The 54,819-nt window shown below is 65.8% G+C and carries 56 protein-coding genes and 3 tRNA genes (1 of these 59 only partly in view); 23 read left to right on the forward strand and 36 right to left on the reverse strand.

Going from position 1 to position 54,819, the window contains the following annotated elements; translation table 11 throughout:
* The 3 genes from EPO41_RS18235 to EPO41_RS18245 form a co-directional block, all read right to left on the reverse strand.
* On the reverse strand, window positions 1-119 hold a 119-nt coding region (locus EPO41_RS18235; protein WP_296328067.1), incomplete at its 3' end, for a GTP-binding protein.
* 64 nt (window positions 120-183) lie between these two features.
* Window positions 184-257 (reverse strand) — tRNA-Gly (locus EPO41_RS18240).
* A gap of 36 nt (window positions 258-293) precedes the next feature.
* A tRNA-Tyr gene (locus EPO41_RS18245) sits at window positions 294-380 on the reverse strand.
* A 194-nt stretch (window positions 381-574) separates the two neighbouring features.
* Between EPO41_RS18245 and rlmB the strand changes: the two genes are divergently transcribed.
* On the forward strand, window positions 575-1,336 hold the full coding sequence (gene rlmB / locus EPO41_RS18250; RefSeq protein ID WP_296327842.1) for a 23S rRNA (guanosine(2251)-2'-O)-methyltransferase RlmB: 762 nt from the start codon (window positions 575-577) through the stop codon (window positions 1,334-1,336).
* 13 nt (window positions 1,337-1,349) lie between these two features.
* On the opposite strand, the gene EPO41_RS18255 is transcribed toward rlmB, so the two are convergent.
* The 4 genes from EPO41_RS18255 to EPO41_RS18270 are packed head-to-tail and all read right to left on the reverse strand — an operon-like array spanning window position 1,350 to window position 7,051.
* Window positions 1,350-1,721: a hypothetical protein gene (locus EPO41_RS18255; protein WP_296327845.1), complete on the reverse strand. Its 372-nt coding sequence runs from the start codon at window positions 1,719-1,721 to the stop codon at window positions 1,350-1,352.
* Window positions 1,718-4,903: a CusA/CzcA family heavy metal efflux RND transporter gene (locus EPO41_RS18260; protein WP_296327848.1), complete on the reverse strand. Its 3,186-nt coding sequence runs from the start codon at window positions 4,901-4,903 to the stop codon at window positions 1,718-1,720. The genes EPO41_RS18255 and EPO41_RS18260 overlap by 4 nt, the downstream gene beginning before the upstream one ends.
* Before the next feature lie 13 nt (window positions 4,904-4,916).
* Window positions 4,917-5,894, reverse strand: coding sequence for a divalent metal ion exporter adaptor subunit IhpB (gene ihpB, locus EPO41_RS18265; protein WP_296327851.1), 978 nt, complete (start codon window positions 5,892-5,894; stop codon window positions 4,917-4,919).
* Complete coding sequence (locus tag EPO41_RS18270) at window positions 5,891-7,051, reverse strand: TolC family protein (protein ID WP_296327854.1); 1,161 nt, start codon at window positions 7,049-7,051, stop codon at window positions 5,891-5,893. The genes ihpB and EPO41_RS18270 overlap by 4 nt, the downstream gene beginning before the upstream one ends.
* A gap of 693 nt (window positions 7,052-7,744) precedes the next feature.
* Between EPO41_RS18270 and EPO41_RS18275 the strand changes: the two genes are divergently transcribed.
* Window positions 7,745-7,819 (forward strand) — tRNA-Thr (locus EPO41_RS18275).
* Between the two features lie 4 nt (window positions 7,820-7,823).
* Here the strand turns inward: EPO41_RS18275 and EPO41_RS18280 are convergent.
* The 3 genes from EPO41_RS18280 to EPO41_RS18290 all read right to left on the reverse strand — a co-directional run bounded on the left by EPO41_RS18280 (window position 7,824) and on the right by EPO41_RS18290 (window position 11,413).
* Window positions 7,824-8,600, reverse strand: a complete 777-nt coding sequence (locus EPO41_RS18280; RefSeq protein ID WP_296327857.1) for a glycosyltransferase family 2 protein — start codon at window positions 8,598-8,600, stop codon at window positions 7,824-7,826.
* A 10-nt stretch (window positions 8,601-8,610) separates the two neighbouring features.
* Window positions 8,611-9,594 (reverse strand): UDP-glucose 4-epimerase GalE, encoded by a 984-nt coding sequence (gene galE / locus EPO41_RS18285; protein ID WP_296327860.1) that lies wholly within the window; start codon window positions 9,592-9,594, stop codon window positions 8,611-8,613.
* A 64-nt stretch (window positions 9,595-9,658) separates the two neighbouring features.
* The gene (locus EPO41_RS18290; RefSeq protein ID WP_296327863.1) at window positions 9,659-11,413 is read right to left on the reverse strand and encodes a carbamoyltransferase C-terminal domain-containing protein; all 1,755 of its coding nucleotides are present in this window, start codon (window positions 11,411-11,413) and stop codon (window positions 9,659-9,661) included.
* Between the two features lie 307 nt (window positions 11,414-11,720).
* Between EPO41_RS18290 and EPO41_RS18295 the strand changes: the two genes are divergently transcribed.
* The 3 genes from EPO41_RS18295 to EPO41_RS18305 all read left to right on the forward strand — a co-directional run bounded on the left by EPO41_RS18295 (window position 11,721) and on the right by EPO41_RS18305 (window position 15,654).
* On the forward strand, window positions 11,721-12,746 hold the full coding sequence (locus EPO41_RS18295; protein ID WP_296327866.1) for an NAD-dependent epimerase/dehydratase family protein: 1,026 nt from the start codon (window positions 11,721-11,723) through the stop codon (window positions 12,744-12,746).
* Between the two features lie 197 nt (window positions 12,747-12,943).
* On the forward strand, window positions 12,944-14,503 hold the full coding sequence (locus EPO41_RS18300; protein ID WP_296327869.1) for a fatty acid--CoA ligase: 1,560 nt from the start codon (window positions 12,944-12,946) through the stop codon (window positions 14,501-14,503).
* Window positions 14,504-14,589: 86 nt separating this feature from the next.
* Window positions 14,590-15,654 carry a phosphotransferase gene (locus tag EPO41_RS18305; RefSeq protein WP_296327872.1) on the forward strand — a complete coding sequence of 355 codons (1,065 nt, stop codon included), beginning with the start codon at window positions 14,590-14,592 and terminating at the stop codon, window positions 15,652-15,654.
* A 15-nt stretch (window positions 15,655-15,669) separates the two neighbouring features.
* Here EPO41_RS18305 and EPO41_RS18310 read toward each other — a convergent pair whose 3' ends face one another.
* From EPO41_RS18310 to EPO41_RS18325, 4 genes are read right to left on the reverse strand one after another with little or no spacing between them, the layout of a single operon-like run.
* Entirely contained in the window at window positions 15,670-16,407 is a 738-nt protein-coding gene (locus tag EPO41_RS18310) for an ABC-type transport auxiliary lipoprotein family protein (protein ID WP_296327875.1), read from the reverse strand.
* Window positions 16,404-17,438 carry an MlaD family protein gene (locus EPO41_RS18315; RefSeq protein WP_296327878.1) on the reverse strand — a complete coding sequence of 345 codons (1,035 nt, stop codon included), beginning with the start codon at window positions 17,436-17,438 and terminating at the stop codon, window positions 16,404-16,406. Before EPO41_RS18315 ends, EPO41_RS18310 begins: the two co-directional genes overlap by 4 nt.
* A gap of 6 nt (window positions 17,439-17,444) precedes the next feature.
* A complete protein-coding gene (locus EPO41_RS18320) occupies window positions 17,445-18,245 on the reverse strand; it encodes an ATP-binding cassette domain-containing protein (RefSeq protein ID WP_296327881.1) in 801 nt (266 codons plus the stop codon).
* Window positions 18,245-19,375 carry an ABC transporter permease gene (locus EPO41_RS18325; RefSeq protein ID WP_296327884.1) on the reverse strand — a complete coding sequence of 377 codons (1,131 nt, stop codon included), beginning with the start codon at window positions 19,373-19,375 and terminating at the stop codon, window positions 18,245-18,247. The genes EPO41_RS18320 and EPO41_RS18325 overlap by 1 nt, the downstream gene beginning before the upstream one ends.
* Window positions 19,376-19,469: 94 nt before the next feature.
* On the opposite strand from EPO41_RS18325, the gene EPO41_RS18330 reads away from it, so the two are divergent.
* Window positions 19,470-20,291: a polyphosphate kinase gene (locus EPO41_RS18330; protein ID WP_296327886.1), complete on the forward strand. Its 822-nt coding sequence runs from the start codon at window positions 19,470-19,472 to the stop codon at window positions 20,289-20,291.
* Window positions 20,292-20,295: 4 nt separating this feature from the next.
* Here the strand turns inward: EPO41_RS18330 and rlmJ are convergent, their stop codons facing one another.
* Entirely contained in the window at window positions 20,296-21,156 is an 861-nt protein-coding gene (gene rlmJ / locus EPO41_RS18335; protein WP_296327888.1) for a 23S rRNA (adenine(2030)-N(6))-methyltransferase RlmJ, read from the reverse strand.
* An 81-nt stretch (window positions 21,157-21,237) separates the two neighbouring features.
* Between rlmJ and EPO41_RS18340 the strand changes: the two genes are divergently transcribed.
* Together EPO41_RS18340 and EPO41_RS18345 are read left to right on the forward strand one after the other, a co-directional pair.
* Window positions 21,238-22,176, forward strand: coding sequence for an acetamidase/formamidase family protein (locus tag EPO41_RS18340; RefSeq protein ID WP_296327891.1), 939 nt, complete (start codon window positions 21,238-21,240; stop codon window positions 22,174-22,176).
* 34 nt (window positions 22,177-22,210) lie between these two features.
* The gene (locus tag EPO41_RS18345) at window positions 22,211-23,317 is read left to right on the forward strand and encodes a pyridoxal-phosphate dependent enzyme (RefSeq protein WP_296327894.1); all 1,107 of its coding nucleotides are present in this window, start codon (window positions 22,211-22,213) and stop codon (window positions 23,315-23,317) included.
* A gap of 247 nt (window positions 23,318-23,564) precedes the next feature.
* Here the strand turns inward: EPO41_RS18345 and EPO41_RS18350 are convergent, their stop codons facing one another.
* From EPO41_RS18350 to EPO41_RS18375, 6 genes are all read right to left on the reverse strand, one after another.
* The gene (locus EPO41_RS18350; protein ID WP_296327897.1) at window positions 23,565-23,852 is read right to left on the reverse strand and encodes a hypothetical protein; all 288 of its coding nucleotides are present in this window, start codon (window positions 23,850-23,852) and stop codon (window positions 23,565-23,567) included.
* Between the two features lie 69 nt (window positions 23,853-23,921).
* Window positions 23,922-25,133, reverse strand: coding sequence for an MFS transporter (locus tag EPO41_RS18355; RefSeq protein ID WP_296327900.1), 1,212 nt, complete (start codon window positions 25,131-25,133; stop codon window positions 23,922-23,924).
* A 68-nt stretch (window positions 25,134-25,201) separates the two neighbouring features.
* Window positions 25,202-26,164, reverse strand: a complete 963-nt coding sequence (locus EPO41_RS18360) for a tripartite tricarboxylate transporter substrate binding protein (RefSeq protein WP_296327903.1) — start codon at window positions 26,162-26,164, stop codon at window positions 25,202-25,204.
* Window positions 26,161-26,604: an NfeD family protein gene (locus EPO41_RS18365; RefSeq protein WP_296327906.1), complete on the reverse strand. Its 444-nt coding sequence runs from the start codon at window positions 26,602-26,604 to the stop codon at window positions 26,161-26,163. The genes EPO41_RS18360 and EPO41_RS18365 overlap by 4 nt, the downstream gene beginning before the upstream one ends.
* Window positions 26,605-26,609: 5 nt before the next feature.
* Window positions 26,610-27,569 carry an SPFH domain-containing protein gene (locus EPO41_RS18370; protein ID WP_296328069.1) on the reverse strand — a complete coding sequence of 320 codons (960 nt, stop codon included), beginning with the start codon at window positions 27,567-27,569 and terminating at the stop codon, window positions 26,610-26,612.
* Between the two features lie 66 nt (window positions 27,570-27,635).
* Window positions 27,636-28,400, reverse strand: coding sequence for a hypothetical protein (locus tag EPO41_RS18375; protein WP_296327908.1), 765 nt, complete (start codon window positions 28,398-28,400; stop codon window positions 27,636-27,638).
* A gap of 50 nt (window positions 28,401-28,450) precedes the next feature.
* Between EPO41_RS18375 and EPO41_RS18380 the strand changes: the two genes are divergently transcribed.
* The 3 genes from EPO41_RS18380 to EPO41_RS18390 all read left to right on the forward strand — a co-directional run bounded on the left by EPO41_RS18380 (window position 28,451) and on the right by EPO41_RS18390 (window position 31,073).
* A complete protein-coding gene (locus tag EPO41_RS18380) occupies window positions 28,451-29,104 on the forward strand; it encodes a 2-hydroxychromene-2-carboxylate isomerase (protein WP_296327911.1) in 654 nt (217 codons plus the stop codon).
* Entirely contained in the window at window positions 29,101-30,402 is a 1,302-nt protein-coding gene (locus tag EPO41_RS18385; protein WP_296327913.1) for an aspartate aminotransferase family protein, read from the forward strand. Before EPO41_RS18380 ends, EPO41_RS18385 begins: the two co-directional genes overlap by 4 nt.
* Before the next feature lie 113 nt (window positions 30,403-30,515).
* Complete coding sequence (locus tag EPO41_RS18390; protein WP_296327917.1) at window positions 30,516-31,073, forward strand: hypothetical protein; 558 nt, start codon at window positions 30,516-30,518, stop codon at window positions 31,071-31,073.
* A 72-nt stretch (window positions 31,074-31,145) separates the two neighbouring features.
* Here the strand turns inward: EPO41_RS18390 and EPO41_RS18395 are convergent, their stop codons facing one another.
* Window positions 31,146-32,111 carry a fatty acid desaturase family protein gene (locus EPO41_RS18395; protein WP_296327919.1) on the reverse strand — a complete coding sequence of 322 codons (966 nt, stop codon included), beginning with the start codon at window positions 32,109-32,111 and terminating at the stop codon, window positions 31,146-31,148.
* A 66-nt stretch (window positions 32,112-32,177) separates the two neighbouring features.
* On the opposite strand from EPO41_RS18395, the gene EPO41_RS18400 reads away from it, so the two are divergent.
* Window positions 32,178-33,077, forward strand: a complete 900-nt coding sequence (locus tag EPO41_RS18400; protein ID WP_296327922.1) for an alpha/beta hydrolase — start codon at window positions 32,178-32,180, stop codon at window positions 33,075-33,077.
* Window positions 33,074-33,688 (forward strand): NAD(P)H-binding protein, encoded by a 615-nt coding sequence (locus EPO41_RS18405; protein WP_296327925.1) that lies wholly within the window; start codon window positions 33,074-33,076, stop codon window positions 33,686-33,688. Before EPO41_RS18400 ends, EPO41_RS18405 begins: the two co-directional genes overlap by 4 nt.
* A 127-nt stretch (window positions 33,689-33,815) precedes the next feature.
* Here EPO41_RS18405 and EPO41_RS18410 read toward each other — a convergent pair whose 3' ends face one another.
* Genes EPO41_RS18410 through EPO41_RS18425 form a run of 4 tightly spaced genes read right to left on the reverse strand, consistent with a single transcriptional unit; the run spans window position 33,816 to window position 37,878 of the window.
* Window positions 33,816-34,982, reverse strand: a complete 1,167-nt coding sequence (locus tag EPO41_RS18410) for a M20 family metallopeptidase (protein WP_296327926.1) — start codon at window positions 34,980-34,982, stop codon at window positions 33,816-33,818.
* A 13-nt stretch (window positions 34,983-34,995) separates the two neighbouring features.
* A complete protein-coding gene (locus tag EPO41_RS18415; protein WP_296327929.1) occupies window positions 34,996-35,919 on the reverse strand; it encodes an SDR family NAD(P)-dependent oxidoreductase in 924 nt (307 codons plus the stop codon).
* Between the two features lie 19 nt (window positions 35,920-35,938).
* A complete protein-coding gene (locus tag EPO41_RS18420; RefSeq protein WP_296327932.1) occupies window positions 35,939-37,153 on the reverse strand; it encodes a multidrug effflux MFS transporter in 1,215 nt (404 codons plus the stop codon).
* Window positions 37,150-37,878 carry a transglutaminase family protein gene (locus tag EPO41_RS18425; RefSeq protein WP_296327935.1) on the reverse strand — a complete coding sequence of 243 codons (729 nt, stop codon included), beginning with the start codon at window positions 37,876-37,878 and terminating at the stop codon, window positions 37,150-37,152. The genes EPO41_RS18420 and EPO41_RS18425 overlap by 4 nt, the downstream gene beginning before the upstream one ends.
* A gap of 38 nt (window positions 37,879-37,916) precedes the next feature.
* On the opposite strand from EPO41_RS18425, the gene EPO41_RS18430 reads away from it, so the two are divergent.
* Window positions 37,917-38,414 (forward strand): SRPBCC domain-containing protein, encoded by a 498-nt coding sequence (locus EPO41_RS18430; protein WP_296327937.1) that lies wholly within the window; start codon window positions 37,917-37,919, stop codon window positions 38,412-38,414.
* A 3-nt stretch (window positions 38,415-38,417) separates the two neighbouring features.
* On the opposite strand, the gene EPO41_RS18435 is transcribed toward EPO41_RS18430, so the two are convergent.
* From EPO41_RS18435 to EPO41_RS18455, 5 genes are read right to left on the reverse strand one after another with little or no spacing between them, the layout of a single operon-like run.
* The gene (locus EPO41_RS18435; RefSeq protein WP_296327939.1) at window positions 38,418-39,482 is read right to left on the reverse strand and encodes a TIGR03032 family protein; all 1,065 of its coding nucleotides are present in this window, start codon (window positions 39,480-39,482) and stop codon (window positions 38,418-38,420) included.
* 31 nt (window positions 39,483-39,513) lie between these two features.
* On the reverse strand, window positions 39,514-39,975 hold the full coding sequence (locus EPO41_RS18440; protein WP_296327942.1) for a PaaI family thioesterase: 462 nt from the start codon (window positions 39,973-39,975) through the stop codon (window positions 39,514-39,516).
* Complete coding sequence (locus EPO41_RS18445) at window positions 39,972-40,448, reverse strand: PaaI family thioesterase (RefSeq protein ID WP_296327945.1); 477 nt, start codon at window positions 40,446-40,448, stop codon at window positions 39,972-39,974. Before EPO41_RS18445 ends, EPO41_RS18440 begins: the two co-directional genes overlap by 4 nt.
* Window positions 40,449-40,466: 18 nt before the next feature.
* Window positions 40,467-40,976, reverse strand: a complete 510-nt coding sequence (locus EPO41_RS18450) for a DUF5625 family protein (protein ID WP_296327950.1) — start codon at window positions 40,974-40,976, stop codon at window positions 40,467-40,469.
* Window positions 40,977-41,012: 36 nt separating this feature from the next.
* Entirely contained in the window at window positions 41,013-42,185 is a 1,173-nt protein-coding gene (locus EPO41_RS18455; RefSeq protein ID WP_296327952.1) for an acyl-CoA dehydrogenase family protein, read from the reverse strand.
* A gap of 142 nt (window positions 42,186-42,327) precedes the next feature.
* Here EPO41_RS18455 and EPO41_RS18460 point away from each other — a divergent pair, with 142 nt between their 5' ends.
* The 7 genes from EPO41_RS18460 (at window position 42,328) to EPO41_RS18490 (ending at window position 50,403) form a co-directional block, all read left to right on the forward strand.
* Complete coding sequence (locus EPO41_RS18460; RefSeq protein WP_296327954.1) at window positions 42,328-43,203, forward strand: branched-chain amino acid ABC transporter permease; 876 nt, start codon at window positions 42,328-42,330, stop codon at window positions 43,201-43,203.
* A 4-nt stretch (window positions 43,204-43,207) separates the two neighbouring features.
* Window positions 43,208-44,359 carry a branched-chain amino acid ABC transporter permease gene (locus tag EPO41_RS18465; protein ID WP_296327956.1) on the forward strand — a complete coding sequence of 384 codons (1,152 nt, stop codon included), beginning with the start codon at window positions 43,208-43,210 and terminating at the stop codon, window positions 44,357-44,359.
* Window positions 44,356-45,114 carry an ABC transporter ATP-binding protein gene (locus EPO41_RS18470; protein WP_296327958.1) on the forward strand — a complete coding sequence of 253 codons (759 nt, stop codon included), beginning with the start codon at window positions 44,356-44,358 and terminating at the stop codon, window positions 45,112-45,114. Before EPO41_RS18465 ends, EPO41_RS18470 begins: the two co-directional genes overlap by 4 nt.
* Window positions 45,115-45,125: 11 nt before the next feature.
* The gene (locus tag EPO41_RS18475) at window positions 45,126-45,902 is read left to right on the forward strand and encodes an ABC transporter ATP-binding protein (protein ID WP_296327960.1); all 777 of its coding nucleotides are present in this window, start codon (window positions 45,126-45,128) and stop codon (window positions 45,900-45,902) included.
* A gap of 16 nt (window positions 45,903-45,918) precedes the next feature.
* Entirely contained in the window at window positions 45,919-47,763 is a 1,845-nt protein-coding gene (locus EPO41_RS18480; RefSeq protein WP_296327962.1) for an AMP-dependent synthetase/ligase, read from the forward strand.
* Between the two features lie 44 nt (window positions 47,764-47,807).
* The gene (locus EPO41_RS18485; RefSeq protein WP_296327964.1) at window positions 47,808-49,010 is read left to right on the forward strand and encodes an ABC transporter substrate-binding protein; all 1,203 of its coding nucleotides are present in this window, start codon (window positions 47,808-47,810) and stop codon (window positions 49,008-49,010) included.
* Between the two features lie 196 nt (window positions 49,011-49,206).
* Window positions 49,207-50,403 (forward strand): ABC transporter substrate-binding protein, encoded by a 1,197-nt coding sequence (locus EPO41_RS18490; RefSeq protein WP_296327965.1) that lies wholly within the window; start codon window positions 49,207-49,209, stop codon window positions 50,401-50,403.
* 76 nt (window positions 50,404-50,479) lie between these two features.
* Here EPO41_RS18490 and EPO41_RS18495 read toward each other — a convergent pair whose 3' ends face one another.
* Window positions 50,480-50,791, reverse strand: a complete 312-nt coding sequence (locus EPO41_RS18495; RefSeq protein ID WP_296327966.1) for a hypothetical protein — start codon at window positions 50,789-50,791, stop codon at window positions 50,480-50,482.
* Window positions 50,792-50,799: 8 nt separating this feature from the next.
* A complete protein-coding gene (locus tag EPO41_RS18500) occupies window positions 50,800-51,117 on the reverse strand; it encodes a hypothetical protein (RefSeq protein WP_296327968.1) in 318 nt (105 codons plus the stop codon).
* A 59-nt stretch (window positions 51,118-51,176) separates the two neighbouring features.
* On the opposite strand from EPO41_RS18500, the gene EPO41_RS18505 reads away from it, so the two are divergent.
* The gene (locus EPO41_RS18505; protein WP_296327970.1) at window positions 51,177-51,971 is read left to right on the forward strand and encodes an SDR family oxidoreductase; all 795 of its coding nucleotides are present in this window, start codon (window positions 51,177-51,179) and stop codon (window positions 51,969-51,971) included.
* On the forward strand, window positions 51,958-52,716 hold the full coding sequence (locus EPO41_RS18510) for an SDR family oxidoreductase (protein ID WP_296327971.1): 759 nt from the start codon (window positions 51,958-51,960) through the stop codon (window positions 52,714-52,716). Before EPO41_RS18505 ends, EPO41_RS18510 begins: the two co-directional genes overlap by 14 nt.
* 142 nt (window positions 52,717-52,858) lie before the next feature.
* Here the strand turns inward: EPO41_RS18510 and EPO41_RS18515 are convergent, their stop codons facing one another.
* The 3 genes in view from EPO41_RS18515 to EPO41_RS18525 are tightly spaced (each overlapping or abutting the next) and all read right to left on the reverse strand, a layout consistent with a single transcriptional unit that may run on beyond the window.
* On the reverse strand, window positions 52,859-53,743 hold the full coding sequence (locus tag EPO41_RS18515) for an alpha/beta fold hydrolase (RefSeq protein WP_296327973.1): 885 nt from the start codon (window positions 53,741-53,743) through the stop codon (window positions 52,859-52,861).
* Window positions 53,743-54,504, reverse strand: a complete 762-nt coding sequence (locus tag EPO41_RS18520; RefSeq protein ID WP_296327975.1) for an ABC transporter ATP-binding protein — start codon at window positions 54,502-54,504, stop codon at window positions 53,743-53,745. Before EPO41_RS18520 ends, EPO41_RS18515 begins: the two co-directional genes overlap by 1 nt.
* On the reverse strand, window positions 54,501-54,819 hold the 3' portion of the coding sequence (locus EPO41_RS18525) for an ABC transporter permease (protein ID WP_296327977.1). It continues 443 nt past the right edge of the window; 319 of the gene's 762 nt are visible here — the last part of the coding sequence; its start codon lies beyond the right edge, outside the window; the stop codon is at window positions 54,501-54,503. The genes EPO41_RS18520 and EPO41_RS18525 overlap by 4 nt, the downstream gene beginning before the upstream one ends.

Consider the following 54,819-nt stretch of genomic DNA (forward strand, 5'->3'; position numbering starts at 1 on the left):
CCCGTCTTCGCCAGGATCTTCGTGATCGCCGCCGTCAGCGACGTCTTCCCGTGATCAACGTGACCGATCGTTCCGATGTTGCAGTGCGGCTTGTTCCGCTCAAACTTCGCCTTCGACATGGTGTCACGACCCTCGTGATGCTTTCAGACACAGAACGAACTAGCTGGCCGACTTAGCCAAACCTGGAGCGGGTGAAGGGAATCGAACCCTCGTCGTAAGCTTGGAAGGCTTCTGCTCTACCATTGAGCTACACCCGCAACGCGCAAACAGAGCCGATCCCGCGCTATGATCGATGGTGGAGGGGGAAGGATTCGAACCTTCGTAGACGCGAAGTCGGCAGATTTACAGTCTGCTGCCATTGACCGCTCGGCCACCCCTCCGTCCCAACCGGCATAAACGGAAAAAGCCTGTAGGGGCGCGGAGATACAGCGGGTTCCAAGGACTAGCAAGTACTTCCTTGCAGGTTGAACAAATGCAGGCTCCCGGGGCCGTGGAATTGGGACCGGATCCGACGCCGCCCCCCCTCACGCCGGCCGATTTGCCCGTCCGGTCTGCGCGCCATACAAGGCTCGCCATGCCTCCCCGCCCCAATCGCCCGCACCGCCAGTCCCGTGGCGGCCACCAATCCGTCTGGATCTTTGGCCGCCACGCCGTGCTCGCCGCCCTCGCCAACCCCGACCGCCGCATCGAGCGGCTCTTCGCCACGCGCGAAATGGCCGAGCGCCATGCCGCCGAAATCGGCAAGACCGACAAGGCCATCGTCTCGCGCGAGGATTTGAACCAGCGCCTGCCCAATGGCTCCGTCCACCAGGGCATCGCCGCCCTGGTGGCGCCGCTGGAGGAGCCTGGCCTGGAAGATATCCTCGCTCGGTGTGGGGAAAATGCCCTCGTCCTGGTGCTCGACCAGGTGAGCGATCCGCACAATGTGGGCGCCATCCTGCGGTCGGCGGCCGCCTTCGGAGCGGCCGGCCTGATCGTGACCGACCGTCACACCCCCTCCGATACCGGCACCTTGGCCAAGGCCGCCTCCGGCGCACTCGAGGTCGTGCCGCTGGTGCGCGCCGTCAACCTTGCCCGCACGCTCGACCAGCTGAAGGAAGCGGGCTTCTGGACCTATGGGCTGGCCGAAACCGGCGATGCCCGGCTGGACAACCTCGACCTGAAGGGCCGGACCTGCATCGTCCTGGGCGCCGAAGGCGAAGGCCTGCGCCGGCTGACCGCCGAGAAATGCGACCGGCTGGTGACAATTCCCACCAGCGACGCCCTCTCCGCGCTCAATGTTTCCAATGCTGCCGCCGTCGCAGCCTACGAATGGGCGCGGCAGCGTCCCAGGTGAAGCGGGCCAAGTACTAGAATTTGACCTGACCCGATTTGCCGGCCGCGTTCTTCAGCACCAGCGTCACCTGGGCGCCAGTGGGGATCGCGGCCTTCGACTCGCCCTTCAGCGCGGTGTCGCCCGACGGCGCCAGTTGCACAGTCTCCCGGTTGCCGCCCGCCACGATCAGCACGGAGCCGGTGAAGCCTTTGGCCGACACTGGTTTGTTGTTCTCGTCGAGGATGTTGATGGTCACTGCATTGCCGGCAAGCACCAGTTCGGCATGCACGCCCACCACGTCCTGCACCGCCCCGCCATTGGGGCCCTTGGTGCTGCCGTGACTATGCTGCGCCGCGGCCATGCCGGCCCACAGCATCAGCGCCGCGGCGATCAGGAACTTCCTCATGCGATCTCCTCTTGTTGAACAGGCTTGTCACGATGGAACAGGGCGTACAGCGCCGGCAGGACGACCAGCGTCAGGATGGTCGACGAAATAATTCCGCCGATGACGACGGTGGCCAGCGGTCGCTGCACTTCGGCGCCCGCGCCGGTCGCGATCGCCATCGGCACGAAGCCGAGCGATGCGACGAGCGCGGTCATCAGCACGGGACGCAGTCGCTTCAAGGCGCCCTCGCGCACGGCTTGCGCCACGGAGCGGCCCTGGCTGCGCAATCCCTGGATGAACGAAATGATGACCAGCCCGTTCAGCACGGCCACGCCGGATAGCGCGATGAAGCCGATGCCGGCGCTGATCGAAAGCGGAATATCCCGCAGGATCAGGGCGGCCACGCCGCCGGTCAGGGCAAGCGGTACGCCGCTGAAGACCAGCAGCGCGTCGCCGACCGATCCCAGGCTCATGCACAGCAGGACGAAGATCAGCAGCAGCGCCACGGGCACGACGATGGCCAGTCGCTGCGACGCTCCGACGAGCTGCTCGAACTGGCCGCCCCAGCCGATCCAGTAGCCTGACGGCAGCTTCACCTGCTCGCCGACGCGCTTCTGCACTTCGCTGACGAAGGAGCCGAGATCCCGATCGCGCACATTGGCCGAGACGACGATGCGACGTTTGCCGTTCTCGCGGCTGATCTGGTTGGGGCCCGGGGCGATCTCGATCGAGGCCACGGCCGAGAGCGGCACATAGGGGGCGGCCGCACCGAGACCGGTCTGCACGATCGCCCGGCCGTTCTCCCGGCCGGCCACCTGGGCCGGAACGGGAATCGGCAGGGAAGACAACGCATCGACGTCGACACGCATCCTCTCGGGCAGCCGGATCACGATGTCGAAGCGGCGGTCGCCTTCGAAGATCAGCCCCGCCTCACGGCCGCCGACCGCGATCGCCACGACCTCCTGCAGTTCCGCCAGCGTGATGCCATAGCGCGCGAGGGCGGCGCGGTTGGGTTTCACCGTGAGCATCGGCAGGCCGCTCACCTGCTCCGTCTTCACGTCGGCCGCACCGGGCACGGCCTGCACGACTGCCTGTACCTTGTTGGCCACTGACAGCAGCGTGTCGAGATCGTCGCCGAAGATCTTGATGCCGAGATCGCTGCGAACGCCGGAGATCAGCTCGTTGAAACGCATCTGGATGGGCTGCGTGAACTCGTAGTTGTTGCCCGGGACATGCTCCACGCGCCTTTCGATCGCGGCAACCAGATCCGCCTTGGATCGGTTCGGATCCGGCCATTCCGAACGCGGCTTCAGCAGGATGAAATTGTCGGCGACATTGGGTGGCATCGGATCGGTCGCGACCTCGGCCGTGCCGATCTTGGCCGCGACCTCCTTGACCTCGGGAAATTCGAGGATCGCCTTCTCCAGCGCCTCCTGCATCTGCACGGATTGGGTCAGGCTGGTGCCGGGAATGCGCATCGCATGCATCGCGATGTCACCCTCGTCGAGCGAGGGGATGAACTCGCCGCCCATCCGCGACGCCGCCACGGCCGCGACACCGACCAGCATGAAGGCCATCGCGACCACCACGTAGCGCAGCCGGATGGCGCCTTCGAGCGCCGGCGCGTAGAGCCGTAGCGCGCCGCGCATGAAGAAGTTCTCTTTCTCGGAGACCTTGCCGGTGACCAGCAGCGCGACCGCGGCGGGAACCAGCGTCATCGAGAGGATGGCTGCCCCCAGCAGCGCCATGAGCACGGTGAGCGCCATCGGGGTAAACATTTTCCCTTCCACGCCGGTCAGCGTGAGGATCGGCAGGTAGACGACGCCGATGATCACCGTGCCGAACAGGCTCGGCTTGATAACCTCCTGCGCCCCGGCCAGGATCGTCCCGAAGCGCTCGTTGCGCGTCAGCAGGCGGCCGCGCCTGTGCTGTTCCTCGGCCAGCAGCCGGAGGCAATTCTCGACCACGATCACTGCGCCGTCGACGATGATGCCGAAGTCGATGGCGCCCAGGCTCATGAGATTGGCGCTGATATGGTTCTCGACCATGCCGGTGATGGTGAAGAGCATGGACAGCGGAATGACGCAGGCCGTGACGAAGGCTGCCCGGAAGTTGCCCAGGATCAGGAACAGCACGACGACGACCAGCAGCGCACCTTCGAGAAGGTTCTTCTCGACCGTCCAGACCGTGGCTTCGACGAGCTTGGTGCGGTCGTAGATCGCCCGCGCCACGACGCCGTCGGGCAGCGAGCGCGCGATCTCGTCCAGCCTGGCCCCCACGCGCTGCGCAGCCGTCCGGCTGTTCTCGCCGATCAGCAGCATCGTGGTGCCGATCACCGTCTCCTTGCCATCGAGCGTGGCCGCGCCTGTGCGTAGGTCGGTCCCTTCCTTGGCTTCCGCCACATCCGAGATCCGGATCGGCACGCCGCCGCGGGTTCCAATGACGATGTCGCGGATTTCCGGCAGCGTGTTCACCTGTCCCGGTGTGCGGACCAGATACTGCTCGCCGTTGCGCTCGATGTATCCTGCACCGACATTGGCGTTGTGAGTCGCCAGCGCCTGCATGACGTCGCGGAAGGTGAGGCGAAAGGCCATCAGCTTCGCGGGATCCGGCAGGACGTGGAACTGCTTCTCGTAGCCGCCGATCGTGTTGACCTCGACGATGCCCGGCACCGTCCGGAGCTGCGGCTTGATGATCCAGTCCTGGATGGTGCGCAGGTCGGTGGCCGAATAGGGCTCGCCGTCGGGCTTCTTCGCCCCGGGCTTGGCCTCGACCGCGTACATGTAGATCTCGCCAAGACCCGTCGAGACCGGGCCCATCGCCGTCTCGGTGCCGGGAGGCAGCTGCTCCTTCGCCTGCTGGATGCGCTCGTTCACGAGCTGGCGGGCGAAATAGATGTCCGTGCCGTCCTTGAACACGACGGTCACCTGGCTCAGGCCGTATCGCGAGAGCGAGCGCGTATATTCGAGCTTCGGCAGGCCGCCCATCGCCGTTTCCAGCGGAAAGGTGATGCGCTGCTCGACCTCGAGCGGCGAGTAGCCCGGCGCCATGGTATTGACCTGCACCTGGACGTTGGTGATGTCGGGCACCGCATCGATCGGCAGGCGCGTGAAGTTCCACGCGCCGAGCGCACCGACCGCGATGGCCGCAATGACGACGAGCCAGCGATTCTGGATGGAAAAGGCCAGTATCTTGTTGATCATCTGCGCTCTCGCCTCAGTGCTCGTGGGCGGCGCCGGCCTTGCCGATCTCCGCCTTGATCACGAAGCTGTTCCTGGCCGCATACACGTCGCCATCGACCAGGCCGAACAGGACCTCGACCCAGTCGGCATCCCGGTTGCCGAGCTCCACTTCCCGCACCGAGAAGGTGTCGCCGCTTCGCACGAAGACGACGTTCTTGCCCTCGAGCGTCTGCAGGGCACTGGCGCTGACGGCGACATCGACCGGCCGCGCCGACAGCACGACCTTGCCGTCCACGAACAGGCCGGGGCGCAGCCGCCCGCCGTTCGGCACGGTGGCCCGCGCGATGGCCGACTGGGTGTCGCTGGCGCCGATGGGCGAGAGATAGTCGAGCTTCGCCTCGATGGGGGCACCACCGTCGCCCACCTCGATCGACACGGCATCGCCGAGGCGAACCTTCGAGAAATCCTTCCGGAACACCGCGAAGTCGACCCACATGGTGGAGAGGTCGGCGATGGTGAAGATCGGCTTCGCTTCCGAGGCGAACTCGCCCAGCGTGCCGTCACGGTCGATCACCGTGCCGTCGCTCGGCGCCTTCAGTTCGTAGACCGTCAGGCTCTGGTTGCTCTCGACGGTCGCCAGCACCTCGTCCTTCTTTACCTTGTCCCCCAGCCGCTTGCGCATGCTGCGGATGACGCCGGGAAAGCGCGGCGTCACCTTGACCAGGGTCTCCTGATTGGGCTGCACGGTACCGTTCAATTGCAGCGTGTCGCGAAGCTCACGGGGACCGGCGGTGAGGAGCTCGATGCCCGCCGCCGCGATCTGCGCATCCGTGAGCTTCACGCCCTCGTCATGCCCATGCTGCTCCTTCTCGCCATGGCCGCCCTTGGTCGAAGCGGCCTTGGACTGGTTGGCAAACCGCGAATCGAAGACGTAGAAGCCGGCAGCGGCCAGGATGCCGGCACAGACGATGGCGACCGCCAGATAGCCGAGTGCCTTCTTTACGGATTTCATTGTCGCGTCCTCGTAACGGTCACAGGGCTCGCGGTGAGGCCCTCGATGGTGGCAACGGCCGAATGGAAGCTCGTCAGCGCCTCGTGCTCCTTCAGCTCCGCGTCGGCGACGGCCTGGTAGGCATCCAGGATTTCCAGCACCGTGAAGCGGCCCTGCCCGTACCCGGCCTCGATCGTCGCGTAGGTCTGGCGCGCCGCCGGCAGGATCGTCTTGCGGATGAGGTCGAGCTGCAGGAGCTGGTTGTTCGCGGTGTCGTGGGCTTTCGCTACGACGGTGATCAGGGCGAGCCGGTTGGAGGCGCGTTCCGAGTGGGCCTTGCGGGAATTCTCTGCCGCTTCCTGGATGCCACCGCGGTTCCGGTCCAGCACCGGAAACGGCATCGACACGCCCAGCCTGACCGCGCTCTGCTGCGTGTCGGAGTAATAGCGCCAGCCGACGCTGGCCGTGACGTCGGGAATGGGTTTCAGGCGTGCGACCAGCAGTTCGCCATCGCGCTGGGCGCGCACGGCCGTCCAACGCATGAGCTGGGGATTGTCGTCGATCGCCTTGATCAGCGCCTCGAGGGGCGCCGGACGGACCAGCCGGCCCAAATCGCCGGAAACCGACGTGAAATCGGGCAGGTCGCGGCCCATCAACCCGGCGAGTTCCCGGCGGGCCACGGCAAACGCCAGGCGCGTACGCTCCCGCTCGAGCCTCGTCATGCCGACTGCCGTCTGGGTCCGCGTGGCTTCGGACGGCGAAGAGGCCCCGGCTTCTACCCGCCGCTGCATCAGGGGGACAAGCCTTTCCAGGGTCGCGGCCTGCCGATCCAGGATCTGGATGCGGCGCTGCGCCGACACGGCTTCGACGAAGGCGAGGGTCATCTCCGACAGAAGTTCCAGCCGTGCCGCTTCCTTCTCCCACCGCATGGCGTCGGCATCGCCGAGCGCTGCCGAAACGCGCGCGTCGCGCTTGCCGCCGAGTTCGATGAGCTGGCTCAGCATCAGCGTCGTCTCGGCCCCACCGACAGCCTCCGAATTTCCCGGTGCGAAGTTGTCGATCTCAAATCCGATCGTCGGATTGGGCATCGCGCCGGCCTGCTGCCGGCGGCCCTCCGACATGCCGATGTTGCGATCGGCGATGACCAGGCGCGGGTTGCCCCTAACGGCCTGCAGCAAGGCGTGACGAAGAGTGAGTCCCCCGTTCGACGTCCGATGCTGAGGCGGAGTCTGCGACGAGGCTCCCTTCGCATGCGTGACAACGAGCAGCGCTGCGCACAACGCTCCGACGACGCGGATTGACATGACCTGATCCCGAAAATGCAATCATCTGCGCGTCGTGCAGGAATCTCCGGCACGACGGACGAAACGCAACGAGATCAGCTCTTGGGGGGTGGCCCCGCTATACGCAGGGAGACGGCGGACAGCCAGACAAGGCGTCCTTCCGGTATGCCAGTAGAAGCGGCCGAGACGTGCAGAGGCGTTACAGCGTTGAAATACGGGGCAACCGAGCAGCTATGACAGGCCTCGGCAGTCGACCCACCGTGAGTCCCTTGTTCGTCGGCAGCACTGGAAACCACGGTCTGCCCCGCTTCCGCGTTGCTCGCCCGAACATCCCCGGCAACATGGAGAACACTGGCAATCGCGAGGGACAGAACGCAAAGCATCCGGACGAAGCGGGCGCTCCGTCGGAAAACAAGCGCCAGTCGCTGGGCTGCCACGTTCAACATCCGCCCCTTATTTCGTAAGGAGTCGGAGTTATACAATCACTCAGTTGAAGCCGCGTCGTTGCGCCTCGGATGCGAGGCCATCGTCGTTGTGAGTGGACGCACGGCTTCACGAAGGGCTAAGAAAGCGGCCGCCCTGGGGCCAGCCGGGTTAGCACAGCGGTAGTGCAGCGGTTTTGTAAACCGAAGGTCGGGGGTTCGATCCCCTCACCCGGCACCAATCCTCATTTCGTCCCGCTGGACAGGCGGCGGTCCAGCAGCTCCAGGGCGAGCAGAACCTCCGCCAGCAAGCGCTGGAAGGCATAGAACCACCCGGCCCTGCCGTCGAGGATCGCACCCTTCGCGAACAGCACATAGCCCAGCACCAGGATCGGCGCGGGCCAGCCCATCAGGCGTATCCTGTCGACCCTGCCCAGCCGTTCGCGTGGCATCTCAAGGAGATGCGCCGCCTCGCGTGCGGCGTATTTGAGTTGCGAACCGAGCCAGCGCGACAGCGGCTTGCGATCGTCGTGATAGATCACGCCCTTGAGGTCCGAAATCCGCCCCTGCAGGCGGATGCGATGCCCGTGACCCTCGTTCTCGTAGCGTGCGCCGGCGACGCGATAGAGCACGGTGCGCGGCGGATAGAGCGTGCCACGCAGCGGGCGGCCGTAGATCCGATAGACGAACGCCGCCCTGTAGCCCCTGTCTTCGACGGCGGGTCGAAGCCCTGTCAGTTCCGAGACGAGGGCGTCGCTCAGCTCGTAGTCGGCGTCGAGCGACAGGACCCAGTCGGTACGGATGTGCGTCAACCCGAAATTGCACTGCTCCGCGAAGCTGTCGAACGGCCGAGGGATGACCTCGATGCGCGGATCCTTCGCCAGCATGTCGAGCGTGCCGTCGGTGCTGCCGCTGTCGATCGCCACGATGCACTTGGCCCAGTCGAGCTTCGCCAGCGTCCGTTCGATGTTCTGGATTTCGTTGAAGGTGATCAGCAGCGGCGTGACGGTATCGCGGTCCATGCGCGGCGCCTCAGCGGGCCTTTGCCTTCATCGCGCACGACCGCCTCTCCGTCATCCAGGTCCAGGCGGTGCGGATGATGTCGTCGATCGACGAATGAGCCGGCGCCCAGTCGAGTGCCTGCCGCGCCTGCGCCACGTCGGCCACCAGGATCGGGGGATCTCCGGCCCGGCGGGGCGCGTCGACGGTGTGGATCTTACGGCCGGTGAGCACCCGCGCCCGCGCGATCAGGTCGCCGATGCTGGCACCGTGGCCGGCACCGAGATTGTAGGCCTGGAAGCTGCCGGCCTTGCAGCGCGTCAGCGCGGCGACGTGGGCGGCCGCCAGATCGGTCACGTGGACATAGTCGCGAACGCAGGTGCCGTCCGGCGTGTCGTAGTCTGTGCCGAAGACGGAAATGTCCGCCCGCACTCCATGCGCGGCCTGCAGCACCAGCGGGATGATATGGGTTTCGGGATCGTGCTCCTCGCCCAGCTCGCCGTCGGGATCGGCGCCGCCCGCATTGAAATACCGCAGCGCCATGGCGCCGAGACTGTGCGCGGCACAGGCGTCGCGCAGGATCTGCTCACCCATCAGCTTGGTGCGACCGTAGGTGTTGATCGGCCGCTGCCACATGCCCTCGACGACCGGCAGGCGGTCGGGCACACCATAGGTCGCGCAACTGCTCGAAAAAACGATGAAGCCCACGTCGTGCGCCCGCATCACCTCGATCAGCGTGATCATGCCGGCGACGTTGTTGCGATAGTAGCGGATCGGCTCCGCCATCGATTCGCCCACATAGGCCAAGGCGGCGAAGTTGATGACCGCCTCGGGCCTGTGGTCGCGCATAGCGGCAGACAGCGCCACGGGATCGTTGATGTCGCCCTGGACCAGCGGCCCCCACTTCACCGACCAGGCATGGCCGGTGTGCAGGTTGTCGTAGACGATCGGCAAGTGGCCTGCCCGGGCGAGCGCCTTGCACGTATGCGAGCCGATATAGCCTGCGCCCCCCGTCACCAGTACCCGCACTATGCCGTCCCCCGCTCGAATGCCTTTTGGGCAGGATAGCTCAATTGCATGGCTAGCGCTGGATCAGCGTGTCGCCCAGCACGAGGACATCCATCTTGGTGCGCAGGAAGCAGTCGATCGCCTCCTCGGGTCTGCAGACCACGGGCTCGTTCTCGTTGAAGCTGGTGTTGAGCACGATCGGCACGCCCGTCAGGTCGCGGAACGCCGAGATCAGCCGGGCGTAGCGCGGGTTGCCCGCCCAGGTGACGGTCTGTAGGCGTCCGGTGCCGTCGACATGGGTGACGGCGGGAATCTCCTTCCGCTTCTCCTCGCGGATGCGGAAGACCTGCATCATGAAGGGCACGTCGTCGTCGGTCTCGAACCACTGCGGCACCGCTTCGCGCAGGATCGACGGCGCGAAGGGACGGAAGGATTCCCGCCGCTTGATCTTGAGGTTGAGGATGTCCTTCATGTCGGCGCGGCGTGGATCGCCCAGGATCGAGCGGTTTCCAAGGGCGCGCGGGCCCCATTCCAGGCGCCCCTGGAACCAGCCGATCACCTTGCCTTCGGAGATCGCCTGTGCCGTGTGCCGGCAGAGCGTCGCTTCGTCGGCAATGCGCTCGATTCGGCAGCCGGCGGCATCGAAATCGGCACCCCGGCGGGCGATGGCTGCCGCGATCTCGTCCGGTGTCGCCGACGGGCCCCAATAGGCATGGTCCATCACGAAGTGACGCCTGGCCGCCGCGCCGCCGATCCTGTGCCAGGTCGCGAAGGCTGCACCGATCGCGCCGCCCGCATCGCCGCCCGCCGACTGGACGTAGAGCTTCCGGAACGGCGTGCGCTCCAGCACCTTGCCGTTGGCCACCGAATTGTAGGCGCAGCCGCCCGCCAGCACGACGGCATCGGCGCCGTAGCGCGCATGCAGGGCGTTGAGCAGGTTGAAGAAGGCGTTCTCGTAGGTCACCTGGGTGGAGCGCGCGATGTCCCGGTGCTTGTCCTCCAGCGGTGCGGCGGGATCGCGTACCGGACCGAGCAGCTTCACCAGCTCGTCGCTCCACAGGCGGCCGCCGGACGGGATGCCGTCCTTCACCTGGTAGTTGGCACCCTCTCCCGAGGCATGGCGGAAGTAGCGCAGGTCAAGCGCGAAAGTCCCGTCGTTCCTGAGCCGCACGATCTCCTTCATCTGCTCGACGAAGGACGGCTGGCCGTAGGGTGCGAGGCCCATGACCTTGTACTCATCGCCATAGTGCGGGAAGCCGATGAACTGGGTCATCGCCTCGTAGAAGACGCCCAGCGAATGCGGGAAATAGACCCGGCCGTCGACTGACAGGGTGCCACCCTCGCCCAATCCCCAGGCCGCTGAGGAGAAGTCGCCGAACCCGTCGACCGAGACCGCCACTGCCTTATCGTATGGCGAGACCAGGAAGGCCGAGGCGAGGTGACAGAGATGATGCTCCACCGCGTGCGCCGCGCCGCGGAACTCCTGGTCCGGCAGATGGCGCTTCAGATTGCCTGCGATGTCGGCCCGCTCGCCGCGATTGCGCAGCCGGCTCATCACGTAATTCAGGCTGACCCCCGAGGTCAGCGCGTAGGCAAGCTTGCGCCAGCGATTGGCCCTGTTGTCACTGTTGATCGCCACATGGTCGACATCGCCCAGCGATATGCCGGCCTCCGCGAGGCAGTAGCGGATCGATTCGCTGGGGAAACCGCCCCAATGCTTGATCCGGCGAAAGCGCTCTTCTTCGACGGCAGCGACCAGTTCTCCATCCTTGACGAGGCAGGCGGCCGCATCGGCGTGATAGGCGTTGAGGCCGAGAATATAGGTCATGTTGACTGGTCGAACATCGGGAGCAAATTACGCCTATGTGGTTGGTATAGATCAATTTTTACGGCGGACCACCTTTTTCACCGGCCTTGCAGTTTCCTCCCTGCCCGGTCGCGGCATTATCGCGCACGGCTCCCGCAACACGGCGACCGCTTGACGAGGCCGGCCGTTCCTAGCAAACGGACATCCTCGCGCGGCCCTTCCCCCTCCCGGGGCCCCGATCGCGTGCTCGCCCGAGGCGTGGAGCCGCCCTCGCAAGTCGCTGATAAGTCGGATAAAACCCCTCGCTTCGATCGAAAGGCTTTCGTGCATGTCCAAGAATGATCTCGTCGTCGTGACCGGCGCCGGTGGCTTTATCGGCGGCCATCTGGTGAAGGTCCTGCAGCAGCGCGGGCACACCAGGATCCGCGCGGTCGACGTGAAACCCCTCGAGGAGTGGTACCAGAAGATCCCCGGCGTCGAGAACCAGGTGGGCGATCTTGCCCTGCTCGAGCCCTGCCGCAAGGCCGCCAAGGGTGCCGCGATGATCTACAACCTGGCCGCCGACATGGGCGGCATGGGCTTCATCGAGACCCACAAGGCCGAGTGCATGCTGTCGGTGCTGATCAGCACCCACATGCTGGTCGCCGCGAAGGAGGCCGGCGTGCCGCGCTTCTTCTATTCCTCGTCGGCCTGCGTCTACAACGGCGACAAGCAGACCGACGCCAACGTCACGGCGCTGAAGGAAGAAGACGCCTACCCCGCGCTGCCGGAAGACGGCTACGGCTGGGAGAAGCTGTTCAGCGAGCGCATGGCCCGCCACTATCGCGAGGATTACGGCATCGCCACCCGCGTGGCCCGCTATCACAACGTCTACGGTCCGGAAGGCACCTATGACGGCGGCCGCGAAAAGGCCCCGGCCGCGATGTGCCGCAAGGTCATCGCCGCCAAGCTCTCGGGCAAGCACGAGATCGAGATCTGGGGCGACGGCGAGCAGACCCGTTCGTTCATGTACATCGACGACTGCACCGAGGGCACGATCAAGCTCGCGGAGAGCGACATCATCGAGCCGCTGAACATCGGCAGCGACGAGCTGGTCAGCATCAACACGCTGGTCGACATCGTCGAGAAGATCGCCGGCATCAAGCTGAAGCGCAGCTACAAGCTGGACGCGCCCAAGGGCGTGCGCGGCCGCAACAGCGACAACACGCTGATCAAGAAGCTGATGAACTGGGCCCCGTCCATCCGTCTCGAGGACGGCATGGAGAAGACCTACAACTGGATCTACGACGAGATGACCTCGGGCAAGGCCTCGGTCGTCAACGCGCTGCCGAAGCAGGCCCTGGCAGCTCAATAAATCGCCGACGATCTATCGTCTTTCCAGGCGCCGCGAGGGAGACCTCGCGGCGTTTGCATTTGGCAGGATTGAACACGCCCCCGCCCCGAGCGGTCGACGCCTCGCGATCAAACTCTTGAATTCACTGCGAAACCACCGAAGGATGCCCCTGCCCGGCCGCCGCGAAGGACGGGCCAATATCGCAAGGGAAACGTCCTATGAGTATCGAAATGGTGGGCCTGGCCGACATCGTGCGCGCCCATGGCGTGGCGCGGCCGGACACGGTGGCGATCGTCCATGAAGGCCGGATTACGACCTACGGTGCGCTCGACCGCGCCTCGAGCCGCATCGCCAGCGGCCTGATCGCCGAAGGCGTCAGGCCGCAGGTCCGTGTCGCCCATCTCGACAAGAGCAGTGACGTCTTTTTCGAACTGTTGTTCGGCGTCGCCAAGGCCGGCGCCGTGATGGTGTCGGTCAACTGGCGCCTGGCGCCGCCCGAGGTCCTGCAGATCGTGAATGATGCGGAGGCCGAGATTCTCTTCGTCGGCGAGGAGTATTTCCCGGTCGTCGAGAAGATCCACGACCAGTTGAAGACCGTCCGCAAGATCGTGACCCTGGGACCGCGCCACGGGACCTGGGAGGCCTTCGCCGCATGGCGGGACAACCATCCCGACAGCGACCCTCACCTGCCCGCCCGGCCCCAGGACACGGCCATACAGTTCTACACCAGCGGCACCACGGGCCTGCCAAAGGGTGCGGAACTCACCAACGCCAACTTCGCCTTCATGTTCGAGCAATGGACGCGGAGCTGGCAGATGAAACCCGGCACCCAGAACATCGTCTGCCTGCCGATGTTCCATATCGGCGGCGCGGGCTGGGCGATCGCCGGCCTCTTCGCCGGCGCCACCAACCACGTGGTGCGCGAGTTCGTGCCCGCCCGCGTGCTCCAGATCATCGAGCGCGACCGTATCGAGGTCATGCTGCTGGTACCGGCCATGATCCTTTTCCTGGTGCAGTCGCCGCAGATCCGCGAGACCGACCTGTCGAGCCTGCGCCTGATCGTCTATGGCGCTGCGCCGATCCCGGCAGAGCTGTTGAAGCAGGCGATGGCGATCTTCGGTTGCGGATTCCAGCAGGTCTACGGCCTCACCGAGACGACAGGCGCCATCACCCTTTTGCCGGCCGAGGATCACGATCCTTCGGATGCGAGGAAGCTCCTGTCCTGCGGCTTTGCCCAGGTCGGCGTCGAACTGCGCATCGTCGACGATACGGGCGTCGACGTGACCGCCGGCACGGTCGGCGAGATCGCAATCCGCTCGCCGCAGGTCATGCGCGGCTACTGGCGCCTGCCCGACGCCACCAAACGCGCCATCCAGGGCGACTGGTTCTTCACCGGGGACGCGGGCTATCTCGACGAGAAGGGCTACCTCTTCATTTACGATCGCGTGAAGGACATGATCGTTTCGGGCGGCGAGAACATCTATCCGGCCGAGGTCGAAAGCGCTCTGTTCGGCCATCCTGCTGTCGCCGACGTGGCGGTGATCGGCGTGCCCGACGAACGCTGGGGCGAGGCCGTGAAGGCCGTCGTGGTGTGCAAGGCCGACGCAGACGTGACGCCGGGCGACCTGATCGGCTGGGCCCGCGAACGAATCGCGGGCTACAAGCTGCCCAAGTCCGTGGACTTCATCGAAGCGTTGCCGCGCAATCCGACCGGCAAGATCCTGAAGCGCGAACTGCGAAAACCCTACTGGGAAGGCCGGGAGCGCAACATCAACTGAGCCAGTCGGCTCCTCACCTGATCGCCCTGCGGACCCTCCCGCAAACGCGCCTCGAATTTCCGATACGACGGTTCTAGAACAATCCCATGTCCAATCTGCCCGACAATCTCACGCCCGTCCGCCCGGCCCATGTCTTCGACGAAGCCCGGCTCGCCGACTACATGAAGGCCAATGTCGAGGGCTATCGCGGCCCGATCAGCGTGCTGCAGTTCGAGGGCGGGCAGAGCAACCCGACCTTCCATGTCACCGACGGCGGCGGGAACCAGTATGTCCTGCGCAAGAAGCCGCCAGGAAAGCTGCTGCCCTCGGCCCACCAGGTCGACCGCGAATATCGCGTGATCAAGGCACTGGCAGACCATACCGATGTGCCGGTCCCGAAGCCCTACGCGCTCTGCCAGGACGATTCCGTGATCGGCACCGCATTCTACATCATGCAGTTCCTGCCGGGCCGCGTCTTCGCCGACGTCAGGATGCCCGGCGTCTCGCCGGCCGATCGCGGCAAGATCTTCGACTCGATGAACGACGTGCTGGCGCGCCTGCACAATGTCGACTATCGCGCCGTCGGCCTCGGGGACTATGGCCGCGAGGGCCAGTACATCCAGCGCCAGATCGCGCGCTGGTCGAGCCAGTACGACCTCGCCCGCACCGAAGACATCGAATCGATGGAAGCCCTGAAGAAGTGGCTGCCGGAGAACATCCCGCCGGGCGACGAGACGCGCATCAACCATGGCGACTATCGCCTCGGCAACACGATCGTGCACCCGACCGAGCCGCGCGTCATCGCGGTCCTCGATTGGGAACTCTCGACGCTCGGCCATCCGCTGGCCGACCTCGGCTACAACTGCATGATGTACCATTTCGGCGAAGGCTTTGGCGCCTCGGGCGGCTATGCCGGCCAGGACCTCAAGGCCTTCGGCATCCCGACCGAGCAGGAATACCTCGCTGCCTACGCCCGCCGGACCGGCCGCAAGGAAGTGCCGGCCTGGAACTTCTACCTCGCCTTTTCCTTGTTCCGCCTCGCCGCCATCGTGCAGGGCGTCTACAAGCGTGGCCTCGACGGCAATGCCTCTTCGGAGACGGCGACCAAGTATGGCAACCGGGCCCGCGCAATGGCCGATCTCGCCTGGAAGATGGTCGAGAAGCGCGCCTGAGCGCGCTTCGACTTCCTATTCGTCCGTGTAGGGTACCATCGAGGCGTCGTTGCCTCTCGGGCAGTTTGCACTGTCGATGATGGCGTTGGCCGGATTGCGGTAGCGCGCAATGTCATAGGGCGCCGACTCGCTCGGCGGCTGCGCCGGAGGCGTCCGGAGCGTCCAGGACACCAGCTGCTTGATCACACTGCCCAGGGCCTGGTCGAAGGCTTCGACGACTTTCGGCACCTTGTCGGCGCGCGCCCGGACGCAGCGTTCGAAGGAAGCGACGCCGATGATCTGCCGGTCGGGCATGCGCACCAGCTTGGCGATGATGCGGACCTTCACGATCGGCGGCTGCCCGTAAAAGTACATCGCCTCGAAATTGCGCAGGTCGGGCTGCAGCACGTAATTGGCGCGCAACGCGATCGACTCGCGCGAGACCGCCACGATCTTGCGTGTGTTCTCGAAGGAATCAACGATGCGGGTCTGCACCATCAGCGGCGCCCGGTCGGTCCATGCCACCTTGGCATAGTAGTCCGTCGAGGTCGGCGTCATGGCGATGGCGATGCGGCCGGTGTTGAGATTGGCCGCGGCCACCGGCGCCTCCACCGCGAGCTGCCAATAGACCGAAGGCAGATCGGCATCGAAGGTGCTCTTGGGCGAGACGGTGTAGAGGTCGGTCGGGTCGCCGACCGAGTCGACGGCACTGACGAACGAGCAGCTCGAGAGGAGGGCAACGGCGGCCGCACAGGCGGCCAGGCAACGGATCATTTCGGCGTATATCCCTGCTTGCCGCTGAACACGAAATTGGCCGGGTCGCGCTCCAGTCGTGTGGCGATGACGTTGAGGTTGGCGGTGAGCTGGCGCAGGTCGCGAAGCGCCAGGGAGAACTCGGTCAGGCCGGTCTCAGTGAAATTCCGGATCGGACGGCTGTTGTCCGTGACCAGCTTGTTGAGCTGGCCGGCCGCGGAGTCGATGTTGGCCAACGCCTTCCGCGCTTCGTCCAGCGCCTTGCGCAGTTCGCCCGGATCCCTGCCGGCCAGCGCCTTGCGCGTTGCGGCATCCTGCGGCCCGATCTCCTGGGCGATCAGGGTCAGCGACTCCGAGAGGTCGTTGAGCTTGGCGAAGGTCTTGCGGAACTCGGCTACGGCCTGCGGCAGCTCGGCCAGCGTGGTCTGAATGGCGGCGTCGGACTTGGCGAAGGCATTGGTCGCCGTCTGCAGGTTGCGCAGCGTGTCGGTGACGGCGCCGATATTGTCGGGGCTCAGCAGGTCGTTCAGCCGATCGACCGTGGTGCTGGCCTTAGTCAGCAGCTCCTGCGCCGAGGTCGAGGTCGCCTGCAGGAACGAGGCCCCCTCGCGGATTTCCGGATAAGGCTTGTCGCCCAGCTTCTTTTTCGGCTTCACCTGGTCGACGTCGAGGCGGCCGACGATCTGGATGAAAGGCGCCCCGGCGATGAACGGCTTTTCGAACACGGCATAGGAGCGGTCGCGGATGTCGATCGACCAGTCGACGGCCACCGTCACCTCGATCTTCTCCGTCAACCGTTCACGACCGGTGGACCGCTGGGTGTCGACGCGCGAGGTGAGCTGGATATTGGCGACCCGGCCGACGCGCAGGCCACGATAGAACACCGGCGAATCGAGGGTCAGTCCCTGCACGTCACCCGAGAAGAGAATATCGTAGTAGGCGTACGACGTGCGGTCGCCGGCGCGCAGCTTCCAGATCACGAAGCCGGCCACGGCGGCGACGAACAGGATCATCGCCGCGCCGATCAGCACATAGGGCGATTTTCTTTCCATCGAACGCTACTTATGCTCCTGACGCGCTGCGCGCCCTCGCGGCCCGTGGAAATATTCCCGGACCCAGGGATGATCGTATTCCAACAGTTCCTCCATGGTACCTACCACGACGCGCTTGTCGAGAAGGACCGCGATGCGATCGCAGACGGCATTCAGGCTGTCGAGATCGTGGGTAACCATCAGGATGGTAAGGCCTAGGCTGTGGGAAAGCCCCTTCACCAGCTCGTCGTAATGTGCCGCGCCGATCGGGTCGAGACCGGCCGTCGGCTCGTCGAGGAACAGGAGCTCGGCATCGAGCGCCAGGGCGCGCGCCAGGCTGGCGCGTTTACGCATGCCGCCGGAAAGCTCCGACGGCTTCTTCTCGCCGGTGTCGGGCGGCAGACCGACCATCGCCACCTTCAGCGCCGCGATCTCGCGCATCGTGTCTTCCTCGAGTTGGGCATGCTCGCGGATGGGGACGATGATGTTCTCGGTGACGCTCAACGAGGAAAACAGCGCGCCGTCCTGGAATTGGACGCCCGTGCGCGCCAGCATCTCGCGCTTGGCTTTGCCGTGCAGGGTGCCGGTGTCGACCCCGAGCATCTCGATCGTGCCCTCACGCGCCTCGTTCAGACCGATGATGGTCTTCAACAGCACCGATTTGCCGGTCCCGGAGCCTCCCACCAGACCGACAATCTCGCCCCGGAATACGTCGAAATCGAGATTGTTATGGATCACCTTGTCGCCGAACTGCGTGCGGATTCCCCGCAGGCGCAGCACGACCTCGCGGCCGTCGCGGTGATCGACGATCTGCCCTCCTTCGGCCATCAGACGCCGGCGAGCAGGAAGATGACGGAGAACACGGCGTCGAGCACGATCACGCAGAAGATCGATTCGACCACCGACTTGGTCGTGAGTTGGCCCACGCTCTCGGCGCTGCCGCGGACCTGGAGCCCTTCGAAGCAGCCGATGGTGGCGATCACGATGCCGAACACCGGCGCCTTGATCATGCCGGTGTAGAAATGCCAGGCGCCGACCGTGTCGCGCAGCCGGTCGAAGAATTGGACGAAGGTGAAGTCCAGATAGACGGTGCAGGCGACGGCGCCGCCCAGCAGGCCCGCCATGTCGCCCCAGAAGGCCAGGAGCGGCATCGAAATGAGCAAGGCGCTGATCCGCGGCAGGACCAGCCATTCGACGGGATTGAGGCCGATCGTGCGCATCGCGTCGACCTCCTGGTTGACCTGCATCGTGCCGATCTGGGCGGTGAAGGCGCTGCCCGAACGGCCGGCGACGATGATCGCGGTCAGCAACGGCCCCAGCTCGCGGAACATGCCGATCCCGACGGCCTCCACCGTGAAGGTCTCGGCGCCGAACTGCTTGAGCTGCTGGACGCCCTGATAGGCGATGACGACGCCGATCAGGAAGCAGAGCACGCCCACGATCACCAGCGCGCGGATCCAGACCTCGTACATCTGCCTGACCACGGCGCTCGGCCGGAAGCGCTTGGGCTGCAGAAGGGCCTCGACGAAGACGACCAGGATCTCGCCGAAGAAAGCGCAGAGGTTGAGGATTTGCTTGTAGAAATCGATCGTGCCGCGCCCGATCTCCTCCAGCCAGTGCGCCAGCCAGTTGACGCGACGGTCGGGATGGGCCTCGCACATGTTCTCGCGGACGACCTTGAACAGGTCGGCCTGCGCCTGGTCCCTGGTCTCGACCTCGGGATCGGTGCCACAGCCCGCAAGTTGCAGGATTTCCAGCGCGCCCGCGGTATCGACCCGTTCGAGCCCCTTGGCATCGACGGTATGCGCACCCTTCGCCCCCGCGCCCGCAGCCTGCAACGCCTTCTCGGCCTTCTTGCGGATTCCGCGAACGCTGAACACGGTCCAGGTTCCGCCGACTTCGACGACGGGCTTGCCCGCGCGCTCCGTGTAACGAATTGTGGGTTCCGCTTCGACCATCGGTGATGATTAGTCGTCGCGCAGGTTAACGCTGTCAATCGCCCTGCATTGCTCCCGTGGCGTACCGCTGTCACGATCGGGCGGGGAGGACTCAATGGGCAAGTGGCCGCGTCTGGACAAGATCGAGATGATCGACGGTCCGATCGACAAAGAGAGCTATGAAGACCAGCTCGGGAAACTGCAGCAGAGGCTGCTCGACCTGCATATCCACCATCTGCGGACCGGCGGGCGCGTGATGATCGCCATCGATGGGTGGGATGCCGCCGGCAAGGGCGGCCTGATCGAGCGCATGATGGCCGGTCTGGAGCCGAAATCGATTCAGGTCTGGCGCATCGGCGCGCCGACGCCCGAGGAACAGGGCCGGCACTATCTCTGGCGCTTCTGGACCCGCCTGCCGACTCCCGGCAACTGGGCGATTTTCGACCGTACCTGGTACGGCCGCGTCCTGGTCGAACGCATCGAGGGATTCTGCGACAAGGCCCAGTGGAAGCGCGCCTACCGCGAGATCAACGAATTCGAGCGACAGCTGACCGACGATGGCGTGCACATCGTCAAGCTGCTCGTCCATGTCAGCGCCGAGGAACAGAAGAAGCGGATGATCGAGCGGCTGGAAAAGCCCAGCAAGCACTACAAGATCGGCCTGGAGGACTTCCGCAACATCGCCAGGCGCAAGCAGTACCTCGACGCCTACGACGACATGCTCGAGCAGACCGACACGGATTGCGCACCATGGCACGTCATCGCCACCGACGAGAAGATGCATGCGCGGCTGAAGGGCCTGCAGATCGTGGCCGACAGGCTGGGCAAGGGCGTGAAGATCGAGGATCGCGCGCTCGATCCCAGGATCGCGGAGGCAGCCTACGAAATGTGGGGCTGGCGACCGGGCAAGGGCGCCAAGGGCACGGACGAAGAATAGACTCTCAGGCCTGGGCCGGGGTGCCGCCCGGCGCGGCGGAGAAGTTCGCGCGGACACCGGGCCCCAGCCGGGCCGCGATCCACGGCAGCGCCTCGCGCATCGCCTCCTCGAACTTCCATGGCGGATTGACGACGACCAGGCCGCAGGTCGCGAGCTTGCCGTCCGGCGTGCGCGGCCCGAGGTCCAGCTCCATGTTCAGGTACTTCGCACCGGCCAGCGACGTGATGAAGTCCGACACCGGCGCCCCATCCTTGATCGGGTACCAGATCGCGTAGCAGCCGGTGGCGAAGCGGCGCAGCCCGTGCCGCACCGCGCGCGTCAGCACCTCGAACTCGTCGGTCGCCTCGAAGGGCGGATCGATCAGCACGAGGGCCCGACGCTCGACCGGCGGCAGCAACGCCTTGACCGCGTGATAGCCGTCGGCCTGACGCACCTCGACCGCGCGGTCGCCGGCGAACTCGCGCTTCAGCAGCATCGCCTCCTCGGGATGCTTCTCGCAGGCGACGAAGCGGTCGCCCGGGCGCAGGGCCGCCCGGACCAGCCGCGGCGAGCCGGGATAGCGATGGAGCGCGCCGCCCGCCGGCCCGAACTTGCGGTCATAGGCCTGGACCGCCGCCAGATAGCGCGCGACGGCGCCCGGCATGCCCGTCCGGCTCTCGGCCATCAGTCGCCCGATGCCAGCCTCCGCCTCGCCTGTACGCCGAGCCTGCGCGCCGGCGAGATCGTAGCCGCCAGCGCCCGCATGCGTGTCGAGCACGAACAGCTTCTTGTCCTTGGCGGTCAGCAGGCGCAGCAGTTCGCACAGTGCGGTGTGCTTCAGCAGGTCGGCGAAGTTGCCGGCGTGATAGCCATGGCGGTAGTTCACGAAGGTTTCTGGCCCGATTTGAGATGAGTCCCCGGGCACGGTATGTGCTTCGGGCGCGGGACACTACAATTGAGGATCGAAATGGCCAACCACGAGCTGCATTCTTCGCCCGAGACCTGCCATTGGGGCTATTTCGACAGCCAGCTCCCGCCGCAGCTTCGCATCAAGTCGGGCGACACGGCCACGATCCACTGCGTGTCCGGTGCAGCCGAAATCCTGCCGAGCGAGCCGTTCAACGTCCTGCCCGAGCATCGCGAGATCCTCTCCAAGCTGAAGCCGCATATCGGCCGGCACATCCTGACCGGGCCGGTCCATGTCGAAGGCGCCGAGCGCGGCGACGCGCTGGCGGTCGAGGTGCTCGACATCAAGTTCCGCACCAACTGGGGGTGGAACGTGCAGCGGCCGCTGATGGGCACGCTGCCCGAAGACTTCCCCTTCTTCCGCCTGACCCACATCCCGATCGATTCCAACCGCGGCGTCTGCACCATGCCGTGGGGCACCGAGATCGAGCTCAAGCCGTTCTTCGGCATCATGGGCGTCGCCCCGCCGCCGGAATGGGGCCAGTGCAGCTCGGTCGAGCCGCGTGCCTTCGGCGGCAACATCGACAACAAGCATTTCCGGGTCGGCACGACGGTCTACTTCCCGGTCTTCGCCGACGGCGGCCTGTTCTCGACCGGTGACGGCCATGGCGTGCAGGGCGACGGCGAGGTCAACCTGACGGCGCTCGAGACCAGCCTGAGCGGCACCTTCAAGTTCACCCTTCACAAGGGCATGAAGCTCAACAACCCGCGCGCCGAGACGGCGACGCACTGGATCACCCACGGTTTCGACCAGGATCTCGACGACGCCGCCAAGGAAGCGCTGCGCGACATGATCCGGCTGATCACCGCCAAGACCGGCCTCAAGCCCGAGGACGCCTACATGCTCTGCAGCCTGCAGGCCGACCTGCACGTCACGCAGACGGTGGACGGCAACAAGGGCATCCACTGCATGATCGAGAAGAAGATCATCGGCGGTTGACGCTAGCGGACCGGAGCAGCGGGCGAGCGGAACCATGACGCACCTTCAGCTTCTCGACGAGGCGGTTGCCCGTCACAACGATGCCGAATGGTCCCGCCGCGCGCTGGATCTGATCCGCAACGACCAGCGCCGCTCGGCCGACACGCACCTGCTGCGGCTCGACCTGCCGGTGCTCGAGGGGATCGACGTCTATCTCAAGGACGAATCGACCCATCCCACCGGCAGCCTCAAGCACCGGCTGGCGCGCTCGCTGTTCCTCTATGGCATCTGCAACGGGCGGATTCGGCAGGACACGCCGATCGTCGAGGCCTCGTCGGGCTCGACGGCGATTTCGGAGGCCTATTTCGCGCGTCTGCTGGGCCTGCCCTTCCATGCCGTCATGTCGGCCTCGACCTCGGCGGAGAAGATCGCGGAGATCGAGCGGCAGCACGGCAAGTGCCACCTCGTGGCCGACGGTCGCGGCATCTACGCCGCCGCCGAGGCCCTCGCGACCGAACTGCGCGGCGTCTATGTCGACCAGTTCACTTATGCCGAGCGGGCAACCGACTGGCGCGGCAACAACAACATCGCCGAATCGATCTTCGAGCAGATGAGCCGCGAGCCGCATCCGGTTCCGACCTGGATCGTGATGAGCGCCGGCACCGGCGGGACCACCGCGACCCTCGGCCGGTACATCCGCTACATGCGCTACGCCACGCGGCTCTGCGTCGCCGATCCGGAGTTCTCGGCCTTCTTCGAGGCCTTCGCCAAAGGCAACCTCCAGGCGACCTGCGACCGCGGCTCCCGCATCGAGGGGATCGGCCGGCCGCGGGTCGAGCCGTCGTTCCTGCCCAACATGATCGATCGCATGATGCGCGTGCCCGACGCCCAGTCCCTGGCCGGCATGCGGGTCCTCTCGCGGCTGCTCGGCCGCAAGGTCGGCGGCTCGACCGGCACCAACTTCGTGGCGCTGTGCATCCTCACGTCGCGCATGAAGGCGGAAGGCCGCACGGGATCGCTGGTGTCGCTGATCTGCGACAGCGGCGAGCGCTACGGGCACACCTATTACAACGACGAATGGGTCGCCGCGCAGGGCCTCGACCTGGGGCCGCACGAGCGGGCGCTGGAAGCCTTCCTGAAGGACGGCGACGCGATCATCTAGAGCCGGGGGCTCCCGGTTCGAGCGCATTCCGACGCCTTGCGCCGGCGCCGTCCCGCACGCCCCGTGCGGATATCTCGCCATATCCCTGCCCCCGACGCCCGGAAACTGCCCGCGGGAGCATTTTTTCCTTTCGTCTGTTTCGGATATTTCGTTGGTTTCGATTATCGGCCCCGATGACGGCGCCGGGCCGCTCGACAAGCCCCATTGCCAGCAACGCAAGCGCAATTTGGCGCCCGGCGTTGCACCCTTACTGTTGGGCCCGCGGCGGCGGCTTCCTGGCCGGCGGCGGCGTCATCGGCCTCAGGGGTTCTTCGGTGATCGGATAGCGCGGCAGCTCGCTGATCTCGGCCGATCCGGGCATCGGCAGGATCGCCTGGTTCTTCCAGTTCGGCCCGGCGGTGGCGCCGTTCCCGCCGGACACCGGCGGTCCCGATTCCTGCATGGTGCTGAAGTCGGAGTTGAAACGCTGGGGCTGGGCATAGGCCGCTGCGCTGCACACGGCGACGGCCAGCAAGGCGGACAAGGCCACTTTCATCGGACTCTCCGGGTTCTGTTGTCCCATCAACTCGGAAAGCGGCGCCGCCGTTGCGTAGCCTGCGCAGATTTATGCCGGTTGGGCGGTGGTCGCGCGCTGCGATGAGGATAGCGGCGGGAAGGTCAGCGCGATCGCGACGGCGGCCAGGCCCATGCCGAACGACGCGATGTAGAGATAGCCGTAACCGTGGAAGGTATCGAAGATCCAGCCACCCACCGCCGGCCCCAGAGCCATGCCGAGGCTCGAGATCATCGCCGCGCCGCCGAACACCGTGCCCATGATGCGCATCGGGAAGTATTCGCGGGCGAGGACGGCATAGAGCGGCATCACGCCGCCATAGGCCATGCCGAACAGGACGGCGACGGCGTAGAACTCCCCCGCATCGCGCGTGAAGTAGTAGCTGCCGGCGCCGACCGCCTGGACCATCAGGCCGGCGACGACGACCCGCCGCGCGCCGAACCGGTCACCCAGCAGCCCGAACAAGATGCGACCGCCGAGGCCCGCCAGCCCTTCGACGCTGTAGATGGTGACGGCCGTCATGGCCGGCAGGCCGCAGGCCAGCGCATAGCTCACCGTGTGGAAGATCGGACCGGAATGCGCGGCGCAGCAGAAGAAGAAGGTGAGCGAGAGCACGATGAACTGCGGCGAACGCAGCGCCTGCCCGACCGTCATCCCCTCGCCGCCCTCCGCCGGTATGCCGGACGACGCCTCGGCCGGAACGGGCGCAGCGCGCACGAGGAGCGCCGCCGGCACCAGCAGCACCCAGGCGACGATGGCGATCGTCAACTGTGCCGTGCGCCAATCGTACGAGGAGACAAGCCACTGGGCGAAGGGCGAGACGGTCATCGGCGCCACGCCCATGCCGGCCGAAACCAGCGAGACGGCGAGGCTGCGGTGCCTGTCGAACCAGCCGGTGACGGTGGCGATCATCGGCGCGAACACCGCACCGGCCGCGACGCCCACCACGATGCCGTAGATGAGCTGGAACTCGAGCAGGCTGGTCGCGCGGCTGGCCAGCGCCAGCCCGAGGCCCAGCAGGACGGCGCCGGAGAGGACGACGATACGCGGCCCGAACGTGTCGCTGAGTGCCCCCCACCCGAAGGCTGCGATGCCCATGGTCAGGAAATCGAGCGTCATGGCGCTCGAGATACCGGTACGAGACCAGCCCGTCGCCTCCGACATGGGCTGCAGGAAGACCGCCAGCGAGAACAAGGCACCGATCGCGACGCACCCCATCAGCGCGCCGGCAGCGACGATCACCCATCCATAAGACCGTTCCATCGCGATCCTCCTTGAGGAAGCCAAAACTTAACCAATTAGTTAATAATTGGCAAGGAGACCTGCGACGGTCACTCCGGTTTGATGTTGGCCTCGCGGATGAGACGGCCGAAGCGCTCGTATTCCTGGGCGTTGAAGCGCGTGAACTGCTCGACCGTCATGGTGCCGGGCTCGCCGCCCAGGCCCCGGAGCTTCGCCTGTACGTCGGGGAGCGCCACGATCCGGATCAGTTCGGCCTGCAGGCGCGCGACTACGTCCGGAGGCGTACCCGCGGTCACGTAGACCGCGTACCACGTCGTCATGTCGAAGCCCGACAGTCCTGCTTCGGCGAGCGTCGGCACGTCCGGCAGCTCGCTGCTGCGGCGCTCCGAGGTGACGGCCAGTGGCTTGAACTTGCCCGCCTTGATCTGGCCCATCGACGAGGAGGTCGTGTCGAACATCATCTGGACGTTGCCGCCGATGATGTCGAGATGCGCCTGCGCGCTGCCCTTGTAGGGCACATGCATTCCCTTCACGCCCGCCGCCACATCGAAGGCCTCGCCGGCGATGTGCTGGGTGCTGCCGACACCCGACGAGGCATACTTGAACTCGCCAGGACGGGCCTTCATCGCCGCGATCAGTTCGGCGACCGAGTTCACCGGCACCGATGCGCCGACGACCAGCACGTTGGGCACGTTCACCACGAGGCCGATCGGGATCAGGTCCTTGATCGGGTCGAAGCCGAGCTTGAGCAGATGCGGCGCGATCGCCTGCCCGGTGTTGGTGGCCACGAGGAGGGTATGGCCATCGGGCGGTGCCTTGGCCGTGAGATCGGCGGCGATCGTGTTGGAAGCGCCGGGCTTGTTTTCGACGACGAAGGTGCCCTTCATCACCTCGGCGAGCTTCTCCGCCAGCATGCGCGCCACGATGTCGGTGCCACCGCCGGCATTGGCGCCGACCATCAGGCGGACCGTCCTGGCCGGATAAGGCGTCTGCGCATGGCCGGCCGGCGGCACGAGCAGAACCGGGAGGGCCAACAGGGATCTGCGCTTCATGGGGCGGGCTCCACGGCGAGTTCGGTGCCGCTCACCGACTTCACGCGCACCTTGGCGCCCCTTGCCATGTCGGGGCCGGTCACGCTCCAGCTTCCATCGCCCAGGATGACCCTGCCGCGGCCGTTCAGGATCGGCTCGTCGAGCACGATGACTCGGCCGACCAGCGCCTCGCCCCGGGCATTGAGCGTCGACGTCGGCGGATTGTCGGCATGCTGCAGCCGGCGCAGGGTCCGGCGCAGGCTGACGGCGGCGGCGACCGAGATCACCGCGAAGGTGAGAAGCTGCAGTTCGATCGACAGATCGGGCACGACCAGGAGGAAGAGGCCCGCCGTCGCCGCTCCGATGGCGAGGAAGAGGAAGACGACCCCGGGCAGCATCATCTCGAAGACGAGCAGCACGGCGGCGACCGCCCACCAGTACCAGAAGACCAGCTTGAACATCACGGTCAGCCCGCGTTTGGAACGGAACCGCGCGACCGCGTGGCCTCGACGCCGCGCGCCTGCGCTTCCTTGGCGAGCTCGCCGATACCGGCGATCGAGGCCATCACGCCGGTCGCCTCGACGGGCAGGAAGAAGACCTTGGCGTTGGTGCTGGAGCCCATCTTGGCCAGGGCCTCGACGTACTTGGTGCCGAGGAAGTAGTTGGTCGCCTGCACGCCGTTGCCGGCGATCGCCTCGGCCACGACCGACGTCGCCTTGGCTTCGGCCTCGGCCATGCGCTCGCGCGCCTCGGCGTCGCGGAAGGCGGCCTCGCGGCGGCCCTCGGCGGTGAGGATCGCCGACTGCTTCTCGCCCTGGGCCCGCTGGATGCTCGATTCACGGATGCCCTCGGCCTCGAGGATGGTCGCGCGCTTCTCGCGCTCGGCCTTCATCTGCCGGCCCATCGCCACCACGATGTCCTCGGGAGGCGCGATGTCCTTGACCTCGATGCGCAGCACCTTGACGCCCCAGGGGCTGGTCGCCTGGTCGATCACCGCCAGCAGCGTGTTGTTGATGTCGTTGCGCTTCGACAGTGCCTCGTCGAGCGCCATGTTGCCCATGACCGAGCGGATGTTGGTCAGCACCAGGTTGGTGATCGCCAGCTGGAGGTTCTGGACCTCGTAGGCGGCGCGGGCGGCGTCGATCACCTGATAGAAGGCCACGGCATCGACCTGCACGGTGGCGTTGTCCTTGGTGATCACCTTCTGCGCCGGAATGTCGAAGACGTTCTCCTGCATGTTCATCTTGCGGCCGATCGTATCGATGAAGGGCACGATGAAATGCAGACCGGGCGCCAGGGTGCGCGTGTAGCGGCCGAACCGCTCGACCGTCCAGTTGGTGCCCTGGTTCACCGTCTTGACGCCGGCGAAGATCAGCACGAGCGCCACGAGGACGACGGCCAGCACGAAAATCAGGGCACCCGATATCATTCAGCGTCTCCTCCGGTTTACGGGAGACACTAGCCCAAGGGCGGGCGCGGGACTATCGCGCCTCTAGTCGGCGGCGGCGGCGAACTCGGTGACGGGACCGCGCAGATCCTTCGGCGCCGCGGCGGCTCGCTGGTCGGTGGCAAGCCAGCGGTCGAGGAAGCCGTTGATCCACCGGTCGAGCGGCGGATCGTAGAGCGCATGCATGGACAGGTGGACACCGCGCTGCTGTGCACCCGGCATCTTGAGGCGCTCGGCCGCCGAAAGCGTCCAGATGCCCTTCATCTCCAGGGTGACCTCGGGATGGAACTGGAAGCCGAAGGCATTGGGGCCGCAGCGGAAACCCTGCACGGGATACCGGTCGTTGGTCGCCAGCAACTCGCAGCAGTCCGGGATGGTCATGCCCTCGCGGTGCCACTGGTAGACCTTCATCGGCGCCCTGAACCACGCGCGCCCCGCCTCGGTGGGCTCGACATCGACATAGCCGATCTCGACATGCCCCTCGGGGTGAGGTCCGACCCGGCCGCCGGCGGCGCGCGTCAGCAGCTGGGCGCCGAGGCAGAGGCCGAGGAAGGGAACGCCCGCTTCCACGACCTTCGGAATCCATTCGAGTTCGCACTTGATACCCGCCAGGGTGCCGCAGTCGTTGGCCGACATCGGTCCGCCAAAGATCACCACGCCCGCATAGTCGGACATGTCTTCAGGCAGATTGCAGCCCAGATTGGGGCACAGTCGGTGAAGTTCGTAACCGCGCTTTTCGAGCAGGGCGCCGACCCGTCCGGGCCGCGAATGCTGCTGATGCACGACGATGGCGATCTTTTTAGGGCCCATTTCTCTACACTGGCCAGTCGGTACCGTCATGGATTTGCAAGATACGCGCCATGTATGGCAACGACAAGGCGAACGGCCTTCGGGAGGACGAAATGGCGCGCCAGCTCGACTTCTACTTCGATTGTTCCAGCCCATGGACCTATCTCGCCTTCCACGCGATCCAGCCGCTGGCGCACCAGGCGGCTGCCGAGATCGTCTGGAAGCCGATCCTCGTCGGCGGCGTGTTCAATGCCGTGAACCAGACCGTCTACGAGAGCCGCGCCAAGCCCAACCCGCTGAAGCAGGCCTATATGCAGAAGGACATGCAGGACTGGGCCCGCCTCTACGGGCTCGCCATCAGGTTCCCGCCGACGGTCTTCCCGGTGAACAGCGTGAAATGCATGCGCGGCGCCTTCGTGGCGCTCGACGAGGACAAGCTGGTCCCCTATGCGGCCGCTGCCTTCGAGGCCTATTGGGGCGACGACCGCGACCTGTCCCGCGAGGAGGTCCTGGCCGACATCGCGAAGAAGGCCGGCATCGAGCGCCAGCATTTCTTCGCCGGGATCGAGACCGACTCCTGCAAGGCGCGGCTGCGCTCCAATACCGACGAGCTGATCGCCCGCGGCGGCTTCGGCAGCCCGACGATCTTCGTCGGCAACGACATGTTCTTCGGCAACGACCGCATGCCGCTGGTCAAGGCCGCGCTGGAGGCCGTCGCCGCATGAGCAGGAACGCCGATCCCGATTTCTGGGCCAAGGCCCGCGCCCATCTGGTGCGCTATGGCGGCGCCTTCTCGCCGCTGATCGCCGAGAGCGCGGCCGGCAACTACTTCACCGATGCCGACGGCCGGAAGATCCTCGATTTCACCTCGGGCCAGATGAGCGCTATCCTGGGCCACAGCCATCGCGAGATCGTCGAGGTGGCGCGCCACTATATCGGCGAACTCGACCATCTCTATTCGACGATCCTGTCCCGGCCGGTCGTCGAGCTGGCGGCGCTGATCGCCGAGGTCTCGCCCGGGAAACTCGACCGCGTGCTGCTGGTTTCGACCGGCGGCGAATCGAACGAGGCAGCCCTGCGCATGGCGAAGCTGGTGACCGGCCGTCACGAGATCGTGGCGATGAGCCGGTCGTGGCACGGCGTCACCGGCGGCGCGGCCTCGGCCACCTATTCGTCCAGCCGCAAGGGCTACGGTCCGCCGCAGCCCGGCGCGATCGTCCTCCCGGCGCCCGACACCTACCGCTCGCGCTTCATCGACGATCGCGGCATCTACGACTGGCAAGGCGAACTCGATTTCGGCTTCGAGCTGGTCGACCGCCAGTCGAGCGGCGCCCTGGCCGCCTGCATCGTCGAGCCGATCCTGAGTTCGGGCGGCGTGCTGGAACCGCCGGAAGGCTGGATGGCGGCGCTGGCCGCAAAATGCCGCGAACGCGACATGCACCTGATCTTCGACGAGGCGCAGACGGGGCTCGGCCGCACCGGCACCCTGTTCGCCTGCGAGCGCGACAGGGTGGTGCCGGACTATCTCACCCTCTCCAAGACGCTGGGCGCCGGCCTACCGCTGGCAGCCATGCTGACGACGCCGGAGATCGAGGACGTGGCGGCAGAACGCGGCTTCCTCTTCTACACGACGCACGCCTCCGATCCCCTGCCCGCCGCCGTCGGCCTGAAGGTCATCGAGGTGATTCTGCGCGATCGCTTCACGGAGCGCGCGGCGGCCCTCGGCAAGCGGCTGAAGGACGGTCTGCAGGCGCTGCAGCAGCGCCACGACTGCATCGGTGACGTGCGGGGGCGCGGCCTCCTGCTCGGGCTGGACCTGGTGAAGGACCGGCGCTCCCGAACACCCGACCCGGACCTTGCCCAGAAGGTGGCCCGGAATTGCCTGGAGTTGGGGATGATGACCAGCACCGTCCGTGGCGGCTTCGGGATATTCCGCATCGCGCCGCCGCTGACCGTGTCGGAGGCCGAGATCGACCTCGGGCTGGAGATGTTCGACCGGGCGCTCACCAAAGCTTTACACTGAGAATTGAGGGAAATCGGCGCATCAAGCCCCGCAATTGGTATTAGCGTTTGAAACGGGCGGCTAACTGTTGTACCCGCTGGCGGTTTCCGGCCAACGGCGTTGGGAGTTTGCGGATGTTCAAGAGGCTTACACAGGCGGCGATTCTTGCGGGGAGCATCCTCGCCCTGGGCGCCTGCACGCTCGGCGAGTCCAAGACAGCGGCTGCACCCGTGAAGCCGCCAGCGGCCGACTACCAGGCGCCCGTTCCGCCGTCGCCTCCCGCAGGCCAAACCCGGGCCATCTGTTACAATGCAGCGGATCTCGCGATTGTGCGCGCACGCATGGTGCAGCAGGAACTCCAGGTCGTAACGCTGCAGTGCCAGGGCCCCGGCGGACGCCGCGCCTACGAGCAGGTCTATGCCGATTTCGTCGGCAAGTTCCGCACCGAGTTCGCGACCAACGCCCGCTCGCTCTCTCAGATCGCCGGACGCAAGCGCTTCAACACCGACGTGTTCGTGACCGAAGTCGCCAACCGCACGGCGCAGCGCGCTCCGACCGACAAGGAATTCTGCTCGCGCGGCAAGCGCGCCTTCGACTGGGCGATGGACGCGAAGGTCACGACCCTCTCGCAGGTTCCGCCGCCATACGATCTCGGCCCCGAGATGAACATCTACGCTTGCCCGGCCCAGTAAACGGGCGTCGAACGGAACGAGACGAAGGCGGTCCCGTGGGGCCGCCTTTTCTTTTGGCCGACGGTGGCAGATCTAGATGTGCTGCGCCGACCGTTTGCCGGAACCGCGCCCGCCGCCCTTTGCGCCAGTGGTCGCGGCTTTGAGCACGGCGAGATAGCCCGGCTGCAGTTCCATCGACAGACGGCGGCCTCCGTCCAGCAGGGCGCGATGCGCCTGCGGCAGACGCCAGCACGGCACGAACATGAACAGGTGATGCTCGAGGTGGTAGTTCACCCAGTAGGGCGCCACCAGGAGCCTCATCAGGGGGTTGGCGTAGGTGGTCCGCGTGTTGCGCAGCGGATCGTCGTTGTCCGGCACGACGGCGTGCTCGGCAATATTCCGGATGCGACTCACGAGCTGGTACCAGGTCGCGAGCGGCAGCAGCCACATCACCGGATAGAGCCACCAGTATCCGGCGGCTGAAAGTCCTGCGAGCAGGACGAAGTTCGCGATCAGCGGGCCCTTCTCCTTGCGCCACAGGTTTCCGAGCTGCGCGGCAAGCGGCGCTTCCGCCGGCCCCAGCGCACGGCGGATCTGCTCGCCGCGCCTCAGGAACGCCGTCTGTCCGGTGAGGTCGCGCACGATCTTGCGGCGCAGGCTGGCGCGGCTGGTCGGGAAGGCGGCCGACAGGCCGAGGTCGGGATCCCCGGCCTGCTGGGTGAACCGGTGATGCTGCAGGTGATACGGCCGGTAGAGCGTCAGGCTGGTGAACACCGGAAAGGCGCAGAGCCAGCTTCCCACCCAGTCGTTGAGGCGGCGGTCGGCCAGGAGCAGCCCGTGCGCGGCGTCATGCATCAGGATGGCGATTCCGAGCTGGCGACCGCCGATCACCATCACGCCCAGCAGGAAGGTGAACGGATTGGGCCACCAGGCGAACAGCGCCATGCTGCCCGCGATCAGCGCCCAGGCGTGCAGCACGAGCAGCGCTCCGACGAGGTTCGACTTGGCGCCGAGCCTGCGCGTCTGTTCCAAAGTCAGGAAATCGCCGATCCGGCTCATTCTCCGAGGCTGGTCGCGGCACGCGCGGCTGTCAACGGCGGCGCGGGGCCGCTATACGTTTGACACATGCAACGCAAATCCATCCGCACGGACGTCCTCGACGTCACCTACGAGGAGCACGGGCCGCCCGACGGGGCGCCGGTGATCCTGCTGCACGGCTTCCCCTACGACGTGCGAGCCTATGACGAGGTGGCGCCGGCCCTGGCCGCCGACGGCAACCGAGTGCTGGTGCCGTATCTGCGGGGCTATGGTCCCACCCGCTTTCTGTCGTCGGCCACGCTGCGCTCGGGCGAGCAGGCGGCGCTCGGCCACGACCTCCACCAGCTCATGGACGCGCTCGGCATCCAGCGTGCCGCGCTCGCGGGCTACGACTGGGGCGGCCGCGCGGCCTGCATCGTGTCGGCCCTGTGGCCCGAGCGCGTGCGATGTCTGGTGAGCTGCACCGGGTACAATCTCCAGAACATCGCGGCCTCGGTGGAACCCGCCGCCGCCGCCGCGGAGCACCGCCTCTGGTACCAATACTATTTCAACACCGAGCGCGGACGCGCCGGCCTCACGAAGAACCGCCGCGACATCTGCAGGCTTCTGTGGAGCCTGTGGTCCCCGGAATGGAAGTTCGACGATGCGACGTTCGAGAAGACGGCCTCCTCGTTCGACAATCCCGACTTCGTCGACGTGGTGATCCAGTCCTACCGCCATCGCTACGGCTACGCCAAGGGCGATCCCCTGCTGGAGCCGATGGAGGCGCTGCTCGCCAGGCAACCGGTCATCCCGGTGCCCAGCATCAATCTCCACGGCGCCGCCGACGGCGTCGGGCCCGCGTCCGACCGCGACGGCCAGTCCGACAAGTTCACCGGCGGCTATGAGCGGCGCATGCTGCCGCGCATCGGCCACAACGTCCCCCAGGAGGCGCCGGCGGAGACCGTGGCGGCCCTGCGCCATCTCATGAAGGAAACGCTGCAATGACCGCCATCGCCCTGATCGGCTCCACCGGCAATATCGGCAGCCGCGTTCTCGACGAGGCGCTTTCGCGCAAGCACAGCGTCACGGCCATCACGCGCGACGCCTCCAAGCTGAAGCCGCGCGCCGGCATGACAATCCGGCAGGGCAGCACGACCGACGTCGTGTCCATGGCGGCCATCCTCAAGGGCCACGACATCGTGGTGGCGTCGGTGAAATGGAACGAAGCCAGCGTCCATCACGTGCTGGAGGCAGTGCGCAACAGCGGCGTGAAGCGCGTGCTGTTCGTGGTTGGTGCCGGCAGCCTGTTGCGCGCCGACGGCCGCACCCATCTCGATCACATGGCCGATCGCGGCATCCAGCCGCCGACCTCGAAGCCCGCGTCGCTGGCGCTGGAAGAGATTCGCAAGGTGAAGGACCTCGACTGGACGGCGATCTCGCCGCCAGCCTCGATCCAGCCGGGCGAGCGCACCGGGAAGTTCCGCCTCGGCAAGGATCTCCTGCTCGAGGACAAGGACGGCCAGAGCGCCATCAGCCGCGAAGACTTCGCGGTCGCCATCGTGAACGAAATCGAGAAGCCCAAGCACGCCCGCAAGCGCTTCACGGCCGCCTACTGAGGTCAAGGGAGCGCGCCACTCCAGTGGCGCTCATGTCTTGGTTGTCGACAACGCTTGAGCGCCACTGGAGTGGCGCGCTCCATTGATGGTCTTCGCTGCACCTTAACCCATCTTGCCCAGGACGGCCCTACTCCAGCGTCTCCAGCAGGCGTGCGCAGAGGTAGGTGCGCGGCTCGAGCGATGAATAATAGATCTGCTCGGTGACGGCGTGAGCGCCCTTGCCGTCAGCGCCCAGCCCGTCGAGCGTCGGGATGCCGAGTGCCGCGGTGAAGTTGCCGTCGCTGCCGCCGCCGGTCAGCGGCACGTCGTTCAGCTCCTTGCCGATCTCGCGATAGATCGCCTGTGCCTTCTGGAAGAGATCGGTGATGCCGGCATCCTTCTGGTACGGCGGCCGGTTCATGCCACCCTCGACTATGAGCTCGACCTCCTTGCCGATCGGCTCGAGGTTCAGGAACCAGTGCGTCATCTCCTCGGCCAGCTGCATGCTGGGCACGCGCAGGTCGACGTCGATCGAGCACTCGGCCGGCGTCACGTTGACTCCCGAGCCGCCGCGGATCAGGCCGACGTTGCAGGTGATGCCGCGGGCATAGTCGGTCTTCTCCTCGATGCGCACGATCTGGCGGGCGATCTCCAGGATGGCGCTGCGGCCGTCCTCGTGGCGCACGCCGGCATGGGCGGCGCGGCCCCTGGCCGTCAGGGTGAAGCGGCCGACGCCCTTGCGCGACGTCACGACCTTGTCGCCGTCGCGGCCGGGCTCCATCACCAGCGCGTATTTGTGGCCCTTGGCGGCTTCCTCGATGCGGGCGCGCGAGGTCGGGCTGCCGACCTCCTCCTCGGGGATGAACAGAAACGTCACGGGCAACCTGGTCTTCTTCCCCTGGCGGATCAGGTGCCTGAGCGCATAGTAGGCGATGTAGCCGCCCGACTTCATGTCGTAGATGCCGGGACCGAAGACGCTGTCGCCTTCCCGGCGGATCTTCAGCTCCTTTTCCTTCATCCCGAGCGGGTGGACCGTGTCGAGATGGGCAAGGACCAGAATGCCCTTGCCCTGCCCCGTGCTCCACCCGGCCGGGGTCTTCGCTTCAAGGATGTCGCCGAAGCCGTCACGGCCCGGCGTGCGCTCCAGGTCGAGGCCAAGGTCGCGGAACTGGCCCTCGACCTTGTCGACCATGACATTGACCGCCTTCGCGTCGTGGCTCGGGCTCTCGATCTCGATCCACTCGACGATACCCTCCAGGATCTCCTTGGGCTCGATCCTGGGTTCGTTCTTCATGCGCTCGGCAGCCATCGTCATCAGTCCTCTCGACTCAGATCGGATCCCAGGTGAAGTACTCGGGCGAGCGCTTCAGGTCGGTGAAGAAAGGCTTCATCGACGGCACCGCGTGCTCGGCGATGTCCTCAAGGGTCCAGCCTTCGGAGTTATGCACGGACCGTACCGGGCGGTTGGCGTTGAACAGCATGATCTCGTTCATGCGCACGCCGAAGATCTGCGAGGTGATGCCCTGCTCCTGGGCCGAGTCCGACAGGAGGTAGACCGCCATCGGGGCGATCTTGGCCGGGGTCATCTTCTTGGAGCGCTCCAGGCGCGCCTTCTGGGCCTCGGTATCGGCGGGAATCGTGCCGATCATGCGCGTCCAGGCGAACGGCGAGATGCAGTTGGAGCGGACGTTGAAGGCCGCCATGTCGAGCGCGATCGAGCGCGACAGGCCGATGATGCCCATCTTGGCCGCCGAGTAGTTGGCCTGGCCGAAGTTGCCGACGAGGCCCGACGTCGAGGTGAAGTGCACGAAGGCGCCGGACTTCTGTTCCTTGAAGTAGTTGGCGGCGGCGCGGCTGGTATTGAACGAGCCGTTCAGATGCACGTCGATCACCATCTTCCAGTCCATGTGGCTCATGCGATGGAAGATGCGGTCGCGCAGGATGCCGGCATTGTTGATGACGCCGTCGATGCGGCCGAAATTCTCGACCGCCGCCTTGACCATGCGCTCGGCGCCGGCGGGATCGGCCACGCTGTCGCCGTTCGGGACGGCCTGGCCGCCGGCCGCCGCGATCTCGGCGCAGACCTTCTCGGCCGCCGTCGCGCTGCCGCTGCCCTCGCCGTCGACCGCGCCGCCGAGGTCGTTGACCACGACCTTGGCGCCCTCGCGAGCGGCCAGCAGCGCCATTTCGCGGCCGATGCCGCCGCCCGCGCCGGTCACCAGCACGACCTTGTCCTTCAGCATGTTCGTCATCGTCTTCTCTCTCCCTCTTCTAATCATCCAGTTTCGGGGCGCGCGGTTCACCGCGCAACAGTCGTGCGCTCAGCACCGTCGCGATCGCGAACGGCGTAAGTCCGATCACCATCGGCATCGCGACATAGCGGCTGCCGACCACGGTGAGAGCCGCCACCGCGATCGTGCCCATGGCGCCCATGCCCATCTGTGCGAGGCCGGCCAGAGACGAAGCGGTGCCGGCGAGACGCGGATAGAGGCCGACGGCGCCGGCATTGGCGTTGGCGACGATCATGCCCGTGCCGAAGCTCAGCAACATGTGCGGGCCGACGATTGCCCACCAGGTAACGATGCCGGAGAGCGAAAGAGCCGCCATGCCGACCAGTGCCGCCACGTGAAACCAGCCCGAGAACATGATGATGTCGACCGGCGCGACCCTGCCGACCAAGCGATTGTTCACGAAGGTGCCGAACGTGAAGCCGCCGACCGAGAGCAGCACGATCAGGCCGAACTCGCGGGGGCTGAAGCCCATGCTCTCCTGCAGCACGAAGGGCACGCCTGCCAGCATCCCGAAATTCAGGGCGAAGGCGAAGCCCAGCGGCAGGATGTGACCGAGGAAACGGCGATCGCGCAGCATTTCGCCCGAGCCGCGCAACAGGCTCGACAGGTCGATCCGCTCGCTGCGGAACTTGTTGGTCTCGCGCAGGCCCGCCAAGGTCACCAGGAACAGGATTGCGCCGAAGCCGCCGACGAACCAGAAGGTCGCCCGCCAGCTCGACCATTCGCCGAGGAATCCGCCGATCGTCGGCGCCAGCGACGGCGCGATGTTCTGGCCGAGCGAGATCCAGCTCATGACCAGCGGCATTTCCTTGAACGTATAGGCATCGCGCGTCAGCGCGCGGCCCAGCACCGAGCCCGAGGCCGCTCCCAGGCCCTGCAGGATGCGCAACCCGATCAACCCGCCGATCGACGGCGCGAAGGAACAGGCGAAGCTGGTGATCGCAAAGAACAGGAGGCCGCCCAGCAGGACCGGCCGGCGCCCATAGCGGTCGCTGAGCGGGCCGTAGAAGAGCTGGCCGACCGCGAAGCCCAGCATGTAGGTGGTCAGCGTCAGTTTCACGTTGTCCGGCGTCGTGAGAAGCTCGTGGCCGACCGACGGCATGACCGGCGTGTAGATGCTCATGGTGAGCGGGCCGAAGCTGCCCAACGCCACCAGAAGCGCAATGTAGGCAGGCGACCGCGGTGTCAGGTTCACTTGGCTTTCGCCTCTGCTGCGCCCTCAGCGCCGAAATCGCCGCCCAGCGCCATCTCTTCCTGCGCTTTCGTCATGCGCGGATAGTAGTGGCGGAAGGCGCCGCGGATCTCCTCGAACGGGATGTCGGCGAAGACGCCGCGATAGGCGAGATATTCCATGTGGCGGCGGCCACTGAGATCGAACGGGTGGTAGATGGAATCGCCCACGGCGTCCCAGTCGAGCGGCTTCAGGCCGAACCTGTCGGTGAGTTCGCGGTTGAAGGCCGGCGTCGCCTTGACCCAGCGCCCGTCCAGCCAGACGTCGGTGTAGCCGTGATAGTAGAAGACGTCGCTGCCCATCAGCTCCGACAGCCGCTTGGTCGTCATGTGGTTGCGCACATCGGCATAGCCCAGCCGCGCCGGAATGCCGGCGGCCCTGCAGACCGCGGCCATGACGCCCGCCTTGTTCACGCAGTAGCCGTGCCCGGCCGCCACGGTCGTGCTGGCACGATAGGCCTCGCGTTTCATCGGCGTGTTGTAGGGATCGTAGCGCAGCTCGTCGCGCACCGCGTAGTACAGACGCAGTGCCTTCTCCCGGTCACTGCCGTCCCCAGCCACGCGCCTTGCGTAGGCCACGATTATCGGGTGTTGTGAATCGATCAAGTCGCCTGGAAGCCGGTAGGCCTCGAAGCTGGCGCCGTCACGAACGACGTCGTCGGCCGGGGTCTTGAGCGATTCGTAATCCATGTGCGGCGTTTTCTTTAAGGCAAGAGGCAGGAAAGTCCATGAGCGACGGCGCGCAATTCACCCATGCGCATATGGTGCGCTTCGAGCGGCACCTTCCCGGCCCGCCCGCGCAGGCGTGGGGCTATCTGGCGGAGCCCGGCCGCCTCCCCGGCTGGTACGGCGACGGCAGGATCGAGCCGAGAGTGGGTGGCGCCGTGTCGCTGATGGGCGGCCACATCCGCGGGGTGGTCACGCAATGGCAACCGCCGGGCCGGCTGGCCTACACATGGAACGTGTACAATCCGGGCGACGCGACGTCGCCCTACCCGGAGTCCTATGTGATCTTGACTCTGGCGCCGACGGCGGAGGGCACCACCTTCACGCTGGAACACCTGCCCGTGCTGGAGTCGTTCGTGAAGCTGAACGCCATGGGCTGGCACACCTTCGTCGACATGGTCGACGCCGCCGTCCGCGGCGAGGCGGTGCAGGGACGCGACCACTACATGGCGCAGAACGCCCAACGCTACGGCGTGGATCTGGGGAACCGTCCGGGCTGATCGCTATTCGATCGACACGGTGCGGCGGATCTCATCGCTCTTGAAGCCGATCATCATCGGCCGTGCGAGACCCGGCAGGGCGACGAGGTCATAGAGTTCATTGACGACGCCCTCGAGCCGCAGCCAGTGCGCGACGTCGCCCGTCCGCGTGTCGATCACGAACACGCCGCAACGCGGGCCGACCCTGGCGGCGGCCAGACGGTCCTGCAGCGGCAGGCCGGCGAAAGTGCGGTTCTCGCGGGGTTCCGAGAGGCCTACGAGCGCATAGGGGCCGACGAAGTCGAGCCCGCGGAGATAGCCCGGGCAGAAGGCCAGCGGCTCGAAGCGGCCATTGGCCAGGTCGACCGTGCCCACCTCGCCCGCACCGGAGTTCAGCACCCAGAGCCTGCCCTCGTGCAGCCGTGGCGAATGGGGCATCGAGAGTCCGCGGCACACCACCTCGCCCGAGGCCACATCGACCACGACACCGCCGCTGGTACGATGCTCGCGCCAACCGTCGGTAACGTCGGTCTCGGCGACGCAGGTCACATAGGCTGGCTCGCCGTCGCGCATCGCCAGGCCGTTCAGGTGGCAGCGATCCTCCGGCGCCAGCCGCGAAATGAAAGGCGGCTTCCACAACGGCCTGAAGCTGTGCGTTTCGCTGGTGGTCGCCAGGCAGGAGAACAGCGTGTTGGCGAAAACCAGCCTGCCGTCGCCGCCGAACGCGACGTCGTGAACGTCGAGATCGGCGGTATAGGTCGCCGACTGCGGCACGAACAGCGCATCGTAGCCGGCGGCGCCGGGCGTGCCGCGGGCGGCATCGACGAAGCTGCTGATCTGGATCATCGACGCGACGACCAGGCGTGAATCATGGAAGGCCATGCCCATCGGCCGCTCCAGCGTGCGCTCGAATACCGAGAGCCGCCCCGACTGCCCGTTGGTGCCGACCAGGATGACCTTGCTGCTCTGGTAGGTCGAGATCGCGAGGCTGCCGCCGCTATCGGCCAACCAGCTCGGGAACTGCCGCGAGGCGGTTACGACGAAGGCCGGCTTTTCCTGTCCGGCGGGCGGGACTGCAGTATTCTCCACGACGTGCCAGCACCTTAGATCAAACGGATGATTACAGCGACGGCGGGGCGTCGGCGTCGGATTTCACCAGGAAATGGGCGTTGGCAGTGGCGACGGGTCGCGATCGGTCCTCCTGCCAGGCTTCGGCGAAGACGTTGACCATGCGGCGGCCCTGCTTGGTGACCTTGGCGCACGCGATCACGTCGACCGGCCGCGCCGAGCGCAGGTAGTCGACCGTGATGTTGACGATCTTCGGCACCGTCTCGGTCTCCGTCTCCCACAGGAGATGGAAGATCGCCGCCATCTCGAGCATCGCGCCCAGGGTGCCGCCATGGATCGCCGGCAGGAAGGTGTTGCCGATCAGCTCCGGGTGATAGCGCATGCGGGTCAGCAGCTCGCCGGTGCCGTTCTCCGGCGCGATCTGCATCCAGCGCGCATAAGGGATGGCTTCGGCCAGCCGCGCGACGTTGCCTTCCTTGCGCGCCTCGGCCAAGCGAGTGAGCAGCGCGCTCATGGCTTATCTCCCGGCGGCAGCCGCGTCGGCCTGCCCTTGGTGCCCAGCATGAAAGTACCCGCGGCGGCCGCGATCGGGTCCTTGGCATCGCCATGATGGGCGAAAGCCCGCGTGAAGGCGACCGACCGCGTGATGCGATAGCACTCCGCCTCGGCGATCACCGGCTTGCCGGGTTCGGCCGGCCGTACATAGTCGATGCGCAGGTCGAGCGTCGCGAAGGGCTCCGGCGCCTTCAGCATGGTGGCGACCGACATGCCGCAGCAGCCGTCGAGCATGGCGGTGAGCGGACCGCCCGCCAGCACGCCGGTCTCGGGATTGCCCACGAACTCCTCGCGCCAGTCGAGCTGCATCGAGGCGAAGCCACGCGAGGCGCCGATCACCTTCAGGCCCAGCGCCTTGTTGTGCGGGATGTTGTCCGAAAACCATTGCTGGAAGAGCGCGATGCGTGCGTCCTTGCTGGTGACAGGAGACATGCGATACTCCGGAATGTACTAGCGATATGGCTTGGCGCGCGGATCGAATCCGATTTCGAGATGGGTTCCAATTCCGGCGAACTCCGGCAGATCGCGAACCGTCCATGTTTGGATCCGATAGATACCCGGCGGCAGACGAACTTTTACGACTGTTCGCACATAAACGTCGGAGCGGAAAGCAGATGTGCCTTCCGTCAAGGCCGTTCCCTCAAGGTAGAAGTGGCCAGTCGCTGACTCTGTCTTTGAGCTGATCCTGAACCTGATTGGTATCGCAACACCGGGACTACCCATTCGACCGCTGGGAAAACGCGACCCATCGCCGATAAGGGCGGAAATGCGATTCCTTTCTGCCTGGTCGCCAAACAAAAAGAGCAGGGCCACTTCGTAAACGCGGTTCTCGACTATGCTTATGGTCTGGTCGAGCGCATTGTCCGCCCGCGTTATTTCAAGAGGAAACTGCGTCCGAGGCGTAGCGTAGGTTTGTGCAGCCGCCTCGAACGGCATCACTACAGCAAGCGCTGCTACCACGATTGAAAATCGAACGCGTCCCATTCGGCGATCTTGCTAAAACCCCATCTGGCGGGCGGCGAGATCCTTCATGATCTCGGTCGAGCCGCCGCCGATCGACATGACCTTGGTCTCGCGATAGATGCGCTCGACCTTGGCGCCCCGTAGATAGCCTGCGCCGCCGAAGATCTGCATCGCCTCGTTGGCGCAGAATTCCAGGGTCGAGGTCGCGAGGTTCTTCAGCATGCAGATCTCGGCGACCGGCTTCTCGCCCTGCCCGACCCGATACGCCAGCAATTCGAGCGTCGACTTCACGGCGTTGATCCGCATCGCCATGTCGACCAGCCGGTGGCGCACCACCTGGTTGGCGATCAGCGGCTTGCCGAAGGTGTGGCGCTCGCGCGCATAGGCGATGGCTTCGTCGAGGCAGACCCTGGCATAGCCGCAGGCGCCGGCCGCCATGCCCAGCCGCTCGGAATTGAAATTCAGCATGATGCCGATGAAGCCGCGATTCTCCTCGCCGATCAGGTTCTCGACCGGCACCTTCACATTGTCGAAGAAGAGCTGGGCCGTGTCCGACGCCCACCAGCCCATCTTCTTCAGCTTGGTTCGCGCGAAGCCCTCGCGGTCGCGTTCGATCAGGAGCAGCGAAACACCGCCCGCGCCCGGCCCACCGGTGCGCACCGCCACGGTGTAATAGTCGGCGCGCATCCCCGAAGTGATGAACATCTTGGAGCCGTTGACGACATAGTGGTCGCCCTCGCGCCGCGCCGTGGTCTTGAGATTGGCCACGTCGGAGCCGCCGCTGGGCTCGGTGATGGCGAGTGCGCTGATCTTCTCGCCCGCCAGAACCTCGGGCAGCACCTTGCGCTTCATCCACTCAGGTCCGAGTGCCGCAATGGGGGGCGAGCCGATCGTGTGGCTGTTGAGGCTGGCATTGAGGCCGCCGCTGCCGTGGCGCGCCATTTCCTCGGCCTTGACGATGCCGAAGAACGGATCGGTCGGGACGCCGCCGTAGGCTTCAGGAAAACCGAGCTGCATCAGACCCGCAGCCGAGGCCTTGCGGTAGAGTTCGCGCGGGAATTCCTCGGCCTCGTCCCACTGGTCGACATGTGGCAGGATCTCGCGCTCGACGAAGCGCCGGACGGTGCTTCGGAACGCCTCGTGCTCCTCTGTGTAGAACGGCGACGGCGGCCTCCCCGACGGGATGGCCTGCGCGGCGAGCGACATGAATTTCTCCGGTAACGAGCGTTCGATCGCGCAACAGTACAGCGCGCCGGCTGAAAATCCATTGACTCTCCGCAGCGCCGCCATGTCTTATGATTCAAGTTAAACGCGAAGCCACCAAACGGCCGGTTTACAGGGTAGAGGAATGCTCGATTTCATCCAGCAGCTGGTGAGCGGTATCGCGCTCGGCTGTGTCTATGGCCTCATCGCACTGGGCTTCGTCCTCATCTACAAGGCGACAGAGGTCGTGAACTTCGCCCAGGGCGACCTGATGATGCTGGGCGGGTTCTTCGTCTTCACCTTCATCGGCCTGATGGGTCTCGACTACTGGCTGGGCTTCCTGTTCGCCGTCTGCGCCATGGCGGTGTTCGGCATGGCAACCGAGCGAATCCTGATCCGGCCGATCCTGGGCTATCCGCAATTCTCCATCGTCATGGCCACCATCGGGCTGGGATACTTCCTGCGCTCGGTCGCCGGCATGATCTGGGGCACCGACGACCTCAAGATCGAGACCCCCTTCTCGACCGGCGTCCTGAAGCTCGGCGACCTGGTGATCGCCCACGACAAGCTCTCGGTGATCGTGGCCACCGTCATCCTGTGCGCCGTGCTCTACGCCTTCTTCAACTACACGCGGATGGGCACCGCCATGCGCGCCACCTCGGAGAACATGCTGGCCGCCTATTACATGGGCATTCCGGTGAAACGGGTGGTGTCGCTGATCTGGGCGATCAGCGCCGCGGTGGCGGCGACCGCCGGCGTGCTGCTGGCGCCGATCACCTTCATCCATTCCAACGTCGGCCTCGCCCTCGGCCTGAAGGCCTTCCCGGCCGCGGTCCTGGGCGGCTTCGGCTCGATCCCCGGCGCGCTGATCGGCGGCCTGATCATCGGCGTCATCGAGACGCTCGCCGGCTTCTACCTGCCGCAGGGCTGGAAGGACGTCGCCCCCTACGTCGTGCTGCTGATCGTCCTGCTGGTCCGGCCGCATGGGCTGTTCGGCCCCAGCATGCGCAAGAAGGTCTGAGCCCATGCGTTTCGTTTTCAAGACAGACTACGACCAGGACATCCGCCTGCTGAAGCACAGCGGTTACTGGTGGTCCTACGGCGTGCTGCTGGCGGCGCTGATCGCCTTCCCCTATCTGGTCGGCAGCTACCTGCAGAGCCAGATCGTCTTCGTGTTCATCTATGCCATCGTCGGCGTGGCGCTGATCATCCTCACCGGCTTCACCGGCCAGGCCTCGCTGGGCCACGCCGCCTTCCTGGCGATCGGGGCCTATACCGCCGGCTTCCTGCAGAGCCAGGGGATATCCTTCATCGTCTACTTCCCTGCGGCCGCGATCATCACCGGCGCCGTGGGCGCGATGGTCGGCTTCCCGGCGCTGCGTCTCAGCGGCATCTACCTGGTGATCGCCACCATCGCCTTCGCCTTCATCGTCGAGGAGATCCTCGCGCGCTGGGAATCGGTGACGCACGGCAACGAAGGCATGCGGGTGCGCACGCTCGACTTCCTGGGCCAGCCGGTGCCGCGCGACGGCGACGCCTTCTACTTCCTCTGCCTGCTGGTGCTGGTGGGATCGATCCTGCTGGCGCTGAACCTGCTGCGCTCGCCCACCGGCCGCGCCTTCATCGCCATCCGCGATTCCGAGACCGCGGCCAAGAGCATGGGCATCGACCTCGCCGGCTACAAGGTGAAGTCCTTCGCCATCAGCGCCGCCCTCACCGGCATGGCGGGCGTGCTGTTCGCCCACAAGATGTCCTTCATCTCGCCCGAGATGTTCACCCTGCTGCTCTCGATCGAATTCATCATGGTGATCATCATCGGCGGCGCCTTCGGGGTGCACGGCGCGGTGCTGGGCGCGATCTTCATCGTCATGGTCGATCCCTTCCTGACGGCCCTGAAGGACGACGTCCCGGTGCTGGGCGCCAGCCTTGCCTCCTCGCTCGGCATGTCGTCCGAGGGGTCTGGAAAGCTGCGCGACACCATGTCCGCGATCGGCTCGGCGGCCGGCCTCAAGGGCGCGATCTACGGCCTGATCATCATGATGTTCATCCTGTTCGAGCCCTACGGCCTCTACGGGCGCTGGCTCAAGGTGAAGCTCTTCTTCCAGCTCTTCCCGCTCTACAAGAAGGCCACCTTCAAGCGGCAGAAGACCTACGTGAAGTCGGAGCGCAACCGATGAGCTTCTTCACGGTCGACAGCATTTCGCTGCAGTTCGGCGGCCTCAAGGCGGTCGACAAGGTCAGCTTCAGCGTCGAGAAGGGCGAGATCTTCACCATCATCGGCCCCAACGGCGCCGGCAAGACCTCGATCTTCAACCTGATCTCGCGGCTCTACGATCCGACCTCGGGCAAGCTGTTCTTCGAGGGCCGCGACATCACTGAGGTGCCGGCACACCAGATCGCCAAGCTCGGCATCGCCCGCACCTTCCAGAACATCGAGCTGTTCGAGAATGCCACGATGCTCGCCAACCTGCTGGTCGGACGGCATTGCCACGCCACCACGCAGCTCTGGCAGGAGATCCTGTTCCTGCCCTCGGTCCGCCGCGCCGAGAAGGAGCACCGCCGCAAGGTCGAGGAGGTGATCGAGTTCCTCGACCTCCAGGCCTATCGCGAGAAGCTGATCGCGGGCCTGCCCTACGGGGTGCGCAAGGTGGTAGAGGTTGCCCGCGCGCTGTGTTCGGAGCCGAAACTCATCCTGCTGGACGAGCCCTCCTCCGGCCTCAACGTCGAGGAGACCGACGACATGTCGTTCTGGATCCGCGACATCCGGACCGAGCTCGGCGTCACGGTGCTCATGGTCGAGCACGACATGACCCTGGTGAACCGCGTGTCGGATCGCGTGCTCGCCCTGAACTACGGCAAGGTGCTGGCCTCCGGCACGCCGGCCGAGGTCCAGGCGCATCCCGACGTCATCGCGGCCTATCTCGGCGCCTGAGAGGAGCGGACATGAGCGACGACCCGATCCTCAAGGTCTCCAACATCGAGAGCTACTACGGCCCGATCATGGCCATCCGCGGGGTGAGCCTGGCCGTGCCGCGCGGCAAGATCATCACCGTGCTGGGCGCCAACGGCGCCGGCAAGACCACGATCCTCAAGACCATCTCGGGCGTGCTCGACCCGCTCAAGGGCACGATCGAGTTCGAGGGCAAGGCGATCCAGCGCATGGATGCCGACAAGATCGTGCGGCTCGGCCTCAGCCATGTGCCGGAAGGCCGCGAGGTCTTTCCCTTCCTCTCGATCCGCGAGAACCTGGCGATGGGCGCCTTCCTGCGCACGGACCGCGACGGCGTCGCCCGCGACCTGGAAAAGGTCTTCGGCTATTTCCCGCGCCTCAGGGAGCGCATCGACCAGCCGGCCGGCTCGCTGTCCGGCGGCGAGCAGCAGATGCTGGCGATCAGCCGCGCGCTGATGAACCGGCCGAAGCTGCTGTTGCTCGACGAGCCCTCGCTCGGCCTCTCTCCGCTGCTGGTGAAGGAGATCTTCAGCATCATCCGCAGGGTCAACGCCGAGGAAGGCACGTCGATCCTGCTGGTCGAGCAGAATGCCAAGATGGCGCTGGAGACCGCCCATTACGGCTACGTGCTCGAGGTCGGCCGAGTCGTGATGGACGATACCTGCGAGCGGCTGATGAACAGCAAGGACATCCAGGAATTCTATCTCGGCGCCAAGGAAGAGAGCGCCCGCGGCGAACGCCGCTGGAAGAAGAAGAAGAACTGGCGCTGACGGGAACGAGGAAACCATGCCCATCAAAGCGACGCTGACGGTTGCCGAGACCCTGCCCAAGAGCTTCGTGCTCTCCTGCAAGACGCGCGGCGACAGGCCGGCGATGCGCGAGAAGCTCTACGGCATCTGGAACGCCGTTTCCTGGACCCAGTGGCTTGAGCGCTCGAAGGCCGTCACCTTCGCCCTGCACGAGATCGGCTTCCGGCCCGGCGACGTGGCCTCGGTGCTGGCCAATACCGTGCCGGAATGGAACTACGCCGACTTCGGCATCCTGTGCGCGGGCGGCGTCTCCTCGGGCATCTATCCCACCGACTCCGCCAAGCAGGTCGAATATCTGATCAACGATTCGAGGACCTCGGTCCTGTTCGTCGAGGACGACGAACAGCTCGACAAGGCCCTCGACGTGCGCGAGCGCTGCCCCACCTTGCGCAAGATCGTGGTGTTCGACATGGAGGGCTTGCACACCTTCAACGATCCCATGGTGGTCTCCCTGGACGAGTTCATGGCGTCGGGCCGCAATTACGGCCAGGGCAAGGACGCGCTGTTCGAGGAGCTGGTCGCCTCGCGCAAGCCCGACGACCTCGCCATCCTGGTCTACACGTCGGGCACGACCGGACCGCCCAAGGGCGCGATGCACAGCCATCGCAACGTGGTCTACACGATGCAGAACTGCATGCACCCCGAACTGTCGCTCTCCTGGTACGAGGGCGACGAGCGGCTGGCCTTCCTGCCGCTCTGCCACGTCGCCGAGCGCATCGCCGGCAGCTACTACTCCGTGGCGACCGGCGTCTGCAGCAACTTTGCCGAGAGCCCCGAGACCGTACCCGACAACATCCGCGAGGTGCAGCCCACGCTGTTCGGCGCGGTGCCGCGCGTATGGGAGAAGTTCTACGCCGGCATCACCATCGCGCTGAAGGACGCCACGCCCGTCCAGCAATGGGCCTACCGGCGCGCGATCTCGGCCGGCCTCGCCATCGCCGACGCGCGGCTGGCGCGGCGCGAGCCCACCGCGCTCGAGAAGCTGCGCTTCCAGGCCGCCTACTGGCTGGTGCTGAAGAACATCCGCCGCATGATCGGCCTCGACCGCTGCCGCTGGCTGTTCACCGGGGCGGCGCCGATCTCGCCCGAACTCATCCGCTGGTACCTGGCGCTCGGTCTCGACATGTACGAGGTCTACGGCCAGACGGAGAATTGCGGACTGGCCACCGCGATGCCGGCGAACGGCATCAAGCTCGGCACGGTCGGCAAGTCGGTGCCCTACGGCCAGGTCGCGATCTCGCCCGCCGGCGAGATCCTGATCAAGGGTGACATGGTGTTCATGGGCTACCTGAACCAGCCCGAGAAGACCGCCGAGACGGTCGACAAGGATGGCTGGCTGCACACCGGCGACGTCGGCCTGATCGACGAGGAGGGCTACGTCAAGATCACCGACCGGATGAAAGACATCATCATCACGGCCGGCGGCAAGAACATCACGCCCTCGGAGATCGAGAACCTGCTCAAGGCGTCGCCCTATATCAGCGACGCCGTCGTGATCGGCGACAAGCGTGCCTACCTCACCTGCCTCGTCATGATCGAGCGCGAGACGGTTGAGAAGTTCGCCCAGGACATCGACGTGCCCTTCACCAACTACACCAGCCTGTGCCGCGCCAAGGAGGTGCAGGACCTGATCTGGTCGGAGATCGAGCGGGTCAATGCCAACTTCGCCCGGGTCGAGACGATCAAGCGCTTCTACCTGATCGAGCAGCAGCTCACGCCCGAGGACGAGGAGCTGACGCCGACCATGAAGCTCAAGAGGTCGTTCGTGAACACCAAGTACAAGGACCAGATCGACGCGATGTACCGCCCTCAGGCGGCTTGAGTTCAATGAAGTCCCGTAAAGTGTAGTGGAGGAAACAGGTAGTCATGCGTTCGTTTTGCGTAAAGGCAGCCCTTTTGGGCAGCATCTTCAGCCTCGCCGCCCTGCCGGCGCTGGCGCAGCAGACCAAGGTCACCAACCAGGGCATCACGCCCACCGAGATCGTCCTGGGCACGCACCAGGATCTCTCCGGCCCCATCAAGTCGTGGGGCGTTCCCGTCACCAACGGCATGAAGATGGCCGTCGACGAGGTCAACGCGGCGGGCGGCATCAACGGCCGCAAGCTGAAGCTGATCGTCGAGGACGTGGGCTACGATCCCAAGCGCGCCGTCCTCGCGACGCAGAAGCTGGTCGAGAAGGACAAGATCTTCGCCATGCTGGCGCCGCTGGGCTCGCCGACGGTGCTCGCCGCGCAGGACATCCTGCTCGAAGCGGGCATCCCGCAGCTCTTCCCGGTCACGTCGGCCGAGTTCACCTACAAGATGGACCCGAAGAACCCGCAGGACCGGCTGAAGTTCAACAACGTGCCGCCCTACACCGAGAGCGTCCGCGCCGGCGCCCGCCACCTGATGCAGGAAAAGGGCAGCAAGAAGCCCTGCGTCATGTACCAGGACGACGAGTTCGGCAAGAACGTGCTCGACGGCTTCAACCAGGCCGTTGCCGACGCCAAGCTCACCGCCGCCTCCGTCACCAGCTACAAGCGCGGCGCCTCGGACTTCTCCTCGCAGGTCGCGAAGATGAAGTCGGACGGCTGCGATCTCGTCGTGCTGGGCACCATCGTGCGCGAGACGGTCGGCGTCATGGCGGAGGGCCGCAAGATCGGCTTCGCGCCGGTCTACTTCGGCAGCACCGCCGCCAACGTCATCGAGGTTCCCGCGCTGGGCAAGGACGTGACCGAAGGCTTCTATGCCGTGGGCGGCATGGAGATCCCCTATCGCGACACCTCAACCGGCAAGGCCAAGGAATGGGCCGAGGCGTACTACAAGCTCTACAACATGGAGCCGAACACGCAGTCGGCGCTGGGCTACAACGAGGTCATGACCTTCGCCCACTATGCCAAGCTGGCGGGCAAGGACCTGACCGGCGCCAAGTTCCTCGCGGCCATGGAGTCGGGGGACGTCTTCCAGGACATCTTCAATTCGCCGCCGGTGAAGTTCTCGCCCACCGAACACCTGTCGGCGACCGTGTATCTTCTGCAGCAGATCAAGGACGGCCGCTGGGTCGTGCTCAAGCGCGACCTGAAGAACTGACGCCAACACCTTCCGACGGAAAAGGCCCGGGTCTTCCCGGGCCTTTTCTTTTGCAATCCGGAATCTTCCGTTTCGCCGTGCATAATCACCGCGAAACTGCTCTACTCCCGCATAAGTCGCAAAAAGCGACGACGGACCGGGTCGTGTGCGCCACCCGCCGGAGAGTCAAAGGGCGCAGCAGTGGAGGAAACGGACAATGCATCTCAAGGCATTCGCGGTGACGCTTGCCTGCACGACGGCGCTGGCAGTCACGCCCGCGCTCGCGCAGACCAAGGTCACGAATCAGGGCATCACGCCGACCGAGATCGTCATCGGCACGCACCAGGATCTCTCGGGCCCGATCAAGACCTGGGGCGTCCCGGTCGCCAACGGCATGAAGCTCGCCGTCGAGGAGATCAACGCAGCGGGCGGCATCAATGGCCGCAAGCTCAAGTTGATCATCGAGGACAGCGCCTACGATCCCAAGAAGGCCGTGCTCGCCAGCCAGAAGATGATCGAGAAGGACAAGGTGTTCGCCATGATCGGCGGCATGGGCTCCGCGCCCGTGATCGCCGCGCAGGACATCCTGTTCGACGCGGGCGTGCTGCAGCTCTTCCCGCTGACCGCCGCCGAGTTCACCTACAAGTTCGACGCCGGCAAGCCGCAGGAGCGGCTGAAGTTCAGCAACCTGCTGCCCTACGTCGAGAGCACCCGCGCAGCCGTGAAGTACATGGTCGAGTGGAAGAAGCCCACGAAGCCCTGCCTGATGTACCAGGACGACGAGTACGGCAAGAACGTGCTCGACGGCTTTACCCAGCAGCTCGACGCCATGAAGCTGAAGCCCGCCTCGATCACGACCTACAAGCGCGGCGCCTCTGACTTCAGCGCCCAGGTCGCCAAGATGAAAGCCGATGGCTGCGACCTCGTCGTGCTGGGCACCATCCTGCGCGAAACGATCGGCGCCATCGCCGAAGCGAAGAAACTCGGCTGGGACGTCACCTTCCTCGGCGCGACGCCCACCAACATTCCCGACACGATCACGCTCGGCAAGGACGTGGTCGAGGGCTTCTACGCCGCCGGCGCCTTCGAGACCCCCTATGCCGACACGGCCAAGGGCAAGGTCAAGGACTGGGTCGAGGCCTACAAGAAGATGTTCGGGACCGACGCGAACACGCAATCGGTCATCGGCTACAACGCCGTCATGACCTTCGCGCACTATGCCAAGCTCGCGGGCAAGGACCTGACGGGCCAGAAGATGCTCGACGCCCTCGAGTCGGGCGATCCGTACCTCGACATCTTCAGCTCGCCGCCCAGCAAGTTCTCCAAGACCAACCACCTCGCGAACACCATCACGCAGGTGCAGCAGGTCAAGAACGGCCGCTGGGTCGTCATCAAGGAAGGCCTGGGCTTTTAGCCTCGGCTCCTGACGCAACGGAAAGCCCGGACAGTCGCCTGTCCGGGTTTTTTCATGGGGACCGGGGGACGGGGCGTCAGACCGGAGGCACCGGTACCTTGTTGCGGCGGAGTTCCTGCTGCAGCACCGGGATGGCGGCGCCGGTCTGGCCCTCGTGGCACTGGGCGATCGCCAGGCGCGCATTGATGTCGGCGTCGGTATTGTCGTTGTCGCCGGCGCTGTCTCCCATGCCGCTCGCGACATACTCGCCATAGGCCCAGCTGAGCTTGGTGCAATAGGCGGCGGCCTGGGCCGCCGTCATGCCGGGTGGCGGGCCACCCGCCGTCTGGGTGCAGGCCGCCGCGAGGAGCGCCACGAGGACCAGCCCACCGAATTGGATCATACGCACGGGAGTCCTCACGGCGGCGGAACCTCGACCTTGTTGTTGCGCAGTTCCCGCTGCAGCACCGGAATGCCCGCGGCGGTATTGCCGTCCTGGCACTGGGCGACCGCGACGCGGGCGTCGATGTCGGACTGGCCACCGCCCCTGCCAACGCCCCCCATCGACGTGGGGAGACCGGCGACATATTCGCTGTAGACCGTCGTGAGCTTCGTGCAATAGGCCGCGCCCTGCGCCGCCGTCATGCCCGGCGGAGGACCGCCCGCCGTCTGCGTACACGCCGCCAGGGCAAGCGGCGCAGCCATCAACCCGAGAACGTGCGTCAACTTCGCCATCAAAACCTCCCGACGATACGCTAACGCACCGCGCGTTTAGCCGCTATGGTCGCGTCGATATGAGCGATGAACTTTCCGGGAGAGTGGCGGTCGTCACCGGCGGCGGTTCGGGCATCGGCGCCGCCTCGGCCGCCCTGCTCGCCGCAGCGGGCGCGGCCGTGATCGTGGCCGACCTGGCCGAGGGCTCCAAAGAGACTCAGGTCGGCCGTTTCGTGACGCACGACGTCGCATCGGAGGAGTCCTGGCAGTCGCTGCTGGCGGGCATCCTCGAGCGCGAAGGGCGGCTCGACATCATGGTCAACAATGCCGGGATCTCCGGCGGCCCCGGCAATCCCGAGACCACGACCGTCGAGAACTGGCAGCATGTCCAGGCGATCAATTCCGAGGGCGTGTTCCTCGGTTGCAAGTACGCGATCCAGGGCATGAAGCATCTCGGCGCGGGCAAGACCGAGCCGTCGGGGTCGATCGTCAACATCTCCTCGATCGCCGGCCTGGTCGGCGGCGCCGGCCCTACCGCCTACACGGCCAGCAAAGGTGCGGTGCGGCTGCTCAGCAAGAGCGTCGCGCTCTACTGCGCCGAACAGAAATACGGCATCCGCTGCAATTCCGTTCATCCGGGCGGCGTCGACACGGCGATCTTCAACCCGCTCTGGCAGGCGGTCGGCCGCGACCAGGGGAAGGCCTTCCTGGGCTCCCGCCATCCGATCGGCCGCATGGCCGAGCCTCAGGACCTGGGCGAGCTCGTCCTGTGGCTGGCTTCGGACCGATCGTCCTTCGTCACCGGCGCGGAGTTCACCTCCGACGGCGGCGTGACCGCCGGACTCATGAGGAGGTCGCTCCTTGCCCCGTCTTGAGAACAAGATCGTCCTGCTGAGCGGCGGCGCGTCGGGCATCGGTGCCGCGACCGCCCGCATGATCGTGCGCGAGGGCGGCAAGGCCGTTTTGGCCGATCGCGACGAGGTCAAGGGCCAGGCGCTTGCAGCCGAACTGGGCGCTTCGGCGCATTTCGTGCCGCTCGACGTCGTTCAGGAAGAGAGCTGGCAGGCGGCCGTTGCCGCCACGGTGGAGAAGTTCGGCGCGCTGCACGGGCTGCTGAACGCGGCCGGCGTCGGCGTGCGCAACTCGATCGAGGATTGCACCCTGGCGGACTATCGCAGGGTCAACGACATCAATTCGCTGGGCACCTTCCTCGGCTGCAAGCACGCCATTCCCGCGATGAAGGAATCGGGCGGCGGCTCGATCGTGAACATCTCCTCGGTGCTGGGCCTGCGCGGTGCGTCCTACGCCATGGCCTACTGCGCCTCGAAGGGCGCCGTGCGCACGCTCACCAAGAACGTGGCGCTGCACTGTGCCCAGCAGAAGTACAACATCCGCTGCAATTCCGTGCACCCGGGCTACATCGACACGCCGATGATCGCGCCCCGTCTCGACACCAATGTCGGCAACATGAGCGGCCGCCAGGCGCTGGAAGAGCTCCACCCGCTCGGCCGCCTCGGCCAGGCCGACGAGGTGGCGTACATGATCCTGTTCCTGCTCTCGGACGAGTCGACCTTTTCGACGGGGTCGGAGTTCGTCTGTGATGGCGGGCTGACCGCATAAGCGACAGACTCCGTCGTCTCGACCGAAGCCTCGCAGAGCGAGGCGTAGTGGAGAGACCTTCTCTCCGCCAAAAGCCAGCAATTCGTGGAGAGAAGGTCTCTCCGCTCCGCGCTGCGCGCTCCGGTCGAGACGACGGATTACCCTAAGACTTCATCCCCGTGATCGATCCCGAGACGGCGCGCGGGTCGCGCTTGGGCCAGCGGCCGGCTTCGACCTGGACGATGAAGTCGCCGACGATCCGGTTGAACTGGTCGGGATCCTCGAGGTTGATCGTGTGGCCGCAGTTCGGCATCACCGCCAGCGCCGCCGACGGGATCTCGCGCTTCATCAGCATGGAGGGGGCAAGGCAGGGCCAGTCCTCGTCGCCGGTGAGCACAAGAGTCGGCACCGTCATCGCCCGCATCTTGTCGACGAGATCGTAGAGCGAAGGCCGTTCGCCCTGGCAACCCAGCTGCGTATTGGCCGAGCCCAGGGCCGAATGCTCGGCCAGCGCCGCCTTGAACTCCGCGAAGCCACGCGGGTCCTTGTTCTCGAACTGAACGCGCGTCGGGCCATAGGCGTACTTCTCGGCGAAGGCGGCCATGCCTTCTTCCTTCAAAGACCTGGCGACGATGCCGACCTCGGCCTTGAACTTCGCCGTCTCGTGCTTCTCGGCGCCGTAGCCGACTCCGGCCACGACCAGCGAGCGCGCCCGCGTCGGATGGCGGAAACCGAAGTGGAGGCTGGCGAAGCCGCCCATCGACAGCCCGACCACATGGGCCTTGTCGATCCCGAGATGATCCATCACCGCCAGGATGTCGTCGGTGGCGCGGTTCTGGCTGTAGCTCTCGGGTTTCTCGGGCACGTCGGACGGCGGATAGCCACGCGCACCGTACGTGATGCAGCGATAGCGCTGGCCGAAATGGCGCATCTGCATTTCCCACGAGCGATGGTCGGCCGCGAATTCGTGCACGAACACGATCGGCGCCCCGGCTCCCGTCTCCTCGAAATAGAGCTTCACGCCATCGTCGGTCGTCGCATAAGGCATCAGTCGATCTCCCTGTCGGCGCCGACCAGCCCGCGCAACTCACGGGCCAGGGCGACGAATCCCGGCGATTGTGACGTACGCGGCCGTGGCAAATCCACCTTGATGTCAGCCGCGATGCGGCCCGGCCGCGGGCTGAACACGAGGATGCGGTCGGCGAGCAGCAGCGCCTCGTCGATCGAGTGCGTGACGAACAGCACGGTGGTGCGCTGCTTCTCCCAGATCTGCAGCACCTCGTCCTGCAACTTGCCACGCGTCTGGGCATCGAGTGCGCCGAACGGCTCGTCCATGAGCAACGCCTTCGGGCGTGTCGTCAGGGCGCGCGCGATGCCGACCCGCTGGCGCATGCCGCCGGAGAGTTCATGCGGATAGCGGTCGGCAAAACCCGTGAGACTCGTCATCTCGATGAACTGGGTGGCCGTGGCCCGACGTTCGGCCGCCAGCACGCCGCGGGCCTTCATGTTGAACTCGACGTTCTTCTGCACGGTCATCCAGGGAAACAGCCCATGGTCCTGGAAGACGATGGCCGCCTCGGGCGACGGGCCGTCGAGCTCGCGGTTGGCGATCACGATCTGGCCCGAAGTCGGCTTCTCAAGCCCCGCCACCATCTGGAGCAGTGTGGACTTGCCGCAACCCGAGCGGCCCAGCAGACAGACGAAGTCGCCGGCATCGCAGGTGAAGTCGATGCCGCGCAGCGCCTCCACCGGCTCGGTCTTGCCGGGATAGATTTTCCCGACACCGATGCATTCCAGGAATTTGCTCATTCGGGCGACGCCGTGAGGCCCTCCTGCCAGCGGCAGACATGCGCGCGGACCATGCGCACGGCCTGGTCGGCCAGCAGGCCGATCGCGCCGATGACGATGATGCCCGCGATGATGAGGTCGGAGCGGAAGGTGAGCTGGGCGTTCAGGATCATGTAGCCGAGGCCCGACTTCACCGCGATCATCTCGGCCGTCACCACGGTCAGCCAGCCGCCGCCGACGGCCAGTCGAAGTCCGGTGAAGATGGCTGGCAGCGCCGCCGGCAGGATGATGTCCTTCATCACGAGGAACTCGCTGGCGCGCGCCGCCTTGGCCACC

This window comes from Reyranella sp., assembly GCF_004297265.1.
Classification (GTDB): Bacteria; Pseudomonadota; Alphaproteobacteria; order Reyranellales; family Reyranellaceae; genus Reyranella.

What these genes read in the sequence shown, in the direction of transcription:
- rlmB (WP_296327842.1), top strand. Translation starts at nt 575, where the DNA reads ATGCCTCCCCGCCCCAATCGCCCGCACCGCCAGTCCCGTGGCGGCCAC.
- EPO41_RS18255 (WP_296327845.1), bottom strand. Translation starts at nt 1,721, where the DNA reads ATGAGGAAGTTCCTGATCGCCGCGGCGCTGATGCTGTGGGCCGGCATG.
- EPO41_RS18260 (WP_296327848.1), bottom strand. Translation starts at nt 4,903, where the DNA reads ATGATCAACAAGATACTGGCCTTTTCCATCCAGAATCGCTGGCTCGTC.
- ihpB (WP_296327851.1), bottom strand. Translation starts at nt 5,894, where the DNA reads ATGAAATCCGTAAAGAAGGCACTCGGCTATCTGGCGGTCGCCATCGTC.
- EPO41_RS18280 (WP_296327857.1), bottom strand. Translation starts at nt 8,600, where the DNA reads ATGGACCGCGATACCGTCACGCCGCTGCTGATCACCTTCAACGAAATC.
- EPO41_RS18290 (WP_296327863.1), bottom strand. Translation starts at nt 11,413, where the DNA reads ATGACCTATATTCTCGGCCTCAACGCCTATCACGCCGATGCGGCCGCC.
- EPO41_RS18295 (WP_296327866.1), top strand. Translation starts at nt 11,721, where the DNA reads ATGTCCAAGAATGATCTCGTCGTCGTGACCGGCGCCGGTGGCTTTATC.
- EPO41_RS18300 (WP_296327869.1), top strand. Translation starts at nt 12,944, where the DNA reads ATGAGTATCGAAATGGTGGGCCTGGCCGACATCGTGCGCGCCCATGGC.
- EPO41_RS18305 (WP_296327872.1), top strand. Translation starts at nt 14,590, where the DNA reads ATGTCCAATCTGCCCGACAATCTCACGCCCGTCCGCCCGGCCCATGTC.
- EPO41_RS18310 (WP_296327875.1), bottom strand. Translation starts at nt 16,407, where the DNA reads ATGATCCGTTGCCTGGCCGCCTGTGCGGCCGCCGTTGCCCTCCTCTCG.
- EPO41_RS18315 (WP_296327878.1), bottom strand. Translation starts at nt 17,438, where the DNA reads ATGGAAAGAAAATCGCCCTATGTGCTGATCGGCGCGGCGATGATCCTG.
- EPO41_RS18320 (WP_296327881.1), bottom strand. Translation starts at nt 18,245, where the DNA reads ATGGCCGAAGGAGGGCAGATCGTCGATCACCGCGACGGCCGCGAGGTC.
- EPO41_RS18325 (WP_296327884.1), bottom strand. Translation starts at nt 19,375, where the DNA reads ATGGTCGAAGCGGAACCCACAATTCGTTACACGGAGCGCGCGGGCAAG.
- EPO41_RS18330 (WP_296327886.1), top strand. Translation starts at nt 19,470, where the DNA reads ATGGGCAAGTGGCCGCGTCTGGACAAGATCGAGATGATCGACGGTCCG.
- EPO41_RS18340 (WP_296327891.1), top strand. Translation starts at nt 21,238, where the DNA reads ATGGCCAACCACGAGCTGCATTCTTCGCCCGAGACCTGCCATTGGGGC.
- EPO41_RS18345 (WP_296327894.1), top strand. Translation starts at nt 22,211, where the DNA reads ATGACGCACCTTCAGCTTCTCGACGAGGCGGTTGCCCGTCACAACGAT.
- EPO41_RS18350 (WP_296327897.1), bottom strand. Translation starts at nt 23,852, where the DNA reads ATGAAAGTGGCCTTGTCCGCCTTGCTGGCCGTCGCCGTGTGCAGCGCA.
- EPO41_RS18355 (WP_296327900.1), bottom strand. Translation starts at nt 25,133, where the DNA reads ATGGAACGGTCTTATGGATGGGTGATCGTCGCTGCCGGCGCGCTGATG.
- EPO41_RS18360 (WP_296327903.1), bottom strand. Translation starts at nt 26,164, where the DNA reads ATGAAGCGCAGATCCCTGTTGGCCCTCCCGGTTCTGCTCGTGCCGCCG.
- EPO41_RS18365 (WP_296327906.1), bottom strand. Translation starts at nt 26,604, where the DNA reads ATGTTCAAGCTGGTCTTCTGGTACTGGTGGGCGGTCGCCGCCGTGCTG.
- EPO41_RS18375 (WP_296327908.1), bottom strand. Translation starts at nt 28,400, where the DNA reads ATGGGCCCTAAAAAGATCGCCATCGTCGTGCATCAGCAGCATTCGCGG.
- EPO41_RS18380 (WP_296327911.1), top strand. Translation starts at nt 28,451, where the DNA reads ATGTATGGCAACGACAAGGCGAACGGCCTTCGGGAGGACGAAATGGCG.
- EPO41_RS18385 (WP_296327913.1), top strand. Translation starts at nt 29,101, where the DNA reads ATGAGCAGGAACGCCGATCCCGATTTCTGGGCCAAGGCCCGCGCCCAT.
- EPO41_RS18390 (WP_296327917.1), top strand. Translation starts at nt 30,516, where the DNA reads ATGTTCAAGAGGCTTACACAGGCGGCGATTCTTGCGGGGAGCATCCTC.
- EPO41_RS18395 (WP_296327919.1), bottom strand. Translation starts at nt 32,111, where the DNA reads ATGAGCCGGATCGGCGATTTCCTGACTTTGGAACAGACGCGCAGGCTC.
- EPO41_RS18400 (WP_296327922.1), top strand. Translation starts at nt 32,178, where the DNA reads ATGCAACGCAAATCCATCCGCACGGACGTCCTCGACGTCACCTACGAG.
- EPO41_RS18405 (WP_296327925.1), top strand. Translation starts at nt 33,074, where the DNA reads ATGACCGCCATCGCCCTGATCGGCTCCACCGGCAATATCGGCAGCCGC.
- EPO41_RS18410 (WP_296327926.1), bottom strand. Translation starts at nt 34,982, where the DNA reads ATGACGATGGCTGCCGAGCGCATGAAGAACGAACCCAGGATCGAGCCC.
- EPO41_RS18415 (WP_296327929.1), bottom strand. Translation starts at nt 35,919, where the DNA reads ATGACGAACATGCTGAAGGACAAGGTCGTGCTGGTGACCGGCGCGGGC.
- EPO41_RS18425 (WP_296327935.1), bottom strand. Translation starts at nt 37,878, where the DNA reads ATGGATTACGAATCGCTCAAGACCCCGGCCGACGACGTCGTTCGTGAC.
- EPO41_RS18430 (WP_296327937.1), top strand. Translation starts at nt 37,917, where the DNA reads ATGAGCGACGGCGCGCAATTCACCCATGCGCATATGGTGCGCTTCGAG.
- EPO41_RS18440 (WP_296327942.1), bottom strand. Translation starts at nt 39,975, where the DNA reads ATGAGCGCGCTGCTCACTCGCTTGGCCGAGGCGCGCAAGGAAGGCAAC.
- EPO41_RS18445 (WP_296327945.1), bottom strand. Translation starts at nt 40,448, where the DNA reads ATGTCTCCTGTCACCAGCAAGGACGCACGCATCGCGCTCTTCCAGCAA.
- EPO41_RS18455 (WP_296327952.1), bottom strand. Translation starts at nt 42,185, where the DNA reads ATGTCGCTCGCCGCGCAGGCCATCCCGTCGGGGAGGCCGCCGTCGCCG.
- EPO41_RS18460 (WP_296327954.1), top strand. Translation starts at nt 42,328, where the DNA reads ATGCTCGATTTCATCCAGCAGCTGGTGAGCGGTATCGCGCTCGGCTGT.
- EPO41_RS18465 (WP_296327956.1), top strand. Translation starts at nt 43,208, where the DNA reads ATGCGTTTCGTTTTCAAGACAGACTACGACCAGGACATCCGCCTGCTG.
- EPO41_RS18470 (WP_296327958.1), top strand. Translation starts at nt 44,356, where the DNA reads ATGAGCTTCTTCACGGTCGACAGCATTTCGCTGCAGTTCGGCGGCCTC.
- EPO41_RS18475 (WP_296327960.1), top strand. Translation starts at nt 45,126, where the DNA reads ATGAGCGACGACCCGATCCTCAAGGTCTCCAACATCGAGAGCTACTAC.
- EPO41_RS18480 (WP_296327962.1), top strand. Translation starts at nt 45,919, where the DNA reads ATGCCCATCAAAGCGACGCTGACGGTTGCCGAGACCCTGCCCAAGAGC.
- EPO41_RS18485 (WP_296327964.1), top strand. Translation starts at nt 47,808, where the DNA reads ATGCGTTCGTTTTGCGTAAAGGCAGCCCTTTTGGGCAGCATCTTCAGC.
- EPO41_RS18490 (WP_296327965.1), top strand. Translation starts at nt 49,207, where the DNA reads ATGCATCTCAAGGCATTCGCGGTGACGCTTGCCTGCACGACGGCGCTG.
- EPO41_RS18500 (WP_296327968.1), bottom strand. Translation starts at nt 51,117, where the DNA reads ATGGCGAAGTTGACGCACGTTCTCGGGTTGATGGCTGCGCCGCTTGCC.
- EPO41_RS18505 (WP_296327970.1), top strand. Translation starts at nt 51,177, where the DNA reads ATGAGCGATGAACTTTCCGGGAGAGTGGCGGTCGTCACCGGCGGCGGT.
- EPO41_RS18515 (WP_296327973.1), bottom strand. Translation starts at nt 53,743, where the DNA reads ATGCCTTATGCGACGACCGACGATGGCGTGAAGCTCTATTTCGAGGAG.
- EPO41_RS18520 (WP_296327975.1), bottom strand. Translation starts at nt 54,504, where the DNA reads ATGAGCAAATTCCTGGAATGCATCGGTGTCGGGAAAATCTATCCCGGC.